The organism is Mesorhizobium sp. WSM1343 (assembly GCF_055901535.1).
On sequence record NZ_CM148370.1, the window covers coordinates 3,615,631 to 3,671,364 of the forward strand.

At 63.3% G+C, this 55,734-nt stretch carries 54 protein-coding genes and 2 tRNA genes (1 of these 56 only partly in view); 27 read left to right on the plus strand and 29 right to left on the minus strand.

Translation table 11 applies throughout. The annotated features are described in order from the left end of the window. The 7 genes from AC0NIL_RS17500 to AC0NIL_RS17530 form a co-directional block, all read left to right on the plus strand. A protein-coding gene (locus AC0NIL_RS17500; RefSeq protein WP_024501292.1) for an MFS transporter crosses the window boundary here: on the plus strand, window positions 1-953 show its 3' portion. 220 nt of this gene lie to the left of the window's left edge; the window shows 953 of its 1,173 coding nt (coding positions 221-1,173); the start codon falls outside the window, past its left edge; its stop codon occupies window positions 951-953. A 66-nt stretch (window positions 954-1,019) separates the two neighbouring features. Then, on the plus strand, window positions 1,020-3,092 hold the full coding sequence (locus AC0NIL_RS17505) for a prolyl oligopeptidase family serine peptidase (protein WP_473573104.1): 2,073 nt from the start codon (window positions 1,020-1,022) through the stop codon (window positions 3,090-3,092). 68 nt (window positions 3,093-3,160) lie between these two features. Then, entirely contained in the window at window positions 3,161-3,301 is a 141-nt protein-coding gene (locus tag AC0NIL_RS17510) for a capsid protein (protein WP_082826679.1), read from the plus strand. A gap of 48 nt (window positions 3,302-3,349) precedes the next feature. Then, window positions 3,350-4,729, plus strand: a complete 1,380-nt coding sequence (locus AC0NIL_RS17515; RefSeq protein WP_127365792.1) for an aspartate aminotransferase family protein — start codon at window positions 3,350-3,352, stop codon at window positions 4,727-4,729. Between the two features lie 142 nt (window positions 4,730-4,871). Then, window positions 4,872-5,237: a hypothetical protein gene (locus AC0NIL_RS17520; protein ID WP_127384790.1), complete on the plus strand. Its 366-nt coding sequence runs from the start codon at window positions 4,872-4,874 to the stop codon at window positions 5,235-5,237. Window positions 5,238-5,318: 81 nt separating this feature from the next. Then, window positions 5,319-5,963 carry a cytochrome c oxidase assembly factor Coa1 family protein gene (locus AC0NIL_RS17525; protein WP_024501290.1) on the plus strand — a complete coding sequence of 215 codons (645 nt, stop codon included), beginning with the start codon at window positions 5,319-5,321 and terminating at the stop codon, window positions 5,961-5,963. Between the two features lie 193 nt (window positions 5,964-6,156). Then, the gene (locus tag AC0NIL_RS17530; RefSeq protein WP_473573102.1) at window positions 6,157-8,592 is read left to right on the plus strand and encodes a GcvT family protein; all 2,436 of its coding nucleotides are present in this window, start codon (window positions 6,157-6,159) and stop codon (window positions 8,590-8,592) included. A gap of 336 nt (window positions 8,593-8,928) precedes the next feature. On the opposite strand, the gene mmsB is transcribed toward AC0NIL_RS17530, so the two are convergent. Together mmsB and AC0NIL_RS17540 are read right to left on the minus strand one after the other, a co-directional pair. Beyond that, entirely contained in the window at window positions 8,929-9,813 is an 885-nt protein-coding gene (mmsB, locus tag AC0NIL_RS17535) for a 3-hydroxyisobutyrate dehydrogenase (RefSeq protein ID WP_127369756.1), read from the minus strand. A 25-nt stretch (window positions 9,814-9,838) separates the two neighbouring features. After that, window positions 9,839-11,005: an isobutyryl-CoA dehydrogenase gene (locus AC0NIL_RS17540; RefSeq protein ID WP_127384791.1), complete on the minus strand. Its 1,167-nt coding sequence runs from the start codon at window positions 11,003-11,005 to the stop codon at window positions 9,839-9,841. A 144-nt stretch (window positions 11,006-11,149) separates the two neighbouring features. Between AC0NIL_RS17540 and AC0NIL_RS17545 the strand changes: the two genes are divergently transcribed. Then, complete coding sequence (locus AC0NIL_RS17545) at window positions 11,150-11,764, plus strand: dimethylsulfonioproprionate lyase family protein (protein WP_473573100.1); 615 nt, start codon at window positions 11,150-11,152, stop codon at window positions 11,762-11,764. Further along, the gene (locus tag AC0NIL_RS17550) at window positions 11,764-13,236 is read left to right on the plus strand and encodes a cobyric acid synthase (protein ID WP_473573099.1); all 1,473 of its coding nucleotides are present in this window, start codon (window positions 11,764-11,766) and stop codon (window positions 13,234-13,236) included. Before AC0NIL_RS17545 ends, AC0NIL_RS17550 begins: the two co-directional genes overlap by 1 nt. A 12-nt stretch (window positions 13,237-13,248) precedes the next feature. On the opposite strand, the gene AC0NIL_RS17555 is transcribed toward AC0NIL_RS17550, so the two are convergent. The 4 genes from AC0NIL_RS17555 to AC0NIL_RS17570 form a co-directional block, all read right to left on the minus strand. Then, window positions 13,249-13,668, minus strand: a complete 420-nt coding sequence (locus AC0NIL_RS17555; protein WP_224675405.1) for a VOC family protein — start codon at window positions 13,666-13,668, stop codon at window positions 13,249-13,251. Between the two features lie 72 nt (window positions 13,669-13,740). Beyond that, window positions 13,741-14,571: a helix-turn-helix domain-containing protein gene (locus AC0NIL_RS17560; RefSeq protein ID WP_473573097.1), complete on the minus strand. Its 831-nt coding sequence runs from the start codon at window positions 14,569-14,571 to the stop codon at window positions 13,741-13,743. Window positions 14,572-14,672: 101 nt separating this feature from the next. Next, window positions 14,673-14,843 carry a hypothetical protein gene (locus AC0NIL_RS17565; RefSeq protein WP_473573095.1) on the minus strand — a complete coding sequence of 57 codons (171 nt, stop codon included), beginning with the start codon at window positions 14,841-14,843 and terminating at the stop codon, window positions 14,673-14,675. 51 nt (window positions 14,844-14,894) lie between these two features. Beyond that, entirely contained in the window at window positions 14,895-15,680 is a 786-nt protein-coding gene (locus tag AC0NIL_RS17570) for a TSUP family transporter (RefSeq protein ID WP_013531213.1), read from the minus strand. A 150-nt stretch (window positions 15,681-15,830) separates the two neighbouring features. Here AC0NIL_RS17570 and AC0NIL_RS17575 point away from each other — a divergent pair, with 150 nt between their 5' ends. After that, on the plus strand, window positions 15,831-16,262 hold the full coding sequence (locus AC0NIL_RS17575) for a TerB family tellurite resistance protein (RefSeq protein WP_063168183.1): 432 nt from the start codon (window positions 15,831-15,833) through the stop codon (window positions 16,260-16,262). A 21-nt stretch (window positions 16,263-16,283) separates the two neighbouring features. Here the strand turns inward: AC0NIL_RS17575 and AC0NIL_RS17580 are convergent, their stop codons facing one another. From AC0NIL_RS17580 to AC0NIL_RS17600, 5 genes are all read right to left on the minus strand, one after another. Further along, window positions 16,284-17,906: an ABC transporter ATP-binding protein gene (locus AC0NIL_RS17580; RefSeq protein ID WP_473573092.1), complete on the minus strand. Its 1,623-nt coding sequence runs from the start codon at window positions 17,904-17,906 to the stop codon at window positions 16,284-16,286. Next, window positions 17,903-18,772: an ABC transporter permease gene (locus AC0NIL_RS17585; RefSeq protein WP_064993700.1), complete on the minus strand. Its 870-nt coding sequence runs from the start codon at window positions 18,770-18,772 to the stop codon at window positions 17,903-17,905. Before AC0NIL_RS17585 ends, AC0NIL_RS17580 begins: the two co-directional genes overlap by 4 nt. Beyond that, window positions 18,769-19,716, minus strand: a complete 948-nt coding sequence (locus AC0NIL_RS17590) for an ABC transporter permease (protein ID WP_473573090.1) — start codon at window positions 19,714-19,716, stop codon at window positions 18,769-18,771. The genes AC0NIL_RS17585 and AC0NIL_RS17590 overlap by 4 nt, the downstream gene beginning before the upstream one ends. 13 nt (window positions 19,717-19,729) lie before the next feature. Next, a complete protein-coding gene (locus AC0NIL_RS17595; protein WP_473573089.1) occupies window positions 19,730-21,208 on the minus strand; it encodes an ABC transporter substrate-binding protein in 1,479 nt (492 codons plus the stop codon). A 162-nt stretch (window positions 21,209-21,370) separates the two neighbouring features. After that, window positions 21,371-22,651: an acetylornithine deacetylase/succinyl-diaminopimelate desuccinylase family protein gene (locus AC0NIL_RS17600; RefSeq protein WP_473573087.1), complete on the minus strand. Its 1,281-nt coding sequence runs from the start codon at window positions 22,649-22,651 to the stop codon at window positions 21,371-21,373. Window positions 22,652-22,659: 8 nt separating this feature from the next. On the opposite strand from AC0NIL_RS17600, the gene AC0NIL_RS17605 reads away from it, so the two are divergent. Together AC0NIL_RS17605 and AC0NIL_RS17610 are read left to right on the plus strand one after the other, a co-directional pair. Next, complete coding sequence (locus AC0NIL_RS17605; RefSeq protein ID WP_127224121.1) at window positions 22,660-22,866, plus strand: hypothetical protein; 207 nt, start codon at window positions 22,660-22,662, stop codon at window positions 22,864-22,866. A 4-nt stretch (window positions 22,867-22,870) separates the two neighbouring features. Continuing rightward, on the plus strand, window positions 22,871-23,299 hold the full coding sequence (locus AC0NIL_RS17610; RefSeq protein WP_013531220.1) for a L,D-transpeptidase: 429 nt from the start codon (window positions 22,871-22,873) through the stop codon (window positions 23,297-23,299). A 60-nt stretch (window positions 23,300-23,359) separates the two neighbouring features. Here AC0NIL_RS17610 and AC0NIL_RS17615 read toward each other — a convergent pair whose 3' ends face one another. The 10 genes from AC0NIL_RS17615 to AC0NIL_RS17660 form a co-directional block, all read right to left on the minus strand. Next, on the minus strand, window positions 23,360-24,349 hold the full coding sequence (locus AC0NIL_RS17615; RefSeq protein WP_027160475.1) for a lipid A biosynthesis lauroyl acyltransferase: 990 nt from the start codon (window positions 24,347-24,349) through the stop codon (window positions 23,360-23,362). A gap of 4 nt (window positions 24,350-24,353) precedes the next feature. Continuing rightward, window positions 24,354-25,382: a zinc-binding dehydrogenase gene (locus AC0NIL_RS17620; RefSeq protein ID WP_013531222.1), complete on the minus strand. Its 1,029-nt coding sequence runs from the start codon at window positions 25,380-25,382 to the stop codon at window positions 24,354-24,356. Between the two features lie 36 nt (window positions 25,383-25,418). Further along, window positions 25,419-26,696 carry a beta-ketoacyl-ACP synthase gene (locus AC0NIL_RS17625; RefSeq protein ID WP_473573086.1) on the minus strand — a complete coding sequence of 426 codons (1,278 nt, stop codon included), beginning with the start codon at window positions 26,694-26,696 and terminating at the stop codon, window positions 25,419-25,421. A 43-nt stretch (window positions 26,697-26,739) separates the two neighbouring features. Continuing rightward, entirely contained in the window at window positions 26,740-27,930 is a 1,191-nt protein-coding gene (locus AC0NIL_RS17630; protein ID WP_473573085.1) for a beta-ketoacyl-ACP synthase, read from the minus strand. Between the two features lie 56 nt (window positions 27,931-27,986). Then, complete coding sequence (locus AC0NIL_RS17635; protein WP_010909964.1) at window positions 27,987-28,268, minus strand: acyl carrier protein; 282 nt, start codon at window positions 28,266-28,268, stop codon at window positions 27,987-27,989. 230 nt (window positions 28,269-28,498) lie between these two features. Further along, window positions 28,499-29,641: a slipin family protein gene (locus AC0NIL_RS17640; protein ID WP_473573084.1), complete on the minus strand. Its 1,143-nt coding sequence runs from the start codon at window positions 29,639-29,641 to the stop codon at window positions 28,499-28,501. Between the two features lie 358 nt (window positions 29,642-29,999). Next, a tRNA-Asn gene (locus AC0NIL_RS17645) sits at window positions 30,000-30,066 on the minus strand. Window position 30,067: 1 nt separating this feature from the next. Next, a tRNA-Tyr gene (locus AC0NIL_RS17650) sits at window positions 30,068-30,141 on the minus strand. Window positions 30,142-30,370: 229 nt separating this feature from the next. Then, window positions 30,371-30,919 (minus strand): histidine phosphatase family protein, encoded by a 549-nt coding sequence (locus tag AC0NIL_RS17655; RefSeq protein WP_013531226.1) that lies wholly within the window; start codon window positions 30,917-30,919, stop codon window positions 30,371-30,373. Continuing rightward, on the minus strand, window positions 30,916-31,218 hold the full coding sequence (locus AC0NIL_RS17660) for a hypothetical protein (RefSeq protein ID WP_245268538.1): 303 nt from the start codon (window positions 31,216-31,218) through the stop codon (window positions 30,916-30,918). The genes AC0NIL_RS17655 and AC0NIL_RS17660 overlap by 4 nt, the downstream gene beginning before the upstream one ends. A 20-nt stretch (window positions 31,219-31,238) precedes the next feature. On the opposite strand from AC0NIL_RS17660, the gene AC0NIL_RS17665 reads away from it, so the two are divergent. The 4 genes from AC0NIL_RS17665 (at window position 31,239) to AC0NIL_RS17680 (ending at window position 35,256) form a co-directional block, all read left to right on the plus strand. Beyond that, the gene (locus tag AC0NIL_RS17665) at window positions 31,239-31,472 is read left to right on the plus strand and encodes a hypothetical protein (protein ID WP_275952839.1); all 234 of its coding nucleotides are present in this window, start codon (window positions 31,239-31,241) and stop codon (window positions 31,470-31,472) included. Between the two features lie 70 nt (window positions 31,473-31,542). After that, a complete protein-coding gene (locus tag AC0NIL_RS17670) occupies window positions 31,543-32,493 on the plus strand; it encodes an AEC family transporter (RefSeq protein WP_127370801.1) in 951 nt (316 codons plus the stop codon). A 190-nt stretch (window positions 32,494-32,683) separates the two neighbouring features. Next, window positions 32,684-34,141, plus strand: coding sequence for an NAD-dependent succinate-semialdehyde dehydrogenase (locus AC0NIL_RS17675; RefSeq protein ID WP_013531228.1), 1,458 nt, complete (start codon window positions 32,684-32,686; stop codon window positions 34,139-34,141). Between the two features lie 92 nt (window positions 34,142-34,233). Further along, window positions 34,234-35,256 (plus strand): aldose epimerase family protein, encoded by a 1,023-nt coding sequence (locus tag AC0NIL_RS17680; RefSeq protein WP_024501271.1) that lies wholly within the window; start codon window positions 34,234-34,236, stop codon window positions 35,254-35,256. 10 nt (window positions 35,257-35,266) lie between these two features. On the opposite strand, the gene AC0NIL_RS17685 is transcribed toward AC0NIL_RS17680, so the two are convergent. Continuing rightward, on the minus strand, window positions 35,267-36,187 hold the full coding sequence (locus AC0NIL_RS17685; RefSeq protein WP_275952840.1) for a sugar kinase: 921 nt from the start codon (window positions 36,185-36,187) through the stop codon (window positions 35,267-35,269). Window positions 36,188-36,339: 152 nt separating this feature from the next. Here AC0NIL_RS17685 and AC0NIL_RS17690 point away from each other — a divergent pair, with 152 nt between their 5' ends. Together AC0NIL_RS17690 and AC0NIL_RS17695 are read left to right on the plus strand one after the other, a co-directional pair. Further along, window positions 36,340-36,789, plus strand: coding sequence for a FixH family protein (locus tag AC0NIL_RS17690; RefSeq protein WP_275953162.1), 450 nt, complete (start codon window positions 36,340-36,342; stop codon window positions 36,787-36,789). A 7-nt stretch (window positions 36,790-36,796) separates the two neighbouring features. Further along, window positions 36,797-37,996: a cytochrome-c peroxidase gene (locus tag AC0NIL_RS17695; RefSeq protein WP_473573083.1), complete on the plus strand. Its 1,200-nt coding sequence runs from the start codon at window positions 36,797-36,799 to the stop codon at window positions 37,994-37,996. A 1-nt stretch (window position 37,997) separates the two neighbouring features. Here the strand turns inward: AC0NIL_RS17695 and AC0NIL_RS17700 are convergent, their stop codons facing one another. Continuing rightward, on the minus strand, window positions 37,998-38,450 hold the full coding sequence (locus AC0NIL_RS17700) for an Lrp/AsnC family transcriptional regulator (RefSeq protein ID WP_013531233.1): 453 nt from the start codon (window positions 38,448-38,450) through the stop codon (window positions 37,998-38,000). Between the two features lie 163 nt (window positions 38,451-38,613). Between AC0NIL_RS17700 and putA the strand changes: the two genes are divergently transcribed. Then, entirely contained in the window at window positions 38,614-42,228 is a 3,615-nt protein-coding gene (gene putA / locus AC0NIL_RS17705; protein WP_473573081.1) for a bifunctional proline dehydrogenase/L-glutamate gamma-semialdehyde dehydrogenase PutA, read from the plus strand. A 114-nt stretch (window positions 42,229-42,342) separates the two neighbouring features. Here putA and hmuQ read toward each other — a convergent pair whose 3' ends face one another. From hmuQ to AC0NIL_RS17725, 4 genes are all read right to left on the minus strand, one after another. Next, window positions 42,343-42,657 (minus strand): heme-degrading protein HmuQ, encoded by a 315-nt coding sequence (hmuQ, locus tag AC0NIL_RS17710; RefSeq protein ID WP_027039045.1) that lies wholly within the window; start codon window positions 42,655-42,657, stop codon window positions 42,343-42,345. A 62-nt stretch (window positions 42,658-42,719) separates the two neighbouring features. Beyond that, complete coding sequence (locus tag AC0NIL_RS17715) at window positions 42,720-43,736, minus strand: energy transducer TonB (protein ID WP_473573080.1); 1,017 nt, start codon at window positions 43,734-43,736, stop codon at window positions 42,720-42,722. 91 nt (window positions 43,737-43,827) lie between these two features. Further along, entirely contained in the window at window positions 43,828-44,271 is a 444-nt protein-coding gene (locus tag AC0NIL_RS17720; protein WP_013531238.1) for a hypothetical protein, read from the minus strand. A 5-nt stretch (window positions 44,272-44,276) separates the two neighbouring features. Next, on the minus strand, window positions 44,277-46,475 hold the full coding sequence (locus tag AC0NIL_RS17725) for a TonB-dependent hemoglobin/transferrin/lactoferrin family receptor (RefSeq protein WP_473573078.1): 2,199 nt from the start codon (window positions 46,473-46,475) through the stop codon (window positions 44,277-44,279). Window positions 46,476-46,673: 198 nt separating this feature from the next. On the opposite strand from AC0NIL_RS17725, the gene hemP reads away from it, so the two are divergent. The 5 genes from hemP to AC0NIL_RS17750 are packed head-to-tail and all read left to right on the plus strand — an operon-like array spanning window position 46,674 to window position 50,792. Continuing rightward, the gene (gene hemP / locus AC0NIL_RS17730) at window positions 46,674-46,880 is read left to right on the plus strand and encodes a hemin uptake protein HemP (RefSeq protein ID WP_063172343.1); all 207 of its coding nucleotides are present in this window, start codon (window positions 46,674-46,676) and stop codon (window positions 46,878-46,880) included. A 23-nt stretch (window positions 46,881-46,903) separates the two neighbouring features. Then, window positions 46,904-47,965 (plus strand): hemin-degrading factor, encoded by a 1,062-nt coding sequence (locus AC0NIL_RS17735; RefSeq protein ID WP_013531241.1) that lies wholly within the window; start codon window positions 46,904-46,906, stop codon window positions 47,963-47,965. Window positions 47,966-47,976: 11 nt separating this feature from the next. Continuing rightward, window positions 47,977-48,885, plus strand: a complete 909-nt coding sequence (locus tag AC0NIL_RS17740) for a heme/hemin ABC transporter substrate-binding protein (protein WP_013531242.1) — start codon at window positions 47,977-47,979, stop codon at window positions 48,883-48,885. Window positions 48,886-48,896: 11 nt separating this feature from the next. Next, window positions 48,897-49,994, plus strand: coding sequence for a FecCD family ABC transporter permease (locus tag AC0NIL_RS17745; RefSeq protein WP_013531243.1), 1,098 nt, complete (start codon window positions 48,897-48,899; stop codon window positions 49,992-49,994). A gap of 6 nt (window positions 49,995-50,000) precedes the next feature. Continuing rightward, on the plus strand, window positions 50,001-50,792 hold the full coding sequence (locus AC0NIL_RS17750) for a heme ABC transporter ATP-binding protein (RefSeq protein WP_013531244.1): 792 nt from the start codon (window positions 50,001-50,003) through the stop codon (window positions 50,790-50,792). Between the two features lie 123 nt (window positions 50,793-50,915). Here AC0NIL_RS17750 and rirA read toward each other — a convergent pair whose 3' ends face one another. Beyond that, window positions 50,916-51,380, minus strand: a complete 465-nt coding sequence (gene rirA / locus AC0NIL_RS17755) for an iron-responsive transcriptional regulator RirA (RefSeq protein ID WP_013531245.1) — start codon at window positions 51,378-51,380, stop codon at window positions 50,916-50,918. 275 nt (window positions 51,381-51,655) lie between these two features. Here rirA and AC0NIL_RS17760 point away from each other — a divergent pair, with 275 nt between their 5' ends. The 3 genes from AC0NIL_RS17760 (at window position 51,656) to AC0NIL_RS17770 (ending at window position 54,179) form a co-directional block, all read left to right on the plus strand. Then, on the plus strand, window positions 51,656-52,951 hold the full coding sequence (locus AC0NIL_RS17760; protein WP_013531246.1) for a DUF445 domain-containing protein: 1,296 nt from the start codon (window positions 51,656-51,658) through the stop codon (window positions 52,949-52,951). Between the two features lie 111 nt (window positions 52,952-53,062). Further along, on the plus strand, window positions 53,063-53,491 hold the full coding sequence (locus AC0NIL_RS17765; protein ID WP_024503818.1) for a phasin family protein: 429 nt from the start codon (window positions 53,063-53,065) through the stop codon (window positions 53,489-53,491). A gap of 190 nt (window positions 53,492-53,681) precedes the next feature. Further along, the gene (locus AC0NIL_RS17770) at window positions 53,682-54,179 is read left to right on the plus strand and encodes a MaoC family dehydratase (protein WP_013531248.1); all 498 of its coding nucleotides are present in this window, start codon (window positions 53,682-53,684) and stop codon (window positions 54,177-54,179) included. Window positions 54,180-54,217: 38 nt separating this feature from the next. On the opposite strand, the gene AC0NIL_RS17775 is transcribed toward AC0NIL_RS17770, so the two are convergent. After that, window positions 54,218-55,672, minus strand: coding sequence for an MFS transporter (locus AC0NIL_RS17775; RefSeq protein WP_473573076.1), 1,455 nt, complete (start codon window positions 55,670-55,672; stop codon window positions 54,218-54,220). Window positions 55,673-55,734: the final 62 nt, after the last annotated feature.

Consider the following 55,734-nt stretch of genomic DNA (forward strand, 5'->3'; position numbering starts at 1 on the left):
CCCGCCGATTCGGGGCAGGGCGCACCGCGCTCACCTGTGCGGCCCTTTCGGCTGTCGTGCTGGCGCTGATCGGCTGGACGCAAAATGTCTATTTGTGGTTTCCCCTGCGCTTCCTGATCGGCGTCGTGACCAATCCGCTCTATGTGCTGAGCGAGATCTGGGTGATCGCGCTGGCACCGCCGGCCCGACGCGGCCGCGTCATGGGTGTCTATTCGACGATCATCTCGGCCGGTTTCGCGACCGGGCCACTGTGCCTGCTTGCAGTCGGCACTGAGGGCTGGCCGCCCTTCCTCGTCGGCATTTTCGCCTTCGTGCTGTGTGGCATTTGCCTGGCCTCGGTGCTGCCGCGTTTGCCCAAGGTCGACGAGGCCGGGCACCAGGTTTCCGTCCTGGGTTTCGTGCCGCTGGCGTGGCTGCTTTTGTTCGCCGTCATAGTCGCCGCCGGCTTCGAACAGGGTGCGTTGGCGTTGCTGCCGGTCTATGGCACCCATCACGGCATCACCGAAACCCGCATGTCGGCGCTGCTGTCGGTGATGATCGCCGGCAACATCGCCATGCAGGTGCCGCTCGGCCTTTTGGCGGAAAGGCTTTCCGCGCGCCTGGTGCGGCTTGCCTGCGTCGCGATCACGGTGCTCGGCTGCGTCCTGCTTCCGCTTCTCATCGAGTCGCCGCTGATCTGGCCAATGATCTTTGTCTGGGGCGCGGTTTCCTACGGCATCTACACAATGTCGATCATCGAGCTCGGCGAACGCTTCACCGGCTCCGCACTGGTCGCCGGCAATGCGGCCTTTTCCTTGATGTGGGGCGTCGGCGGCATCGCCGTGCCGCCGCTGGCGGGGGGCGCCATGGATGTTATGGGCGCCGGCGGACTGCCGATCACGCTTGGGCTGCTGTGCCTGGCGCTGGCCATTGCGAGCCTCGCTGGTCGGCGGAAAGCCTCAATTGTGCGCTGAACATGGTGAATATCGACGGCCTGTCGGCGTTGGCTTTTTCAAAGCAACGCGTTTATCGGAGACCTCATGACCAAGCCTGCCACCCAGACGCCGAATTCCGCCCCCACGACCGACGATCCCTTTCTCTGGCTGGAGGACAGGACGGCCAAGCAGTCATTGGACTGGGTACATCGCCAGAACGAGATCACGGTTGGTGAATTGCAGGGCGATCCGTTCTATCAGGCGTCGTTCCAGACCGCGCTCGACCTGATGACGGCCGAGGACAACATCGCTGTCGGCGCGGCAAAAGCCGGCCATGTCTACAATTTCTGGCAGGACAAGACCAATGTGCTCGGCCTCTGGCGCCGCACGACCGTCGCTTCCTACAAGACCGAGAAGCCCGACTGGGAAACGATCATCGACTTCGACCAGCTTGCGGCGGAGGAAGGGATAAAATGGGTTTTTGGCGGCGCCAGCCGGCTCTATCCCGACTTCAACCTTTGCCTTGTCTCGATGTCGCCGGATGGCGGCGACGCCAGCGAGATGCGCGAATTCGACATCGCGACCAAGTCGTTTGTCGAGGGTGGGTTTCGTGCACCCGCTTCCAAGTCGGGTTTCAGCTGGCTGGATAAGGACACCGTGATTGTTTCGGCCGCTTTCGACGAGGCCGACAAGACCGAGTCCGGCTATCCGCGAATCATAAAGCTGTGGAAGCGCGATACCAAGCTGGAAGACGCAACGCCGATCTTCGAGGCGCAGAAAGAGGATCTCGCCGTTGGTGCCGCTGTCGAGTACGACGGTGACAGACGCTATCTGGTCCTGGCTCGAACGCTGAATTTCTTCGCTTCGCACATCTTCCTTCGGCTGCCTTCCGGCGAAAACAAACAGCTGCCGCTACCGGACGACATGACCGATACGGCAATATTCAGGGATCAGCTCGTGTTCGGCGTGCGCAGTGCATGGACGGCGCCCGACGACACGGTTTGCAAGCCCGACGGTCTTTATTCGCTGGACCTGGCGCGCTGGGTCGAGACCGGCGCGATCGGGCCTGTCGAAACCTTGTTCGAGCCGGCCTATCGCGTTTCCATAGCCGGCATTGCCCGCACGCGGGACCGGCTGTTCGTCAGCCTGATGGACAATGTGCGCGGCAAAGTCGTCGTCTGCGAGCGCATGGATGGCAACTGGTCGCTGAAACCGGTGGCGCTGCCCGAAAATGGCAATGTCGGCATCAGTCATGCCGAGCAGTTCGGCTCGAGTGTGTCCTTCTCCTTCACCGATTTCCTGACCCCGAGTTCGATCATCTGGTCCGACGACAATGGCGAGACGCTCGCCACCGTGAAGTCGCAGCCGGCGCGTTTCGATGCCTCGCCGCTGATCTCGGAACAGTTCGAGGCGCGCTCCAAGGACGGCACGATGATCCCCTATTTCGTCGTCAGGCGGCGCGACCAGAAAGGTCCGGTGCCGACGCTGCTTTACGGCTATGGCGGCTTCGAAGTGCCGCTGCTGCCCGGCTATGCCGGCGTGCGTGGTAAGCTGTGGCTGGAGAAAGGCAATGCCTATGTGCAGGCATGCATCCGCGGCGGCGGCGAGTTCGGCCCGGCCTGGCATCAAGCGGCGCTCAAGGGCAATCGCCAAAACGGATTCGACGATTTCGCAGCGGTCGCGCAGGACGTCGTCAAGCGCGGCATCGCGACAGCAAGCTCGCTCGGCATCCAGGGTGGTTCGAATGGCGGCTTGCTGACCGGCGTTTCCTTGACGCAGCATCCCGAGCTTTTCGGCGCCGTCATCATCGAGGTGCCGCTGCTCGACATGCTGCGTTACGCCGAATTGCCGCCTGGAGCCTCGTGGATGGCCGAATATGGCGATCCGTCGAAACCCGAAGACGCGAAGTGGCTTTCAGCCTACTCGCCCTACCAGCATGTCGACGCCGCTGCCGCCTATCCGCCTGTGCTGCTGACCACATCGACCGCTGACGATCGAGTCCATCCCGGCCATGCGCGCAAGATGGCCGCCCGCTTGCAGGAAGCCGGCCATGCGAGGACGCTGTTCTTCGAGGAGACCGAGGGCGGCCATGGCGGGCGTGGCGACCGCCGGCCGCGGGCGGCGCAGACGGCGATGAAATATGTCTTCCTGCAAAGGGCGCTGACAGCCAAGGCCTAGAGTCATTCAGTTATGGGCCAAGCAAAGGGTGGTTCTCCTCGAGCAGCCTTTGCTCTAAGGTGGCTTCCATGGCTCTCGTCAGGACGTTGATTGACGCATTTGAGGCTCGCGCATTGCGGGTCGCGGTGACGCCGTCACCGCGCACGCTGCGCGCCGAGCTTTTGCGGCTGTGTGCCCGCATCGGCTATTCGCCACCTCTCTGCCTCTGAAGCATTCGCCCCGGCTTGGCCGGATAGAATCCAGAGGGAAGATCAGACATGACCTATCAGAATTATTCGCTGACGCAGCTTCAGCAGATCGACGCCGCGCATCATCTGCATCCGTTCACCGACCACAAGGAAATGCGCGGGGCCGGGTCGCGCATCATCACCCATGCCAACGGCCCTTTCATCTACGATTCCGAGGGGGCTGAAATCCTCGACGGCATGGCCGGGCTGTGGTGCGTCAACATCGGCTATGGCCGTGACGAGCTGGCCGAGGCCGCCTATGCCCAGATGAAGGAACTGCCTTACTACAACTCCTTCTTCAAATGCTCGACGCCGACGCCAGTGCTGCTGTCCAAGAAGCTGGCGGAGATCGCGCCGAAGCACGTCAACCAGGTATTCTACGGCTCTTCCGGGTCGGAAGCCAACGACACCGCGCTGCGCCTCGTGCGCCACTATTGGGTGCTGGAGGGCAAGCCGGAGAAGAACCGCATCATCTCGCGCAAGATGGCCTATCACGGCTCGACCGTTGCCGGCACCTCGCTCGGCGGCATGGATGGTATGCACAAGCAGCTCAACGGTGCGGTGCCCAACATCGTCCATGTGATGATGCCCTATGCCTATGAGCTGGCGCTGCCTGGCGAGAGCGATCATGATTTCGGTCTGCGCGCGGCCGGGGCTGTCGAGGAGGCGATCCTCGAAGCCGGCGCCGACAAGGTTGCCGCGTTTATCGGCGAGCCGATCATGGGAGCCGGCGGCGTGAAGATACCGCCGGCGAGCTATTGGCCGGAAGTGCAGCGCATCTGCCGTAAATACGATGTCCTGCTGATGCTGGACGAAGTCATCACCGGTTATGGACGCACCGGCGAATGGTTTGCCGCACAGACACTCGGCATCGAGCCAGACACGATCACCACGGCCAAGGCGCTGACCTCGGGCTATCAGCCGCTGTCGGCATTGCTGGTTGGCGACCGCATCGCCTCGACGCTGGTCGAGAAGGGCGGCGAGTTCAACCATGGCTACACCTATTCCGGGCACCCGGTGGCCTGCGCCGTGGCGCTGAAGAACCTCGAGATCATCGAGCGCGAAGGGCTGGTCGACCGCGTCCGGAACGACACCGGCCCTTACTTCGCCAAGGCGTTGCAGGAGCGCATTGCCGGACATGATCTGGTCGGCGAGGTCCGTTCGATCGGACTGATGGGCGCGATCGAGATCGTCAAGGACAAGGCGACCAAGGAGCGGTTCCTGCCGGCTGGAAGTGCGGCGGTAACCGTGCGGGATCACGCCATCACGAATGGCATGATGCTGCGCGCCACCGGCGACACGATGATCCTGTCGCCGCCGCTGATCTGGACCCGCGATACGATCGATATGGCCTGCGACCGCATCTCGAAGGCGCTGGATCTGGCGCAAGCCGATCTTCGCAAGCGGTAGAACTCGACCCCTTGGCTGGGCGCTCTTCGGCGGGCGCGCCCAGCCTTGAGACCATGCCGAAGCGGCGAGGGAACGAATTCCATCACAAGCGCGTAGTGTGTGGGGCAGCGGCTGATTCGGCCGCCACAAGGGGTTTGTTTCCATGAGAAAAACCGGCAAGAGCCGACGGACGCGAGAAGCGGCCAGCATCGGCGGCGACCTGATGCTGGCGCCGCTGGTGGCGATGATGCGGCTGCCGTTGATGGCCATGGATGGCGCGAGCCGCCAGCCATGGAGTACGGAGACGGCGCGTGCGGTCAACGAGAAGACCGCCGCTATGGCCGAAGGCGCGTTTGCGGCACAAATGTCTTTCCTGCAATCGGCATCGCGGTTCTGGCCGGAAGTCTTTTCCGGCCGCACGCCGTCGCTGTTCAACGGGGTTGCGGCGGAGCGCTCGATCAGCGCCGCGCTGAAGCCGGCAAGCCGTGCCGTGAAAGCGAATTTTCGCCGGCTGTCCAACAAGACCTGACCGGGGTTGCAAAACTTTGATTTTGCGCATCGAGGAGCGCATGCGCTAGAATCAGTCCGTACGTTACCGATTGGGGACATGATGGCCGGACAACCGCTCAACCAGCCGGCTGAAATTCCAGCCGAACTCGACCGCTGGAACTGGGGCGCCTTCTTCCTCAACTGGATCTGGGGCATCGGCAACAGCACCTTCATTGCGTTGCTGGCGCTGATCCCTGTCGTCAACATCATCATGATCATCGTGCTGGGCGCACGCGGCAGCCGCTGGGCCTGGCAGAACCGCGCCTGGCGCGACCCGGAGCAGTTTCGCAAGACGCAGCGCAACTGGGCAATCGCCGGCCTTGCCGTCTGGGTGGTCGGGATTGGCGGCTGCGCGACGATGGTCGGCAGCATTCCCTACGTCCTGAAAGGCAGCGATGCCTATCTCATGACGATGGACAGGCTTCGCGCCGACGACCGCGTCAAGGCGGCGTTGGGTGATGATTTGACCGACAGTTTCTGGGTCGGCGGCCATCTCAACGTCGATGCGAATGGGGCTGGTGACGCCCAGTTCGGCATTCCGGTCCACGGCGCCAGGGGCAAGGGCACGGCCTATTCGACGGCTGTCCGGACAGCCGGCACGTGGAGCCTGCGCCTGCTGGTCGTCAGGGTCGAGGGAGCCGATGCGCCGATCGTGCTGATCAACGAAGATCATGTCCCGATCCCGAATGCTGCAATCGGAATATAGCTGGGCAAAACGCAAAAAAGCGGCCTGAACGCGGGCGGGACAGCTGACAGTTCGGCCGGCTTCGTGGCCCAACAGTCGGGTGACCGCTGCAGCGTTCCAGACAAGGAAATATGCTGAAAAGCCGGATGCTGTCTGACAGTATGCGCATGCGTTCATGTGGACCGGTGGCAATTTCAGACAAGGGCACGCGCATATGGTGAGTTCCTTTCGTGCGGTCGTGGTCGGTGGCGGCTGTGTGGGCGCCGGCATTCTCTACGGCCTGGCAAAGCGCGGCTGGACCGATGTGGCATTGCTGGAGCGAACACAGCTTACGGCCGGCTCGACATGGCATGCCGCGGGGCTCATCCCCTCTTACGCGCGCAGCCGCAATGTCGGCCGCATGATCGCCAGATCGATCGCGATCTATGAAGGCCTGGAGGCGGAGACGGGCCAGAACGTCGGCTGGCACAAATGCGGGCAACTGCGCATTGCCAACACGCGCGACAGGCTGGACGAGTACAGAAGCTACATGGACGTTGCCGAGGTCCAGGGAGTGCGGGCCCGGATCGTATCGCCCGCGGAGGCGCGCGAGATCTGGCCGCTGCTCGACAACAACACCATGCTGGGTGCCCTCTACCATCCCGATGACGGCCACATTGCACCCGCCGATGTCACCCAGGCCATGGCCAAGGGTGCACGCGACCTCGGCGCGAAGATCCATCTTGATACCGAGGTCGTGGGTTTCGAGCGGATGCCGAGCGGCGAGTGGAGAGTCAAGACCTCACGCGGCGAGATCGTCTGTGAACATGTCATCCTTGCAACAGGCAATTACGCACGCCAGACAGGCGCCATGCTGGGCCTGGACATTCCCGCGATTCCGATCCTGCACCAGTATTGGATCACCGAGGCGGTTCCCGAAATCGTGGAACGCAAACGGCTTGGTCTTCCGGAGATGCCGATCCTCAGGGACGAGGGTTACGAGGGCTATCTGCGCGAAGAGGGAGACGGGCTGATGTTCGGTCCCTATGAGCGCACCGAGCAGCTCAAGCTGTTCGCCGAAAACGGCGTCCCGGAATGGTTCGGCGCCGATCTGCTCGATGAAGATTTCGATGCCGTTTCCTGGAACTGGGAGCGCGCCACCGAACTGGTTCCCGCGCTCGGGCGCGCCGGCATCAAGCGCAATGTGCGAGGACCTTTCCAGATGACGGCCGATGAGCTGCCGCTGATGGGGCAGGCGTGGGGCCTGGAGAATGTCTGGCTCGCCGAAGGGGTGCCGGGGGGCATCCTTTGGGGCGGTGCGATTGGCTACTACCTCTCCGAACGGATCGTGGAGGGTGGCAACAGCATCGACACGGCGGAGCTGGATCCCCGCAGGTTCGGCCGCTATGCCAACAAGAACTGGACCCGGGCCAAGGTCCGGGAAGCCTGGGGCACCCACGCCGTACAGCACTATCCGGGCCAGGACATGCCGGCGGCGCGACCGCAGAAAACGGCCCCGTCCTATGACCGCCTAAGTCAGCTTGGCGCGGTATGGGACGTGTTGAACGGCTGGGAGATGCCGAGCTGGTTTGCGCCCGCGGGTGTCGAGGCGCGCAATGTCTACAGCTGGCGCCGGACCCCCAAGGGGAACCACGTCGCCGCAGAGGTCCAGGCTGTCCGCCAGGCCGCCGGTCTGGTCGAGATGACACCAATGACCAAGTTCGAGGTCGGCGGGCCGGGCGCCGAGGGCTGGCTCGACGGAATCCTGGCCAACAGACTGCCGCGTCCCGGTCGTGTCGCTCTTGCCCATCACCTGACGCCGACCGGCGGCGTGCAGGCCGAGTATGTGGTGGCGCGGCTGCAGAGCGACCTGTTCTATCTCATATCGACGCCGCGCGCCGAACGCTGGAACCTTGACGATCTCGACCGGCTGTTGCCGAAGGACGGCAGCGTGCATCTGCGCAACGTCACGGAGGATCGCGGCAGCTTCACGGTGATTGGGCCGAAGGCGCGCGACATACTGCAGCCGCTGACGGAGATCGACCTCTCCAACGAGGCCTTCCCATGGTTCAGCGTACAGTCCGGCACCGTCGGCATGGCCAGCGACGTACGGCTGCTGCGTGTCAACTATTCGGGTGAGCTGGGATGGGAAGTCTATCATCCACTCTGCTACCAGCGGCATTTGCTGGATGCGCTTCTGGCATCGGGAGAGGCACACGGGCTGAGGCTGGTCGGACTTCAAGCGCTGGAATCGCTTCGTCTCGATAAATCCTACCGGGCCATGTACCGCGATATGAACCCCGAATTGTCCGCCTGGGAAAGCGGCCTCGAGCGCTTCATCAGCCTCGACAACAGGGACTTCATCGGCCGGGCGGCACTGGTCGCGAAACAGCAGCAGGTTACACGCCGGATCGCCACACTGTCGATCGACACGGATGGTGCGAGCGCATTCGCCTTCGAGGGCGTTTACCGCGAAGGCGAGCTCGTCGGCCACATCACCTCGGCGGGCTATTCCTACACTTTTGGTCACGACATAGCACTTGCGCTGCTGCCCCTGGAACTTGTGTCGCCCGGTACCGAGCTCGAGGTTTCGATCCTCGGCGAGCGCCGCGCGGCAAAGGTGATCGCCGACTCGCCCTATGATCCGGAAAGCGCCCGCGGGCGCATGTGAGGTATCCCGGAGTACAGTTTCCGGTTCATCGATGTCTCAAACGTGCTGCAGGGTAAAACGCAAAAACCGCGCTCCATCGGGAACGCGGTTTTGCCAGATACGCATGGCGCTTCGCTACGCAAACACTTTGCGAAACTTATGGCACTTGTCGAAACTTACGGGCTCCGGTACGCGAGACCTGATCCGGAGCGCCGGACGGATGAGATGTCCGCCTCACAGTCCGTTTTATAGGGACATCGTTACCGCGGAGTTATCGAGAGCTTAAGCAAATCTAAATTTTCATTTTTTCCACCGAAGGAAACCGGAAAAATCCGCCAAATCCGCCAAATCCGCGGGTTACGCCGGGCTACCCCTGAGAAAATTAATTATGCCGGAGAAATCGACGCCGCCATGTCCCTGGGCGTTGAACAAGGCATAAAGCTGAGCCGCTTCGGCACCAAGCGGCGTTACAGCACCCGCACCTTGCGCGGCTTCCTGGGACAATTTCAGGTCTTTCAGCATCAAGGCGGCTGCAAATCCTGGGTTGTAGTCCTTGTTTGCGGGCGAAGTCGGCACCGGGCCGGGCACCGGGCAGTAGGTGGTCAAGGACCAGCATTGGCCCGACGAGGTCGAGGCGACGTCGAACAGCGCCTGATGCGACAGGCCGAGTTTTTCGGCCAGAACGAAGGCTTCGGCGACACCGATCATCGAAATGCCGAGGATCATGTTGTTGCAGATCTTTGCTGCCTGGCCGGCGCCGTCGCCGCCGCAATGGACGATGCGGCCGGCCATCGGCTTCAGGATCGGCTCGGCGGCAGCGAAGGCATCATCGGAGCCTCCCGCCATGAAGGTCAGCGTGCCGGCTGCGGCACCCCCGGTGCCGCCCGAGACCGGTGCATCGATCGACGACAGCCCGTGCTTCCTGGCGACGGCATGGGCTTTGCGGGCTGACTCGACGTCGATGGTCGAGGAATCGATAAAGAGTGCGCCTTGCCTGGCCTTGGGCGCGATGTCTTCGTAGACGGAGAGGACATGCTTGCCTGCAGGCAGCATGGTGATCACCACGTCGGCATCCTTCACCGCGGCCAAGGCATTCGCCATAATCGTCACGCCATGTTCCTTGGCGACGGTGAGGTTTTCCGGAACGAGGTCGAAACCGTTCACCGCATGCCCGGCCTTGACCAGATTGGCGGCCATTGGATTGCCCATATTGCCGAGGCCGATGAAGGCGATCGTCGTCATTGTCTGTCTCCCAGAGTTGCTGGCTTCAACGGCCAATCAGCGCGCGAGCGATGATGACGCGCATGATCTCGTTGGTGCCTTCGAGGATCTGGTGCACGCGCAGGTCCCGCACCAGTTTCTCGATGCCGTAGTCGTGCAGGTAGCCGTAGCCGCCGAGCAGCTGCAGTGCGTCATTGGCGACATTAAAGCCGGTGTCGGTGACGAAGCGCTTGGCCATCGCCGACCATTTGCCGGCATCCGGCGCCTTGCGGTCGAGCTTCGAGGCGGCGGCATAAAGGAAGATACGCGCCGCCTGCAGCTCGGTCTCCATGTCGGCCAGCCTGAATTGCAGCGCCTGGAATTGATTGATCTTCGAGCCGAAAGCCTTGCGCTCGGCGGTGTAGGACAGCGCCTTGTCGAACGCCGACTGCGCGCCGCCCAGCGAACAGGCGGCGATGTTCAGCCGGCCGCCGTCGAGCCCGGCCATGGCGATGCCGAAGCCAGCGCCTTCGTCGGACAGAAGGTTCTCCGCCGGCACCTTGCAATCCTCGAAGATGACCTGGCGGGTCGACTGCATGTGCCATCCCATCTTGTACTCGTTTGCCCCAAAGGAGAGGCCCGGCGCATCTCTGGGCACGACGATGGTGGAAATGCCTTTCGGCCCGTCCGCGCCGGTGCGCACCATGACGGCATAGACATCGCTGTCGCCGGCGCCGGAGATGAACTGTTTGGTGCCGTTGAGCACATAGTCGCCGCCGCTCTTCACCGCACGGGTCTTGAGCGCCGCGGCGTCGGAGCCGGAGCCTGGCTCGGTCAGGCAGTAGCTGGCCAGCCATTCCATCGAAGTGAGCTTGGGCAGGAAGCGCTGGCGCTGTTCGTCATTGCCGAAACGGTCGATCATCGAGGCCACCATGTTGTGGATCGAGATGAAGGACGAAAAGGCCGGATCGGCGTGCGACAGCGCCTCAAAGATCAGCACGGCGTCGAGCCGGCCAAGTGCCGAGCCACCGACATCGTCCCTGATATAGATGCCGCCGAGCCCGAGCGGGCCGGTCTCGCGGATCACGTCGGCCGGGAAATGCTTGTTGCGGTCCCAATCGAGCGCATTCGGTGCGACACGGTCGGCGGCGAAGGCCTGCGCCATCTCCTGGATGGCGCGCTGCTCCTCGTTGAGTTCGAATTGGCTGGTGCTCGCATCGACCGCGGCGTCCATGGCGTGCTCCCTGTGTGCTGGCCAGCTAGCTCGCTGGCCTGTTGTTTTTGGCTTTGCGCGCGCACCAATCTAGACCAATGATGCCGCCGCGCAACCCGATCCCCTGCGGAGCGGCTGTGCATCAATGCATGTCCGGAGCAAGATGTGACGACAAAATTCGATGAACTGCTGGGCCGGTTCCACGCATACCTTGCGACCGTGGATCACGTCCTGATGCGCGATGCCGTGGCCCGGATCGGCTGGGACATGCCGGCTCGCACGCTGGAGCCGCGTCCGCTTGCCTGCCTGCGCCATCTCGATCGCGCCGCCGAACTGGCGCCTCCGGATGCCAAGCCGCTGGTGCAACTGCTTGCCGGACGTCGGAATGATTTCCGCTGGGGGCAGACTTATGGCGAGGCGGACTTCGGGAAAGAGTTCATCGAGAATTACGGCTGGCTGGAAGTGTTCGGCACACGTGGCCACTTTGCCAATGACGCGGCCGCCGCCGGCCTGCTGATCCTTGGACCAGATATCGTCTATCCCGACCACCATCACGTCGCCGAGGAAATCTACATTCCGCTGACCGGCGGCACCGAATGGCGCATGGGCGAGAGCGGCTTTTGCATGCGTACGGCCGGCGAGGTCGTCCATCACGCGTCCAACGTCAATCACGCCATGCGCACCGGCAAGGAGCCATTGCTGGCGCTGTACATCTGGCGCGGCGGGCCGTTGGCGGCAAAATCGAACATCACCGGGACCGTGGCGCAGGGCAGGGACTGATGGCCAAAGCGATCATGCTGCAAGGCACGGGTTCCGACGTCGGCAAGACCGTGCTGGTCGCCGGCCTCTGCCGCGCGGCAAAAAAGCGTGGGTTGAAGGTGCGGCCGTTCAAGCCGCAGAACATGTCGAACAATGCCGCCGTCGCCGATATCCCCGGGGATAAAGCCGGCGGCGGCGAGATCGGCCGCGCGCAATGGCTCCAGGCGATCGCTTGCGGTGTCGCACCATCGGTCCACATGAACCCGGTGCTGCTGAAGCCGCAGACCGATGTCGGCGCGCAGGTCATCGTGCAGGGCAAAATGTTCGGGGAAGCGCGGGCGCGCGACTACCAGGCGATGAAGGGCCGGCTGATGGACGCCGTTCTGGACTCCTGGGGCAAGGTCGGCGAGGGCGCCGATCTTGTCATCGTCGAGGGCGCCGGCTCGCCGGCCGAGATCAACCTGCGCAACCGCGACATCGCCAATATGGGCTTTGCCACGCGCGCCGATGTGCCCGTGGTGCTGGTGGGCGACATCGACCGCGGCGGCGTCATCGCTTCGGTAGCCGGCACGCATCTGATCCTGCCGGAGGAGGACCGGCGCATGATCGCCGGCTACCTCATCAACAAGTTCCGCGGCGACGTTTCGCTTTTTGACGACGGCCTGAAGTCGATCGAGACATTCACGGGCTGGCGCTGTTTCGGTGTCGTTCCGTGGCTGAAGGCGGCGGCACGCTTGCCTTCGGAAGATTCGGTGGTGCTGGAGCGGCTGGCGTCCGGCGAAGCGCGCGCGCTGAAGGTGGCGGTGCCGATGCTTGGCCGCATCGCCAATTTCGACGATCTCGACCCGCTCAAGGCTGAGCCGCAGGTCGAGGTGGTGTTCGTGCCGCCGGGAAAGCCGCTGCCCGCCGATGCCGGTCTGGTGGTCATTCCAGGCTCGAAGTCGACAATCGGCGATCTCTTGAAATTCCGCGAGAACGGTTGGGATCGCGACCTTCTTGCGCATCGCAAGCGCGGCGGCCATGTCGTCGGTATCTGCGGCGGCTTCCAGATGCTCGGCCGTATGGTGCGCGATCCCGACGGCATCGAAGGCAGCGTCACCGAAGCCGAAGGGCTCGGCCTGCTCGACATCGAAACGGTGATGGAGCCGGAAAAGACGGTGCGCAACGTCAGCGCCCGTTCGGTGCCGTTCGACCTGCCGCTCGAAGGCTATGAAATCCATCTCGGCCGCACCACCGGGCCGGATACGCTGAGGCCGTCTGCAGTCATCAATGGCATCGATGACGGGGCAGTGTCGGCCGATGGCAAGGTGATCGGCACCTATATGCACGGTCTGTTTGGCGCCGACGGCTTTCGCGGAAGATTCCTCGAAAGCCTCGGCATCAAGGGCGGCGGCATCGACTACCGAGCCGAGGTCGAGCGGGCGCTGGACGAGGTCGCAGCCGAGCTGGAGACCCATCTCGACTGCGACGCGATCTTTGCACTGGCGCGGTAATTCGCGGTTGGCTCAGCCCTTGTCGCCTGCCTTCGGCCAGTAGGTACCGAAGGACCAGACGTTGCCTTCCGGGTCGCGGCAGATGAACTCGCGGCTGCCATAGTCGCGGTTGGTCAATTCCTGGATGATCGTGGCGCCAGCCTTCCTGGCCTTGGCATAGGCGGCATCGGCATCATCGACGGCGATGTAGATCGACTTGCCGCCGCCTGAGCCGGGTTCGCCGACCATCTTGCCGTAGTCGTCGTCGCGCACGGTGCCCAGCATGATCATCGAGGAGCCGAAGACCAGTTCGGCATGGTGCACGACGTCGCCTTCGCCATAGCGGGCCCGGACGCTGAAGCCGAAGGCTTCGCCCAGCCAGTCGATCATCTTTGCCGCGTTCCTGTAGCGCAAGGCGGGGTAGAGGCGGGGCGCTTCGGTGGTGGTGGTCATGTCGATCTCCTTCAGTGGGGTTGGTCGATGCCCCACTGTGGGTAAAGGCCACTCCAGCGTCTTGAAGAAATGTTACCTGGCCGAGATTCCGGTTGGTGTCTCGCCGGCGAGGTCGCGGAATTCGCGCACCAGATGCGCCTGGTCGGCATAGCCGCAATCGGCTGCGATATCGGCCCAGTCGACGGCCTGCTGCCTCGACAGGCCGAGCGCGCGGTTGAAGCGGACGATGCGCGACAGTGTCTTGGGGCCCATGCCGATGGCGTTGGAAAAACTGCCGGTGAGATGTTTGCGGCTCCAGCCCAGCCTTTCGGCGATCGATGCAATGCGGGTCCGGCCGCCGGATGTGATGATGCGGTCATAGGCCCAGGCGATTTCAAGTGGCGTCTCGGCGGCATTCTCGAGACGGGCGGTGACGAAGGCTTCGGCCATGTCGAAACGCGTCGTCCAATCCGGCGCATTGCCCAGCCGTTCACGCAGCGCCAAGCCCTGAGCGCCAAGGACGTCGTCGAGGACGACCATGCTGTCTGTCAGTTCGCTCATCGGCAGGCGGAAGAAACGGCGTGCGCCAAGCGGCGTGAAGTTGACCTGGACGCAGCAGGCGCCGCCGAAGGATTCGATCACCACCGGTCCGGCAAAGAGGCCGGCGGCGAAACTGGCGAAGCGGTCATTGTCGCCGGGCGCCTTGCCGAGGCCGATGGCGAAGGGTTCGGCGAAGCTGATGACCAGCGGTACGGTGAGCGACGCATATTCGACGTTGCGCATATGGCCGGGCGCCATTTCGCGATAGCCGCAAATGTCCGACACAATGCCCTGAAGTCGAGGATCGGGCAGGCGCCGGCGCATCTCAAACCGCCCGGCGACGGACCGGTCCTGCTCTTGCTGGGGTTGCATCTTGACTGGCATCGGCCATCCTCGCGCCAGTCAAATCTAACAGACCAAGGGCCGGAATCAAAAGCGCCCGGCTTTTGGCCGGGCGCTCCTCGTCCCCACTTCAAGGGAAATGGTCAGGCGCCGCGCATCAAGCAGCCGCCGGCAAGCACGATGAAAGCAATAAGCACGATCCACGTCGATGCGAGTGGAATGAATGAGAGAACGCCAAGCGCGGCGAGAACGCCGATGATGGCGATAACAACGGAGATGATAAAAACGATCTGGGTAGGTGCGCTAAGATTCATGTCTGCCTCTCCAACATGATTCGAACAGCGGCATCCTATCAGGGCGCGGGATCACACACCAATCAAGGCCCGCAGCGGGTTCGCCGGGTCAGCCAGCAACTTCACAGCAAGCGCCAGGCATACGATCACCAGCAGCGGCTTGATCAGTCTTGCGCCGATGCGCATGGCCAGGCTGGCGCCGACGCGAGCGCCGAGGAACTGGGCGACGCCCATCATCAGGCCGATCTTCCAGTAGACGACGCCGAAGGCCGCGAAGACGATGAAGCCGCCGATGTTGGAGGCGAAGTTGAGCAATTTGGTATGCGCCGTCGCCTTGAGCACGCCGTAGCCGGCAAGTGCCACGAAGGCCAGCATGTAAAAGGAGCCGGCGCCTGGCCCGAACAGGCCATCGTAGAAGCCGATGGCGGGCACCAAGGTCAATCCAAACAGGAACGGCGACAGGCGCTCGGCGCGGTCGACATCGTTCATGTTGGGCTTGAACGCGAAGTAGAGCGCGATGGCGATCAGCACGATGGGCAGGGCAGCCCGCAGTATGTCACCCGGCACGATCGTCGCCAGCAAGGCGCCGATGGCGCTGCCGACAAGGGCCAGAAGCGCCGACGGCAATTGCCGGCGCAGGTCGACATGACCCTTCGACGCGTAGTGGATGGTCGCCGAGCCCGAGCCGAACATGCCTTGCAGTTTGTTGGTGGCGAGCGCCTGGACCGGCGTGAAGCCGGCAAGCAGCAGCGCCGGCACTGTGATCAGCCCGCCGCCGCCGGCGATCGAATCGACAAAGCCCGCGGCAAAAGCGGCGAAAGCGAGCATGGCGACGGTCTGGATGCTAAGGTCGATCATCTGATGTATGGGGGTGTCCGGCCGGCTGAAATATCGGGCGTTCGACCACGGCCGCCCTGTTTGCGCAAGATCGATTCCGCGCTACCTCTATCCCGGCGCATCGCGCCTGGATTGTGTTTGTGTAGTTAACCCGGAAAAGAGGGGCTCCTGATGGCATTCGCATTGCTGGACCAGATACGTCAGATATTCGACGGCGACCCCGGCGTGCGCAAGGTGGCGGACGATCCGGTCCTATCGGCGGAACTGCTGATGCTGTTTCGCATGATCCTGGCCGACGGGTCGGTCAGCGAGAGCGAAATGGTTGCCTTCCGGCGCATCTGCAAGGACGCCTTCGGCATTCAGGAAAGCAGCATCGACAGCGTCATCGAATATCTCAACGAGTTCGGCTACGAGACCAATGGCTCGCAGGCGATTGCACTGTTCCGCGATCTCGACGTCGAGCGGCGCCGGCAATTGGCCAAACATATGGCGGAGATCGCCAAGGCGGATTCGCAACTGGCCGAGAGCGAGATCCGCCTGCTGCGCCGCACGCTCGACCTGCTCGATATCAGCCCGGTCGATGTGGTCAAGACGCAGGAGTGATCGGGCCGCCTTCTCTCCTGATCAGCCTTGCTCCCGCAGCCGCTCCGCGATCGCCCGGTGCAAGTCAGGGGCGGCGGTGACAAGCGCCTTGGCAGCCTCGGACTGCGGGTGGTCGAGCACTTCGCTCGTCTTGCCGCGCTCGACGATCTTGCCGTCATGCATGACCAGCACCTCGTCCGTGATGGCGCGGGCCACGGTCAGGTCGTGGGTGATGAAGAGGTAGGCGATGCCGAGCTTCTGGTTGAGCTCTGCGAACAGATCGAGGATCTGGGCGCGGATCGAGACATCGAGCGCCGAGACCGGCTCGTCGGCAACGACCAGCTTGGGGCGGGTGATGATGGCGCGGGCGATCGACAGGCGCTGGCGCTGGCCGCCGGAAAATTCATGGGGGTATTTGTCCATGTCGCTGATGCCGAGGCCGACTTCGTGCAGGGCATGCGCCACCATCTCGCGGCACTCGGCGCGCGTCGGCTTTTTCTCCAGCACATGCAGGGGTTCGGCAACCAGCTTTTCCACCTTCTGGCGCGGGTCGAAGGAGCCATAGGGATCTTGAAAAACGACCTGCATATCGCGTCGCGCCGGCTTTAACTCGGCTTCGCTCTTGCCGGTTATGGTCCCGCCGCGGAACGAGATTGAGCCCGATGTCGGCCGATCCAGCGCCAGGATCATGCGGGCGAGCGTCGACTTGCCGCAGCCGGAGCGACCAACCAGTGCCACTGACTGACTCGGCGCCATCGACAGCGAGACGTCGTCGACGGCGCGGATACCAGGCGCGCGCTTAAACAGCGAAGTGCGCCGGCCGGGATAGTCGCGGGTCACGCCCTCGACCTGAAGCAAAGGGCGGCCCGTCTCGATGCCATGCGGCCTGGCGCGCGCCGGCACATGCATCGAGGCCTGCGCCAACTGGCGCGTGTAGGGGTGGAGCTGTTCGGATAGCGTGCGTGCGGTGTCGCCGGCTTCCATCACCTCGCCGCGGCGCAGGATGGTGATGCGGTCAGCCATCTCGGTCACCACGGCGAGGTCATGCGAGATCAGCAGCAGGCCCATGCGGCTCTCCGCGACGATGTCGCGCAATAGATCAAGGATTTGTGCCTGCAGCACCACGTCGAGCGCCGTCGTCGGTTCGTCGGCGATCAGCAGCTTCGGCTTCAGCGCACAGGCGATGGCGATGACGACGCGCTGGCGCTGGCCGCCCGACAGTTCGTGCGGATAGCGCGACAGCGGGAATTTCGCTTCGGGCAAGCCGACACGGTCGAGCATTTTTCGCGCCCGGTCTTCGGCCTCGGCGCGGCTGGCCCTGGTGTGCCAGCGTATGCCTTCGGCAACCTGTTCGCCGATGGTCTTGACCGGATTGAGCGCCGTCATCGGCTCCTGGAACACCATGCCGATGTCGTCGCCGCGCAGCGCGCACATCTGGTCCTCGGTTGCTGCCAGGATGTCGATGCCGTCGAATGTGACACGTCCGCTGGCGCGCGCGGCATGGGGCAGAAGCTGCATCACCGTCAGCGCGGTCATCGATTTGCCGGAACCGGATTCGCCGACCAGCCCCATCACCTCACCGGGCGCGACGGAAAGCGCCACACCCTTGAGGATCTGCGTGTCGCCGATGGTCAGCGACAGGTTCTCGATGTCGAGCAGGCTCATCGCTGCCGCCGCGATTTCGGATCGAGGATGTCGGCGATGCCGTCGCCCAGCAGGTTCAGCCCCAGCACGGCGACAACGATCGCCATGCCCGGAAAGATCGCCATCCATGGCGCCACCACCATGCGGGTCTGCGCGTCGAACAGCATGCGGCCCCAGCTCGGCATTGGCGGTTGCGCACCCAGGCCGAGATAGGAAAGCCCGGCCTCGGCCAGGATGCCCAGAGCGAACTGGATGGTGCCTTGCACCAGAAGCAGCGTGGCGATGTTGGGCAGCACATGTTCGATTGTGATCTGCGTGCTGCTCTTGCCGGCGGCGCGTGCGGCGAGAATGAACTCGCGCGGCCAGATCGCCAGCGCGCCGGCCCGGGCGACGCGCGCAAAGACCGGGATGTTGAAGATGCCGATGGCGATGATGGCGTTGACGGCGCCCGGCCCGAAGATGGCGGTGATCATGATCGCCGACAGCAAAGCCGGGAAGGCGAAGACGAGGTCGTTCAGCCGCATCAGTGCCTCGTCGACGAGGCCGCCGCGTGCCGCGGCAAAGGCGCCGAGCGGCACGCCGACCCCCATGCCGATGCCGACCGCGACCAGCGCCACGGCAATCGAATTGCGGGCGCCGACCATGACCATCGACAGGATGTCGCGGCCGAAATGGTCGGTGCCGAACCAGTGCGCCAGCGAGGGCGCTTGCGTCTTATCCGATATCACCAGTTTCGTGACGTCATAGGGCGTCCAGGCATAGGAGACGACAGCCATTGCCAGGATCAGCAGGGTGATGACGAAACCGGCAACGAAGGCGGTATTCCCGAACGCCTTGCCCAGGATGCTGCCGAACGTCTCTTCTGATATGTCGATGTGCAATGTCATTGCCGGCTTCTCAGGCGCGGATCGACGACCGCATAGGAAAGGTCGACCAGCAGATTGACGGCGATGACGGCGGCGACCAGCAGCATGACGACGCTTTCGACGACGATCAGGTCGCGCTGGGTGATCGCCTGGAACACCAGCCTGCCGAGGCCGGGCAGATAGAAAACATTCTCGATGATGATGGTGCCGGCAAGCAGGAAGGCGAACTGCAGGCCCAGAATGGTCAGCACCGGAATCATGGCGTTGCGCAGCGCGTGCCGCCACAGCACAGCTCGGTAGGGCAGACCCTTGGCGCGGGCGGTACGGATATAGTCCTCGTTCAGCACCTCGATCAGCGCCGAGCGGGTGACGCGCGCCAGAATCGCGGCTTGCGGCAAGGCAAGCGCCACTGCCGGCAGCAGCAGCGACTTCAAGGCTGGCCAGACGCCGGCACTCCAGCCGGGAAAGCCGCCAGCAGGAACCAGCCGCAGCCAGACGGCGAAGACATAGATCAGCATCAGCGCGAACCAGAAATTGGGCACGGCGACGCCAAGCTGTGCGGCGCCCATGGAAATCGTATCACCGGCCCGTCCACGCCGGCTGGCGGAAAACAGGCCGACGGGAATCGCGATGAGGGTGGAGAGCGCAAGCGCAATCAGCGCCAGCGGCAGCGAGACGGCCAGCCGCTCGCGCACCAGATCGATGACCGGCACCGAATAGGTGTAGGAGCGGCCGAAATCGAGGCTGAGCAGGCCGCCCGCCCAGTGCAGATAGCGCCAAGCCAGCGGCGCGTTGAGGCCCATCTGGTTGCGCAGCAACTCGACCTGGTCGGCACTGGCATTCATGCCCAGCATTAGCCGCGCCGGATCGCCGGGCAGGATCTCCAGGACGGCGAACACCACCATGGAAGCCAGCACCAGCGTGGCGATGGCGATGGCGAGGCGTTTTAGGAGGTAGGCGGTCATGGAAGGTGGGGGATCATTCGCTCCACTTCACCTTGGTCAAATCATTGGCCTGGATCGGGGCGTTTTCCCACAGCCCTTGCAGCCTGGCGTCCCAGACGCCGATCTTCGGCAATTCATAGAGGAAGCCGACCACCGCATCGTCGGCCAGGATCTTCTGCGCTTGCCCCAGCAATTCCTTGCGCTTGGCTTCGTCGGAGGTGACGCCGAGATCGGCAATCACCTTGTCGAAGGCCGGGTTGTCGTAGTTGAAGTAATAATCCTTGCGCGAATAGATATCGATGTCGTTGGGCTCGGTGTGGGAGACGATCGTCAGGTCGTAATCCTTCTTGGTGAACACCTGGTCCAGCCACTGTGCCCATTCGACCGGAATGATTTCCAGATCGATGCCAACGTCGCGAAGCTGCGAGGCGATGATTTCGCCACCGAGACGGGCATAGGTGGGCGGCGGCAGTTTCAGCGTCGCCTTGAAGCCGTTCTCGAGGCCTGCCTCTTTCAGCAATTCCTTGGCCTTGGCGACATCATGCGGGTAGCGGCCGGTGAGGTCGACATAGTCCTTGTTGGCCGGCGACATATGCGAGCCGATCGGCTGGCCGAGGCCGGCCGAGGCGCCGTCGATGATGGCCTTGCGGTCCAGCGCGTAAGAGATCGCCTGCCTCACCTGCAGCTTGTCGAAAGGCGGCTTCTTGTTGTTGATCGACAGGATGGTCTCACCCTCGGTCGCGCCGATCACCACCTTGAAGCGCGGGTCGTCCTTGACCTGGGCGACGCTGTCGGCATCGAAGAACGGGAAAGCCTGGATGTCGCCCGAGAGCAGCGCCGGCACATAGGCCGCGGCATCCGGCACGATGCGAAACTCGGCCTTGTCGAGCGACGCCGGCGTGCCCCAGTAATTGTCCGATTTGACCAGCGTGATCGACGATCCCTTGGCCCAGCTCTGGAATTTGAACGGGCCGGTGCCGATCGGTTTCTCCTTGTTGGTGTCGGCAGATTCCGGCGCCACGATCACCGCGTCGCCCCAGCCCATATTGTAGAGGAACGAGCCCTGCGGGTTCTTCAGCGTGACCTTGACGGTTGCCGGATCGACGACGTCGACCTTGTCGATGGCGGCGAACAGGCCCTTTTGTGCGTTGACGGAGTTGTCGGCTCGCGCCCGGTCGAGCGAGAATTTCACGTCGGCGGCATCGAAGTCGGTGCCGTCATGGAATTTCACGCCCGTGTGCAGCTTGAAGGTGTAGACCTTGCCGTCATCGGAAATGTTCCAGCTTTCGGCCAGATCCGGCAGCACCTCGCCATTCGGCCCGATGCGCGTCAGGCCTTCGAACACATTGGCGTAGAGAACCTCGTCGATCGCTGCGGCGGCACCGGCGGTCGGATCGAGATGCGGCGGTTCGAGCGGAATGCCGATGACCAGGTCGGTTCGCGCGGCGAACGCAGAGGTGCCGGCGGCCAGCGACAGCACCGCGGCCGCCAGAATGGTTTTCCACAATTTCATCGTGCAACTCCCCATGCGTTCAGACACGTGCTCGAACCCGAGTGATAGAAGCGTGATTTCGCCACGGAGTAAATTGCGTTTCGTTCTGCCCCTTGGCGTGGCCGGGAATGTTTTTATCCTGGCGGTCGCATCGGCAGGTCGAAGCTTGTCGCGGTGCGCACCTTATCCCGTGGCTGTGCCGCGCAGCAGCACGTTGAGCCCTATCGCCATCACCTTGGCCGATTCCACCATGTCCGATATCCCGACCCATTCGTCCGGCCGATGGGCGAGGTCGAGAATGCCAGGCCCATAAGCGATGCAATCATAGATATGGCCGATGCGAGCTATATGCTTCTGGTCATAGGTGCCGGGCGAAATGACATAATCGGGTTCGCGGTCGAAGATCGCCATGATGCCTTGCGCAACCGCCTTGACCACCGGCGCGTCGCGCTCGGTCATCAGCGGCAGCACTTCCATCAGGTCGCGGATTTCATAGTCGAATTTTGTCCGCTCGCGTTTCAACCGGTCGAGAATGCCGGTCACTTCACCTTTGACGGTGTCGAGATCCTCCTCGAGCAGGAAACGGCGGTCGATGGTCATCCGGCAGGAGTCGGGCACGTTGGGCGACGGCAGGCCGGGCCGGAAATCCTCGGTCTGGCCGCCATGGATCGAGTTGATGTTCATGGTCGAGCGTTTTGCTCCTTCGGGCACGACCGGCATGCGCGTCATCTTGCGGTCGAGCGCGGGAAACAGTTCGTCCTCGAAAGCCCGCAGCACGGCGCCCATGTGGCGCACCGCATTGTCGCCGAGAAACGGCATCGAGCCGTGCGCGATCTCGCCCTTGGTCTCGATCTCCGCCCACCAGACGCCACGATGGCCGAGGCAGATGCGGTCCTTGTTCAGCGGCTCGGGAATGATGACATGGTCGACCCTGGGTTTTGAGAAATAGCCGAGCCTGGCCAGATGCGCGACGCCGCCGAAGCCGCCGGATTCCTCGTCGACGGTGCCGGATATTTCGATGGCGCCGGGAAAATCGGGGAAGACTTCCAGGAAGGCCTCGGCTGCGATGATAGAGGCGGCAAGGCCGCCCTTCATGTCGCAGGCGCCGCGGCCATAGACCCTGCCGTCCCTGACGATGCCGGCGAAGGGATGGACGGTCCAGCCATCACCGGCTTCGACCACGTCGATATGCGAGTTGAAGTGGACGCAGGCGCCCGGCGACCTGCCTTCGGAACGGGCAACGACATTGACGCGCGGGTAGCGGTCGGTGTCGCCGGGCGTGCCTTCGGCGCGGATGAACTCGGTCTCGAAACCGCTCTTCTTCAGCCGCGCGCCGAGATATTCGGCGCATGGCCGGTAGGCCTCGCCAGGTGGATTGATAGTCGGAAAACGGATCAGTTCGGCGGTCAGCGCGACGACGTCGTCGCGCCTGTCATCGATTGCCTGGAGGAGTCGCTGGTTCATGCGCAGAGTTGAGCAGCGATCCCAGCGGTTTTGCAAGCCCGCCGGCGATCAAGCCGGTGCGGCGTGTCGTTGCGGCAACTATTGCGGGAAATCGTTCAAATTCGCTGCTTTGGATTGGCGAATTGGTCAAGGTGTGTGTGTTAGCCCGTGCATCTGCCATTAAAAAGATGAAAAACAATCAGGCAGGCAGGTTAGGGGCAATCAAAGGGGTTTGATCGCATGAAAAAGACAGTTCTCATGGCAACCATGTTTGTTGCAATGCTGTTCGGTGCTTCGGGGCAGGGCTGGGCAGCCAGCCTCGTTGCAAATATAGACGTGTCGTCGCAGACGATGACCGTCAGATATGGCGCGTCGGTTTACCGGTGGAGTGTCTCCACCGCCCGCACCGGCTATTTCACGCCGCGCGGCACCTATCGGCCGCAGCGCACGGCCAGGATGTGGTATTCGCGCAAATACCATATGTCGCCGATGCCCTATTCGGTGTTCTTCCATGGCGGCTATGCCATCCATGGAACCGGCGCCGTCAGGCAGCTCGGCCGCCCGGCGTCGCATGGCTGCGTGAGGCTGCACACGGCCAATGCCGCCACGTTCTATTCGATGGTGCGGGAAGTGGGTTTCGGCAACACGCGCATTGTCGTCACCAACTAAGGCGGTTCAGGTTCGCTGTTGTCTGCTGGCGCTGGGCTAACCCCACGCCAGCAGCTCTGCCTAAGCGTTTGGGACCGCCTTTGCCTGCGGTCGCTTTCGACGCCCGCCGCTGATCTCCCACCTTTTGTGGAACCACATCCACTGGCCGGGATCTTCTCGCACCCAGCGCTCGACGACGTCGTTGAGACGCTGGGTGGTGGCACGGACATCGACGCTGCCGTCAGCGGTGCGCGGCAAGGTTAACTTGTCCTCGATTTCGAGCCGGAAGCGGTTGCCCGGCAGCCTGACGCAGCGCGCCGGATAGACGTCGCAGTCGTAGTGGCGGGCAAGGGTGGCCAGCACGCGATTGCTCTGGCAGGGACGGCCGAAGAATGTCGTCTCCAGTCCATTGGAGAATTTCTGGTCGACGAGGATGCCTATATTGCCGCCGTTCTCCAGAACCCCGGCCAGGGCGAATGACGCGCCCGCCATGGATGGCAGCAACGAGCCCATGGTCGAGCGGCGCGTCGAGAGGATGTAGTCGGCGAGATAGGGATTGTTAGGCGGGCGAAACAGCGCAGTGATGTTCATGCCGAAAGTCGCGGCCGCCACCGGCAGCAATTCGAAATTGCCGAGATGGCCGGTAAAGACGATATGCGGCTTCTCTTCGCTGGCTATTTCGACGAAGTGGTCAGCTCCCTTGACCTCGACGCGGCCGGGCTCGCTGGCCGCGGGGTCGTAGTCGAAGAGGGCGTCGAGAAAAATGTATTCCGCGGCCAAGCGGGCCATGTTGCCCCACATGTCGGAGGCGATCGCTTGGATTTCGGCTTCGCTCTTTTCCGGATAGGCCTTGCGCAGATTGTCGACGGCGACCTGATGGCGTCCCACCCGGGGGCCGACCAGGCGTGCGACGCGGTCGGCGAAATTCAGCGCACTGTCGGCCGGCAGCAGGCGCAGGACCGAGATGATCATCATCGCTGCCCGCGCCACCAGCCAGTAATTGAGCTGGCGCAGTTGCCTGCCGTAACGAAATTTGAGGTCCCGGCGGAACTTCTTGAATACAGAGGTCAAGGCTCTAGCCGACGCGCAGGATGATCTTGCCGAAAACGTCGCGGCCTTCCATGCGCTTCAGCGCGGCGTCGATACCGTCGAAGCCGACTTCGGTGTCGATGACGGGTGCGACTTGTCCCGCCGCCATTTTCTGCATGGCGTTGGCCATGTTTTCCATGCGGCAGCCAAAGGAGCCAAGCAGTTTCAATTGCTGCTGGAACAGCTGCATCAAATTGATCTGCGTCGACACGCCGGAGGTCGAACCGCAGGTCACCAGGCGGCCGCCACGCTTCAGGCACAGCATCGAGGCGGCGAATGTGTCGGCGCCGACATGTTCAAAGACGACGTCGACGCCCTTCTTCTTGGTCAGCTTGCGCACGACGCCCTCGAAACGGTCGTCGCGGTAGTTGATGACATGGTCGGCGCCGAGCGCCTTGGCCTTGTCGATCTTGTCGTTGGAGCCGACCGTAGTGATGATCGTGCAGCCCATCCGCTTGGCCAGCTGGATGGCCGCCGAGCCGATGCCGGATCCGCCGGCATGGATAAGGATGGTTTCGCCGGGTTGAAGCCTGGCGTTGTCGAACAGCATGTGCTCGACGGTGCCGAAGGTGACGGGCGCCACCGCCGCCCCGATGTCGGTCACGCCGGGCGGGGCAGGGACCAGCAGGCGGGCCGGCAGATTGATCTTCTCCTGCGCGAAACCGTCGAGATGGAAACCGTGCACGCCCGAAACATGTTCGCAGAGGTTGTCGCGGCCTTCGCGGCAAGCTCGGCAGAGGCCGCAGGTGCGCGCGCCATAGATCGACACCAATTGTCCGGGCAGCAGGCTGGAAACGCCGGGGCCAACCGCCTCGACCTCGCCGGAGGCCTCCGCGCCGACGACCAGCGGCAGCTTGCGCTTGGCGAAGGCCATGCCGCGCCAGCCCCAGACGTCGATATGGTTCAGCGCTACTGCCTTGATGCGCAGCGTGACTTCGCCGAGTGCCGGCGGTGGAGGAGGCGGCAGGTCCACCGTCTCAAGACGGCGGTCCTCTATAAGTTGCAATGCGCGCATGGGGCCTGTCGGTTCAGTCTGGCTGAAAAAGGTCGCTTAGACCGGTTCCCGCGCCATGACAAGGCAAGTGTTCTGGCCGCCGAAGCCGAAGGAGCTCGACAGAACGGTGCGGACCTCGGCGTTGCGCTTCTTGTTCGGCACCACGTCGAGCACGATCGCGGGGTCGGGATTGTCATAGTTGATGGTCGGCGGAATGACGCTTTCGCGCATCGTCATCAGCGAGAAAGCCGCCTCGACAGCGCCCGCCGCCGACAGCGTGTGACCGATCATCGATTTGTTCGACGAGACCGGCATAGAGCCGATCCGCTCGCCGAACACCGTCGACAGCGCCAGATGCTCCATCTTGTCGTTTTCGGGCGTCGAGGTGCCGTGGGCATTGACGTAGTCGATCTCGTCTTCACCCAGTCCGGCATCGACGAGGGCGGCGCGGACCGCGGCGATGGCCGGTGAAGCGTCCGGTTTGGAGCGGGTGCGGTGGAAGTCGTCGGCCTTCTCGCCGCAACCGCCCAGGACGCCGAGAATAGTCGCGCCGCGAGCCAATGCCGTCTCAAGCGATTCCAACACCAGCGCCCCGGATCCCTCGGCCAACACGAAGCCGTCGCGATCCCTGGAGAAGGGTTTCGACGCCTTTTCGGGGATGTCGTTGTGCGTGGAGAGCGCCGAAAGCAATGAGAAACGGATCAATGCCTCGGCGGTCGCGGAACCGTCCGCGCCGATCGACAGCGCACGGTCGCATTCGCCGCGTCGGATCGCCTCGACACCGAGCTGAATCGCGGTGGCGCCTGAAGCGCAAGCCGTCGACAGCGTGATCGGCAGACCACGCGTGCCAAGGCGATCGGCAAGGCGGCCGGCGATCGAACCGAACTGGGTGGTCTCGAAAATATCCAGCTCTTTCAAGCTACGCGCGACCCGAAGCAGTCTTTCGGCGGCGGTGACATCCTTGTCCTTGTCAGAATTGTAGAGCGAGAAGCGCTCGGCCCAGTCGAGTTCGACTGGCGGCGATGCGAGGAAGAGCGGTCCGCCGAAATCGCTGGAATCAAGACCGGCTTCGCTCACCGCTTCTAAGCCCGCAAGCTCGGCTAGCTCATAGGTGAGTGGGCTGGCGCCTTTCGAGCTCGACGGCAGGAAATCGACCATGCCGGAGATGCGGGTGTTCAATTGATCGATGGGAAAGCGGGTGATCGGGTGAATGCCCGACTTGCCGGAGGTCAGTGCCGCCCAATTGTCTGATTTGCCGACGCCAAGCGAGGTCACCACGCCGATGCCGGTGACGGCGACGATCGGCCTGCCCATGTGATCTCTGAGATTGGCCATCCGGGAGCCCTCTTATCGTTGCAGCATGGGTCGTGGAGCCGCGTTACGCGGCATTGACCAGCGCCATGCCCTCGAATTGGTGATAGCCGATCGCCGTTGCAAGGACGGATTGGGGAACGCCTTCGAACGGCGTCTCGGCTGCGGCATCAAAAACAGGATAGGCGGCCTTGCGGTCGACAGCGAGTGCCGCCAGTGCCACAGCGAAAGGAAACTGTGCTTCCTTCATGTGCCCGGTCAGCGTCGAGAAGCCACGCGCGGCGATCGCCGGATTGGCATCGAGCGCTGCCTTCTCGGCTGTTGTCGCCGCATGCGCCCCCGATGCGCCCGACAGGGTCAGCAATTTGCCGTTCGGCAATGCAGCCTGCTTGAGCAGTGCGGCGATCTCGGCGTCGAGTTCTCCCCGTGGCCGCCGGGCGCGGCCGGAGACGACCGGTCCAAGTTCTGCATAGATCTTGCGGCCGCGGCTCATCGCGTGTTCGCGCTGCTCCAGCACCAGGAAGGCGCCGCCGGAGCCGGTCACGACGCCACCGCCCTCAGTGCCCTGTCTTTGCCAAACCGGCTTCCATGGGCCGCGATGCAGATAGCCGGCGAGTTCATAGCCGAGCAGCATATCGGAATGTTCGGTCTGGAAGGCACCGCCGACCAGGATATGCGTCGACTGACCCGAGCGGATGCGTGCGGCGGCCGTTTCAACCGCGGCGACACCGGCACCTTCCTCGCCCATGAAGGTTCTGGACGAACCGGTGACCTTGTGGACGATGGAGATGTTGCCGGCGAGCAGGTTGGACAATTGGGCCAGAAACAGTGTCGGGCGCAATTCGGTGGTCAATTTCTCGTTGAGCAGTACATCGCGGTCATTGCGGCTTTCCGAAGCGGCGAGAATGGCGGCATCGACCGCCTCGTCGCGCTCGCCGCCGCCCGCCGCCACAACCATGTCCATGGTCGCGCAGAGTTCGTCATCGCCCTTGATGCCGGCGTCGTCCAGTGCAAGGCCGGCAGCATAGGTGCCGAGCCTCTGCCAGGTTTCCATCTGGCGCTGATCGCCACGCTTGGCGATCTGCAGGTTCCAGTCGATCTCAGGCAGCGGATGGACAGTATAGGGTGCAAAGCGCGTCGCTTCGAGCATCGGCTGCGGGCCCGGTTGCGCGAGCTTCTGCCAGTGGGCGTCAGGACCTTCCCCCAGCGAGGAGACAAGGCCGATACCTGATATGACGACGTCGCGGGGGCTGCTCATGTGCGGCTTTGTGGGTCAGGCGGCAGAGCGCGTCAAGATCGTGCGTTTAACTGACGTCAGGCAGTCTTGGCGGCGACCAGCGCGTCGATCTTGGCGCACAGGTTCTTCATGACGAAGTAGTCGTCGGTCGAAGCTTTGCCGTCATTGACCTCCTGGGTCCACTTTTCCAGCGGCACCTTGATGCCGAATTCCTTGTCGATGGCAAAGACGATGTCGAGGAAATCGAGGCTGTCTATGCCGAGATCGTCAATCGTATGGCTCTCGGGCGTGATGGTGTCGATATCGATCTCGCTGGTGTCGGCAATGATCTTGGCGACTTTGTCGAACGTGGTGGACAAGGGCTTTTCCTTCGGTTGCGGGCGGAATCTGTCCGCATCTTGTTTGGGCGCTGTCTAATCGGTTTTTTCCGGCAGGAAAAGGCCTGATACGCCGGGCGCAGATGGGTAGGGTTCCTTCGAAACGCAAGAAGGGCCGCCGGTTTACCCGGCGGCCCTTCTGTTGACGCAACGTCAGCCTTATTTCGATGCGTGTCGTTTTTCCAAAAGCGGAACACTTTTGGCGACATGCATCAGCTGTCGCGAAGCTTGACCAGATCGTTCAGCAGCCCGCCCGTTCCGTTGTGGACGGTCAGCCGCTCGACCTTGCCGGCGATGGTTTCCAGCGCCTCGAGCTCCTTCAGCCGCAGCATCACCGGGTTTTCCGCCATCACCCTGGCCGTGTTGAGGAGGGAACGGGTCGCGTTCGTCTCCTCGCGGCGACGGATGATGTTGGCCTCGGCCTGCTTTTCGGCCGACACCACCTGGTTGAGGATCTCGCGCATCTCGCCCGGCAGGATGACATCCTTGAGCGCGATATCGCTGACCTCCACGCCGATCTCGGCCATGTCGGCGCGGACCTTGGCTGCCGCTTCCTCATCGACCGTCACCTTCTTTTCGAGGATCTGATCGAGTGTCAGCGCGCCAAGCGTCTTGCGGAAGGCATATTGCAGGGCGCGGTAGAGGGCTTCGGAGAAGTCCTTCACCATGCTGACCGCCTTGACCGGATCGACGACCCGGTATTCGGCTGCGATGTTGACGCGGATCGTCACGCGATCCTTGGTCAGCACTTCCTGCCCGGCAACGTCGAGCGACTGGCGCTTGAGGTCGACGACCTTGATCTGCACCATGCGTCCGACGTTCCAGAAGCCATGCACGCCCGCCGTCAGCGTCCTGACCAGGACACCGTCGATGAACAGCAGTCCGGCCTGACCATCGACGACCGGATGGACGGACATCAATTCCGCCTTCCGGGCCTGGCCGAGCCGGCGCATGATCGCCGCATCGATGGCGAGATCGACTGACGTGTCGATCAGCGTCACCTTCCAAGGGCCGGCATCCGTCCACAGCACGAGCTTGCGGTCCGGTGCCAGCACGGCGTGCAGATTGCCGTCACGCTCGATGACGGCGACATCCGTGCGCCCGGTGCGAACGACGGTGAAATGACGCGCGGCCACATCCGGAAGCTTGTCGAACAACGCCTTCTCGTATGCCGAAACGAATTCCGGGTTCTTCAGATCGTGCCGAGACACTTCGAGGCTGCCGCGCCGGTTGGCGAGCCAGTGCTCGCCCGGCAGCAGGACAGCCTTGATCTCCCCCTGGTGGAGGGCGAGGGCACGTTCGTTTTCCTTTACGAGGACGCGCTCGCGTCCAAGAACCTTGTCGAGAATGGTCATTGTCTTACTCCTGTCGGGCATGGCCCCATGCGAGGCGTCACGTCATGCGTCGATCTTCCCTTCGTTTCTCGTTTCACGTCGTCTCTTGCGTCGTAGCCCGGGCACGAATGATCCGGAGACTGGTGGCATCGAGCCGTGGCGGGCCTTCGGGAGCGGATCGCGGGGCAGCGAAGCGGGCGCAGGAGGCCTTAGCCTCCCTTGCCGGCGACACCGCGCCTTGATCGTCACCGCGGGCCTGGCCGCGAGCCGATGGCGAAAGACGCTTGGGATGATCCGCGCCCGAAAGCTTGGGTCACCCGTCCAGTCTTTCGCATTCCAGTCCCCGGACCGTTTTTCGGATGGCTTTTCAAAGGCCAAATGGAGAAGGAATCGAACCTTCGACAGTCAGATTAACAATCTGATGCTCTAACCAAACTGAGCTATCCGTGGTGCAGATGAAGGGACTCGAACCCACAACCTCCGGATTATGTCCGGCGCTCTCCCAGTTGAGCTACATCCGCGATCCCAATCCCCAAAGCGGCGCCGTATGCAGGGCGGCAATGCCGCCTGCACGGGCGGAGACGAAAGCTCCAACCGTTGTGCTCGCTTCGGTTCTCGTGACCGGGAGCGCGCCTATAGCCCCTGCGACGGGTTGTCGCAAGCGGCATTGTCACGGCGAATTTGCGGCTTCTTTCAACGGTGGCATTTCAGCAACACCGCTTTCGGCGTCAGCGATCGCGCGCAGCACGCTCAGAAGGTGACGCGGCCGAGCACGCGCAGGCCATCGCCTTGCGGCTCGACGACGACGGCCTCACCTTCGCGCGGTGAGATGCCGGTCAGTGCCACGATGTCTTCCAGATGGGTGACCATGACCAGATTGTCGGAGCCGGAATAGGCGCGGATTTCCTTCAGGATCGCAGCGGTCTGCGCGGCCTTCTGCGTCTCGTCGCCTTTCAGGAGATCGAGCGGTGCAAAGAGTTCCGGGTCGGCCTCGAAGGCGATGCGGGCGGTGTCGAGGCAGCGGCAATAGCGGCTGGACAGCACGCGCTCGATCGGTGCCGCCCGAGCGGCAAACAGAGCGCCGATCTTGCTCGCCTGCTGCTTGCCGCGCGCCGACAGGTTCATCTGGGTGGCGCAGCTGTCGATGTCGAAATTGGCCGGATCGGTGGTGCCGGTGACCATGGCATGGCGCAGCAGCACGACGTGTCCGCCGTCGCGCAGCAGCGCCCAGCCTGCATCCGTGGCGTGCGCCACGCCGGGAACAACAAGCAGGAACAACGCCAAGGCAAATCGAATCATCCGCTATCCTTCTGCGGTTCCCGGCAAGGGGTTCCGGTGGCAGGACATATAGGGACGGTAAAGCCGGCCGAAAGACAAGGCGCGGTCGGCGGGAAGCGTAGACCTACTTCTTCGCCATCTGCTTCTTCACCAGATCGACCTTCTGGTCGGTGAGAGGGATGGCTGGTGTAGCCGGCTTCGGTAAAGCGCTGCTTGGCGTTCTCGAAGAATCCGATCGCCTTTTGATATTCGGCCTTGCCGCCGCCATAGCTGGCCCGATTCCAGCTGACATCCCCGAGATTGTTCTGCGCGAAGGCCATTGCATCGGAAGGCTTCCCTGGTGAATACCTTCAGCGTCGCCGTGAATGCGGCCTCGATCGGTGACGCTGCGCGCGTCGCTTTTCGTCTCGGCAACTGCAAGCGCGGTCGCGGCAAGACAAAGCAGTGCGGCGACGAAAGCCGTCAGCCATGCCCGCTGCAAAAGACGGAGGTTCGAGAGTCGGACAAAGGCTATTTGTCGTCCGTGTCCGCCCTGATGATCCAAGCCCTCTATAACGCTGCCAGCCGACGATGATCAAATTCAGGCGCGATTGCGTCGCGGTCCCGGCTCGCCTATCACCGGGAACCCGCCCCTCACGGTAAAAATGTCTCCGCTCACCGAAACCGTTCTTTTCGTCTTCAGCCTTGTCGCGCTCGGCTACCTCGCCGGGCTCACCGGCTATCTGAAGCCGGCGAGCGGCGAGGGGATTTCGGAATTTGCCATCAACGTGGCGATGCCGCTGCTGCTGTTCCAGACGATGGTGAAGTCCGACTTCCATGGCGTGGCGCCTTGGCCGCTGTGGGGCGCTTACTTCACGGCGGTTGCAATGACATGGGCTGCCGGCCATCTGGTGACGACGCGGATCTTCGGGCGGGACGCACGCGCAGGCATCGTCGGTGGAGTGTCGTCGTCCTTCTCGAATGTGGTGCTGCTGGGCATTCCCTTCGTTCTCGGCGTATTCGGGTCCAGGGGATTCGAAGTGCTGTCGCTGCTCGTTTCCGTGCATCTGCCGACCATGATGATGGCTTCGATCATCATGTTCGAGATATTTGGCCGCGGTGGCAGTGAGCCCGTACACCCGCTGCGCATCGTCCAGAGCTTTCTGAGAAGACTGTTCACCAATCCCCTGATCATCGGTATCCTGGCCGGGCTGGCCTGGCGCCTAACCGGCGCGCCGCTGCCGAACCTTGCCACGCGGCTGGTCGATACGCTGGCTGGCACTGCCGGGCCAGTGGCGCTGTTCGCCATGGGGCTCAGCCTGCGCCGTTTCGGCATATCGGGCAATGTCCGGCCGGCGTTGGCGCTTTCGGTGCTGAAGCTGTTCCTGATGCCGGCGCTGGTGCTGGTCTTCGTCTGGTTGCTCGGCATGCCGCCCTTGACGGCCAAGGTGGCGGTGATGGTGGCCGCGATGCCATCCGGCGTCAATTCCTATCTGATCGCGGTGCAGTTCAACACCGGCCAGGCGTTGGCGTCGAACCAGATGACCCTCGCCACGGCCTGCGCCGCCGTCACCACCGCGTTCTGGCTGACTGTTGTCTTGTACGTTTTCGGGTAAGGCATCGGTGTAAGCACGTCAGCCTGCTCTCGTCTCGCTCTGGCCCAAGCCCTATATGCCATCTTGCGATTGCTTGCGTGCCTTGCCCTCGGTAAAGAGCAGTGGCTCCGGCGTGCCGGCCTCAGTCCATGGCGCACGCGCACCGAAGATTTCACAGACCCGCCCGTCAGGGCGCCGAACGGAGGATAGCATGCTTCAGAAAACCAGCCATTTCATGCGGCAGGCCAATCTCATCAATGGCGAATGGGTGCAGGCCGACAGCGGCCAGACGGTCGACGTCAACAACCCTGCCACCGGTCTCAAGATCGGCACCGTGCCGAAGTCGGGCAAGGCCGAGACCCGCCGCGCCATCGAAGCCGCCGCGGAAGCTTTCAAGACCTGGCGCAAGACGACCGCGCTCGAGCGCTCGAAGCTGCTGCGCAAGCTGCACGACGCGATGATGGACAATCAGGACGTACTGGCCGAACTGCTGACCATCGAGCAGGGCAAGTCGCTGTTCGAATCGAAGGGGGAGATCGGCTCGGCCGCGTCCTACATATTGTGGTTCGCCGAGGAAGGTCGCCGCACCTATGGCGACGTCGTGCCGTCGCCATGGGCGGACCGCCGCATCCTGGTGACCAAGGAGCCGGTTGGCGTCATCGCCGCCATCACGCCGTGGAATTTTCCGTCCTCGATGCTGGCCCGCAAGCTCGGCCCGGCGCTCGCCGCCGGCTGCACCGCCGTGGTCAAGCCTGCGTCGCAGACGCCGTATTCGGGTCTCGCCTGGGGCGCGCTCGCAGAGGAAGTCGGTTTCCCCAAGGGCGTCGTCAACATCCTGACCGGTTCGGCCAGCGAGATCGGCGACGAGATCTGCGCCAATCCGCTGGTGTCGAAGATCACTTTCACCGGCTCGACCGAGGTCGGCAAGCTTCTCATCCAGAAGTCGTCGGTCACCGTCAAGAAGGTGTCGATGGAACTCGGCGGCAACGCGCCGTTCATCGTTTTCGACGACGCCGACCTCGAGCGTGCCGTCGCCGGCGCCATCACCGCCAAGTACCGCAATTCCGGCCAGACCTGCGTTTGCACCAACCGCTTCCTTGTCCAGGCAGGTGTCTATGACAAGTTCGTCGAGAAGCTCGCTGCCGCCAGCAACGCGCTGAAGGTCGGCTCCGGCCTCGAGGACGGCGTGCAGCAGGGGCCGCTGATCGACGAGAAGGCGGTCGAGAAGGTCGAGGAACTGATCGCCGACGCCACATCAAAGGGCGGCAAGATCGTTGCCGGCGGCAAGCGCCATGCGCTCGGCGGTTCGTTCTTCCAGCCGACGGTCATCGCCAACGCGACACCCAAGATGCGCTTCATGAAGGAAGAGATCTTTGGCCCGGTCGCACCGGTGTTCAAGTTCGAGACCGAAGAGGAAGCCGTCGCCCTCGCCAACGACACCGAATTCGGCCTTGCCTGCTACTTCTACACCGGTGACCTCGGCCGCGCCTTCCGAGTGATGGAAGGGCTGAAATACGGCATGGTCGGGGTCAATGAAGGCCTCATCACCACGCCGGAGGCGCCGTTCGGCGGCGTCAAGGAATCCGGCCTCGGCAAAGAAGGCGGGCATCAGGGCATCGAGGATTATCTCGACACCAAATATGTCTGCATCGGCGGCCTCGGCCTCTGATAGGCTATCCCTGAGATGGGGAGGCCGATGGCCTGCCCATCTCTCATGGAAAAACCAGCCGAAGTCTTCTGGATCAACTGGCATTTACGGGCATGGCGATGAAGGACGGCGAGGTTTTCGGCACGACGCAGGCTGGCGAGCAGGTGCGTCGCTTCACGATCAGGGGCGGCGGCATCACAGCCAACATCATCGGTCTGGGCGCGATCATCCAGGATTTGCGCCTGACCGGGCACGATGCTCCGCTGGTGCTCGGCTACGACAGTCTGGAAGGCTACGAGACGGATACGGCCTTCTTCGGTGCGGTCGTCGGCCGCTATGCCAACCGCATCCGCGACGGCCGCTTCACCATTGGCGGCAGCCGCTACCAGACCGAGCAAAACTTCCTCGACAAGCATACGCTGCATGGCGGCTCGCAAGGTTACTCCCACCGGGCGTGGACGGTTTCCTTGCATGGCAGGGATTTCGTCACGCTGACGCTGCACGATCCCGACGGCACGATGGGTTTTCCCGGCGCGCTCGACGTCACCTGCACCTACCGGCTGAAGATCCCCGGCACGCTCAGCGTCGAGCTGACCGCCACCTGCGAGGAGCCGACGCTGTGCAATCTCACCCAGCATTCCTATTTCAACCTGGATGATGGCGGCGCAGGCGACATTCTCGACCACAGGATGATGCTGAATGCCGGCGCCTACCTGCCGGTCGATGGCGACATGATCCCCACAGGCGTGGTCAAGCCGGTTGACGGCACGCCATTCGATTTCCGCCAGGCGCGGCCGCTGCGCATGGAAACCGAGGGTGATCAACTGCCCTACGACCAGAATTTCTGCCTTGCTTCGGCACGCGGGCCGCTCAAGCAGGCGGCATGGACGCAAGGCGCCAGTTCCGGTGTCGAGATGGAGGTCTGGACCACCGAGCCCGGCGTCCAGCTCTATACCGGCCAGTATGTGACGCCGCGCACCGGGCTGGAAGCGCGGAACTACAAGGCCTTTTGCGGCTTCTGCCTGGAGCCGCAAATTTGGCCGGACGCGCCGAACCGGCCTTATTTCCCGCAAGCAACGCTGTGGCCGGGCGCGATCTACCACCACGTCACGGAATACAGGTTCCGCCTGCCCTAGTTTTCCGACCTTAGCCTTCGAAAGCCGCCCGCAGCGTCTCGAACGGCGCCAGCGCGCCGCGCACTTGCACCACGGCGGCGGCGACACGATGCGCACGGCGCGCGGCTTCCTGCGGGTCGTGGCCGGCGAGACGAGCCGCAAGATAGCCGCCGTTGAACGAATCGCCGGCGCCGGTCGTATCGGCGGGGGCGGCGACATGGATCGCCGGGACTTCGCGTAGTGTTTCTCCTTGGGCAATCAGGGCGGGCTGCTCGCCGTTCTTGACGACGACCTCGCTAACCAGTTGCCTGAGTCGCTCTGCGGTCGCTTGCGGTGTTGCATCGCCAAACAGCATCTGCTCGTCGGGGAAAGTCGGCAATGCGATGTCGGTGGCGGCAAGGGCTTCGACGATCGCTGCCTGTGCATCCTCGCGATTGCGCCAAAGCCGCGGCCGGTAGTTGGGATCGAAGGCGACAAGTGAACCGGCCGAGCGCGCCTTGGCGACGGCCGCCAGCAATACGGCGCGCGCGGCCTCATCCAGAATTGCCAAAGTGATTCCGGAAAAATAGACAAGCGCCTGATTTACCAGGTTTTTCGACAATGCAACCGGGTCTGAGGCGAGCTGCCGCGCGGCGGCGTCGCCGCGCCAGTAGGTGAAGGAACGCTCGGCCCCGGTCAGCGTGATGGCATAGAGGCCAGGCCGTGCGCCCGCTATGATCGGGCTGGAGCCGATGCCGATGCCGTTCTGGCCTAAGAAATCGATCTGGGCTTGCGAGAACGGATCGTCGCCGAAGGCCGAGACATAGGTTGCCGGCCGCTCAGTGCTCAGCGCGTGCAGCGCCCACAGCGTGTTGAACGTGTCGCCGGCAAAGCCCATGCGCCAGTTCGGTCCGGTCTGGCCCGACAGTTCGAGCATGCATTCGCCGATCGAGGCGACGCCGGTTCCCGCCATCTACAATCCTCCAGTGCTTCCCGGTGCTGTAGCTTTTTGCCATCGGCAGCGCCATGCTTGGCAAGCAGGGTTTTTTCCGCCACAGCGTTTTCCCACAGGCTGGCGGGATGCGATCCGTTCGGCAGAGCGTTGTCTGCAGAAGAGGAACCGGTTTGGCATCGATATGGCGTTATCTTCTGGCGGGTCTTGGTCTGGCTGCCTTGCTGGTCGCCATTCTCGCGGTCGTCTTCCTGACGGCGCCGCGTTCGTCGCTGCCAGCCGGCCCGGATGTCGCGCGGACGAAGAAAACCGACAACGGGCTGTACGTGGCGAGTTTCGTGCCGGAACGGGGCGTGGTGCGGCAGGGCGAACTGGAATCCTGGCTGCTGACCCTGAAAACAAAGACAGGGGCTTCGGTGGAGCGCGCCGCGATCGCCATCTCCGGCGGAATGCCGCAACACAATCACGGCCTGCCGACCAGCCCGCAGGTCACCGATTACCTGGGCGAAGGCCGTTACCGCATCAAGGGGCTGAAATTCACCATGAGCGGCTGGTGGCAACTTCGTTTCGCCATCTCATCCGGCGCCGGCTCCGATACCGTACTGTTCAACGTGGTGCTGTGAGCGATCGATGAAGCGCCTTTTCCGCTTTCTGGCGCTGATGGTCGCCGTCGTCCTCGTGGGCTGCGGCAAGCCTGATTTTTCCGACGCAGAAAAGAAGACTATCGCTTCGCTGGCGCTGTCGTCGCTGCCGGCGCTCAAGGCCGACACCACCAATCGTTTTGCCGATGTGCCGGCCGCCGCCGCACTCGGCTCGACGCTGTTCTTCGATCAGGGCATGAGCGGTGACGGGTCGGTATCCTGTTCGACCTGCCACAAAATCGACCGCCAGTTCCAGGACGACCTGCCGCAGGCGGTCGGCGTCGGCCACGCCAACCGGCGCACCATGCCGCTGGCCGGCGTGGCGCACGATCCCTGGTTCTTCTGGGATGGCCGTCGCGACAGCCTGTGGGCGCAAGCGTTGACGCCGCTCGAAAATCCGCTGGAGCAGGCGGGAAACCGCGCTGCCTACGCGCATTACATCAAGGCGCGCTTCGGCGAGCGCTATGAGCGCATTTTTGGGCCGCTGCCCGATTTTTCCGGCATGCCGTTGAATGCCAGCCCACTTGGAAACGATGCCGAGAAAGCAGCCTGGAATGCCATGAGCAGCGCGCAGCGCGACGCCATCAACGGTGTCTTCGTCAATATCGGCAAGGCGATTGCCGCCTTCGAACGCTCGATAGCGCCAGCGCCAGCGCGCTTCGACCGCTTTGCGCTGGACCTCGCCACCGGTGCCGAGCCGAAGGGCGATGCTGTCTTTTCCAAACAAGAAATCCTTGGGCTTAAACTGTTCATCGGCAAGGCCAATTGCGTGACCTGTCACAACGGCCCGCGCTTCACCGACAACAGCTTTCACAACACCGGCGTGCCGCCTGTTGCGGGCCTGCCGCCGGATCGCGGCCGCATCGATGCCGTGCACCAAGTCGAGGCCGACCCGTTCAACTGCCTTGGCGCCTATCGGGACGGCGACGTTGCCGCCTGCGGCGAACTGCGCTTCATGGTCAAGAATGCGCCACAACTCATCCGCGCCTACAAGACGCCGTCTCTGCGCGGAGCGGCAACGCGACCGCCCTATATGCATGCCGGGCAGTTTTCGTCGCTCGACGAGGTCGTGGCGCATTATGCGAAGGCCGCGCCCAGCGTCGAAGGGGTATCAGAGGTTCACCCGTTGGAGCTTTCAGACCGAGAACGCGCTGCTCTGGTGGCGTTTTTGAAGACGCTTTCGGAGTGATCTACCGATCCTTCACGGTCTCCATCGCCACAAAGGTCGAGGTCTGGGCGACATGGGGCAGGGCCGAGATGCGCTCGCCGAGGACGCGGCGGTAGGCGGCGATGTCCCTGGTGCGGACTTTCAGCAGATAATCGAAGCTCGACGCCATCATGTGGCACTGTTCGATCTCCGGCACAGCCTGTACGGACCGGTTGAAGGCGTCGAGCGCGGCGGATCTGGTATCGGACAATTTCACCTGGACGAATGCGACATGGCCTTCGCCCATGCGCTCGCGGTCGACGATCGCCTGGTAGCCTCTGATATAGCCGTCCTTCTCAAGCCGCTTCACCCGCGCCTGCACCGGCGTCTTCGACAGGCCGACCTTTGCGGCCAGTTCTGACATGGAAAGCCGGCCATCGCTTGCAAGTGCGGCCAGGATATTCCGATCTATGCGGTCCAATTGGTCTTCTGTCATCGAAATCGCAGTCCAAATGTCAATTATATGCCGCTAGGATAGATCGAATGACCTCCAATGTCGATTTCTTTGGACCGGCCGAAATTTTGCACTTGTGCTAGCTTGCGCCATTCGGTCCGGTGACCGCCGGCACGATCCCCTTTGCTCGATCCACGGGACCGCCATGCCAGCGCTCGATGCCATCCGCCAGCAGATCCGCGCCAACTACCTGCCCGACGAAGACGAGGCCGTGAAGCGGCTTGCCGAGGCGACGGGACTCTCCGGGAAAGACCGCAAGGCGATCTCGGCTCGTGCCGCCGATCTGGTGCGCGCGGTGCGCGGTTCGTCGGATCCAAGGCTGATGGAAGTCTTCCTCTCCGCTTACGGTCTCTCCACCAAGGAAGGCGTGGCGCTGATGTGCCTGGCCGAGGCGCTGCTGCGCGTGCCCGATACCGAGACGATGGACGACCTCATCGCCGACAAGATCGCGCCGCACGACTGGTCGGCGCATTCGGGCGGTTCGAGCTCCATCTTCGTCAACGCCTCGACTTGGGCGCTGATGCTGACCGGCCGCGTCCTCGACGAAGGCGAGGGCGGCATCGAGGGCACGCTGCGTTCTATGGTGCGGCGGCTGGGCGAGCCGGTCATCCGCAAGGCGGTGGCCGCCGCCATGCGCGAGATGGGCGAGCAGTTCGTGCTCGGCCGCACCATCACTGAAGCCGTCAAGCGCGGCCGGCCGATGACCCAGAAGGGTTATCTCTATTCCTTCGACATGCTGGGCGAGGCGGCCCGCACCGAGGCCGACGCCTTGCGCTATCACAAGGCCTATGCCGACGCGATTTCGTCGCTCGATTCCGGCTCCAACGGTCCTGATATCAGGCAGAACCACGGCATCTCGGTCAAGCTTTCGGCACTGCATCCGCGCTACGAGGTGGCGCAGAAGGAAGAGATGCTGCCTGTGATGGCCGAGCGGCTTTTGTCGCTGGCGCTGGCCGCGCGCCACTCGCGCATGGGTCTCAACATCGATGCCGAGGAGGCCGACCGCCTCGATCTATCGCTCGACGTCATCGAGCGGGTGCTGGCCGAGCCGGAACTTGCCGGCTGGAACGGGTTTGGCGTGGTGGTGCAGGCGTATGGGCCACGCGCGACCTTCGCCATCGACTGGCTCTATGCGCTGGCCAAAAAATACGACCGCAACATCATGGTTCGGCTGGTCAAGGGCGCCTATTGGGACACCGAGATCAAGCGGGGGCAGACGTTGGGACTCACCGGCTATCCCGTCTTCACCCGCAAGGCCAACACCGACGTCTCCTACATGGCTTGCGCCAAGAAGCTGCTTGGAATGACCGACCGCATCTACCCGCAGTTCGCCACCCACAATGCCCACACCGTCGCCGCCATCCTGTCGATGGCTGATAATAACCGCGATTCCTTCGAGTTCCAGCGCCTGCACGGCATGGGCGAGGCGCTGCACGAGACGGTGCGACGGTCCGAAGGCACGCGCTGCCGGATCTATGCGCCGGTCGGTGCGCATTCCGATCTGCTGGCCTATCTGGTACGCCGGCTGCTGGAGAACGGCGCCAACTCCTCCTTCGTGCACCAGCTGACCGATGAGGATGTCGCGCCGGAGGACATTGCGCGCGATCCGCTCGAGACGGTCGAAAGCCAGGGTCCGGCAGCCAATCCGGCGATTGCCCGGCCTTCCCAGATTTTTGGAGCCGGGCGTCGCAATTCGAAAGGATTCGACATCACCGACACGGTGACGCTGGCGGCGATCGACAAGGCCAGGGCGGCCTTCGCCGGACCGGATCGCTGGCATGCCAAGCCGATTACGCGGGCCGCCGGCTATGGCAAGCAGCGTCCGATCGTCAACCCGGCAAAGCCTTCCGAAGTGGTCGGCACGGTCAGCGAAGCAGCTGCCAAGCAAGTCGCGACCGCCGTGCGCTTTGCGGTGGAAGCGCAACCGGCCTGGGCGAAGCGTCCCGTCGCCGAGCGCGCCGCCATCCTCAACCGTGCCGCCGATCTCTATGAGGCGAATGCCGTCGAGTTCTTTGCACTCGCCACCCGCGAGGCCGGCAAATCGCTGGCCGACGGCGTCGCCGAGGTGCGTGAAGCCGTCGACTTCCTGCGCTACTACGCCACCGAGGCGGCCAATGCGGAGACGGGCACGCAAGCGCGCGGCGCCATCGTCTGCATTTCGCCGTGGAATTTCCCGCTCGCCATCTTCACCGGCCAGATCGCGGCAGCGCTCGTTACCGGCAATTCGGTGATCGCCAAGCCGGCCGAGCAGACGCCGCTGATCGCCTTCCGCGCCGTCGAACTGCTGCGCGAGGCCGGCGTGCCGGAAGACGTCATCCAGTTGCTCCCTGGCGACGGCCCATCGGTCGGCGGGCCGCTCACCGCCGATCCGCGCATCGCTGGCGTCTGCTTCACAGGTTCGACCGAGGTTGCCAAGCTGATCGAGAAGCAGCTGGCCGAGACGGCCGCGCCCGACGCCATGCTGATCGCCGAGACCGGCGGCCTCAACGCCATGATCGTCGATTCCACCGCGCTGCCCGAACAGGCGGTGCGCGATATCCTCGCCTCCGCCTTCCAGAGTGCCGGCCAGCGCTGCTCGGCGCTGCGCGTACTCTACGTGCAGAAGGACGTCGAGAAGAAGATGCTGGAGATGCTGAAGGGCGCCATGGAGGCGCTCAACGTCGGCGATCCCTGGCGGATTTCGACCGATGTCGGCCCGGTTATCGACGACGAGGCGCAAAGCTCGATCCGCGAGTATTGCACGAAGATGGGCCTGCAGGGCAGGCTGATCGCCAAGCTCGAGGCGCCCAGGGAAGGTCGCTTCGTCGCGCCGCATGTCTTCCGGGTCAAGGGTATCGAGGACATGGAGCGCGAGGTGTTCGGGCCGGTGCTGCATGTCGCCAGTTTCGACGCCGACCAGATCGACGCCGTCATCGCCGCCATCAACCGCAAGGGTTATGGCCTGACCTTCGGCCTGCACACCCGCATCGAGGGCCGCGTGCAGCATTTCGTCGATGGCATCCATGCCGGCAACATCTATGTCAACCGCAACCAGATCGGCGCCGTCGTCGGTTCGCAGCCGTTTGGCGGCGAGGGGCTTTCCGGCACCGGGCCGAAGGCCGGCGGTCCGCACTATCTCCGCCGCTTCCGCAAGGGGCCGGAGGCCGGCACCCATGTGCAGGATGGCCACAAGGTCACGGCGACCGAGCTTGCCGACAATCTGCCTGATCCCACACTTGGCGGCTGGTCGACGCGTCCGGACCGGATCGCCATTCTGAGGAAGCATCTGCGCGGCAAGGGTGCTGCGGCCATTGGTGCGGCCGCCGGCATCGATTTCGGCCAGGTCGACCTGCCCGGGCCGACCGGCGAAGCCAACACGCTCTCGCTGTCGCCACGTGGACGGGTGCTGTGCCTTGGTCCCGATGGTGATACGCTGCTGGCGCAGACGATCCAGGCGCTCGCCGCCGGCAACGCGGTGCTGGCCGTTGCACCGGGCGCGCCGGCAGCCCTTTCCGCTCTGACCGGCAAGGGCCTCCCGCTGGCCGCCATCGACGGGCGGCCTGATCCGGTCGAGGCACGCTCGCTGCGCGTCGATATCGTTGCTTTTTCCGGCACACCAGAGGCCGCGCGCATCGTGCGCAGGGTTATCGCTGATCGCTCAGGCCCGATCGTGCCGCTGGTCAGCGAAGTGTTGAACCCGGCGGCTTATGCACATGAGCGGGCCGTCTGCGTCGACACCACCGCCGCGGGCGGCAATGCGAGCTTGCTGGCCGGAGCCTGACTCCGGCCGGTCGTTAGAGCCATTCACCGTTTCGTGGAAACGGTGAATGGCTCTATCTCTTTCGGTTTATGCATGTCGTTGTCCCAAAACGGGACCACTTTTGGGCGACATGCATTACGCGCCTTCGACGACCGAAAAACCCTCGAACTGGGGGTGGCCGAGATAGTGGACCTTCGTCGTGCCGACATTCCTGTGGGCAGCGCGGAAATTCTCGGACTTGGTCCAGGCGATGAAATCATCGTGGCTCGCCCACACCGTGTGCGATGCAAACAGCGTGTAGCCTTCGGTCTCGTTGACTGGGCCTCGCAGCAGGTGGAATTCGCGGAACCCCTTCATCTCCGCAAGGCTGGAATCGCGGTTCTTCCACACGGCCTCGAAATCGTTCTCCGAGCCGGTCTGCACCTTGAAGCGGTTCATGGCGATGTACATGGTGGTTTCCTCTCACAGGGATGTTGATGATTTGCGGCCGCAGCGTTTTGTTCTGCGCACATTCAAAATGGGCCGATTTCGGTCTCGAACTCCAAACTTGCGCTTGCTGCCTGTGGTGGAATCGAAGGGAAGGGGGCCGCTTTGCGGATAATGCCAAGCGCCGCCTGATCGAAAGCCGCCGACCCTGAGGTCTCCAGGATGCGCAACTCATTTATGTTGCCCTTCCTGCCTATGACGAATTTAACAACCGCATTGTTGCGTGCCGCCAGTTGTAGGGACGGCGGCAGAGTGCGATTGACGCTGCCGAGCTTTCTAAAGACATCGCCGCGGTAGTTATCTTCCGCGGCAGTGCCTGCCTCGTTTTGCCTTTTGCCCTTGCTGGCCGCTTGCGCCGACAGGTCCTGGCCATCCGCCGTGCCGCGCTTTTCATCCGCCGTCTTTGAAGGGGCTGCTGCCGGACTGGGCCTCGCGCTGGGGATCGGCGGCTGTTCTGGAACGGCGACAGGCGTCTCGGTGCTCCTGGGCTGAACGGTCGGCTGTGCCGGCGCTTCGGTCTTGGGAGCCACGCTCTGATCATCGGGGCGAGGGGCGCCGGCCACCAGTATGTCCGGGGTGACCGCCTGCGGTTTGACAGCTTCCGGCAAAGACTTGAGCGGCGGCTTTGCCGCTTCCGCGGCAGGTTGGGAGGCCTCCGTTGGCTGCGACGGCTTGGGCGGTGTTGCCGGCTGTGGTTTGGCCGGTTGCGGGCTGGGCACCAGTGCAACGTTTATTGCCGTCGGGTCCTTGTCCAGCGCGCTGCCGACCACGTTGGTGCCCGACTGATCACTGCCTTCCGGCTGCTCGGCATTCTGGGAACTCGAAATCCCCGAAGGCGAGATCAGAAAAGCCGCCGCCACGGCGGCATGGAGCGCGCAGGAGACGACGATCGCCGCCGTCCATTTGCGGTTCCAGGCCGACGGCCGCGGCAGCGCGAGCGGCTCGGTTGGCTCTATCGCCAGCTCGGCGCCGGCTTCGGGGAGGGGGCTGATATCCTGCATGTCTCGCCGCGAGACCTGCAGCGACAAGAGCAGAATTGTCAAATCAAGATCGTTCGCTCGCAGCGGCAGTCGGCAGTGGCCGGCAGCTGGCCACGCCGCTTTGTTTTGCAGGAATGCGGGATGCAGTCCCACCTCAGACGCCGAAGGCGATACCGGTCTTGGTGTCTGTCTTCAGCTTTCGCATGCAGGCGTTCGGTTCGACGCCGGTACCGGTGCATTCGGTCGCGCTGTTGATCAGCACGCGGCTGACTTTCGAGCACTCGGTGCCGGCCAGATCGAAACGCGTCACCTTGGTCTTGCCGGCCGGCAATTCCTTGAAATCGAGCACGGTCAGCCGGTCGACGACGCCTGCCTCGTTGAACAAGGCGATCTCGAAGGCAGCCTTGGACAGGTCGGCGCCGAGATTGTTGTTGACCACGAACGTCAGGCGGCAACCCTTGTCGGAAGGTTGCGCACCATTGAGTTCCAGGGTGAGCGCGGGGACCGGCGCGGACTCTTGCGCCCACGCCGAAACCATCGCAAGCGACATCGCCAGCATCGAGGTCAGCAGACGAAGGGGTGTCGTCAAGCTCGTCATGGCAATCAGCCTCCAAACCGCATCGTTGCCGCCAGCTTCAGCGTTATGCCGGGCTCGTAGGCCTCGAAAACCGGCTGCGGCGGCTGGCCGGCCGTGGTCAGGTTGAGCGGGTTGGCGTATTTGACATCGAACAGATTGTCGGCGCGGAAATCAATCTTCAAATTGTCCGTTGCCTGGTAGCTGGCAAAGGCATTGACCAGCGTGTAGTCCTCGGCGATCGGATTGCCCTTGGGCTTGCCATTGTATTGCACTTCGCCGCCGACGGTCAGCTTGTCCTCGAGGAAGCGCAAGCCGAGCTGCGCGGTGACCTGGGATGATGGGATCGTGGCGAGATCCGCTTCCACACCCTTGTAGGAAATGGTGTGACCATTGGTGATTGAAGCCGAGAGCCCGGCATAGCCCCATCCGGCATCATAGACGCCCTCCAGTTCGAAGCCGTCGATCTTGGCCTTGGCAAAATTCTGGTACTGGAAGCATATCGGGATACCGGGTCCGCTCGGGCAACCGGCTGTCGGGTCAAACCGCGACAGGGTAACGCCATCGATGTAATCTTCGACATCATTGTTGAAATACGCTGCCTTGATGCGCAGCGCATCGCCGGCTTCGAGGATGTCGTTCTGCTTGTAGTTGACGCCGAATTCGACGGTCTTTCCAGTCTCCGGCCGCAGATTGGGGTTGGGCAGGAACGGGAAGGTGACGCCCGCCGGATGGCGACCGCTGATCAGTGTTTCCGACAGGGAGGGTGACCGGTATCCTTCAGCATAGGTGCCGTAGAATTGCAGGCCGGCAAGGCTGGCGCTGTCGAAAGGCGAGACGCCGACGGTGATGCGCGGCGACAACCGGTCCCCCGACGTTTCGTGTGTGTCATCCTTGAGGCTGTAATTGTCGTAACGCACCCCGGCAATGACTTCGAGCCACTGCCAGGTGAGCTTGTCCTGGACATAGGCGCCGGAGACGTTGCGCTTTCCGGAAGGCGTGTAGAAGCTGTCGCCGCCTGCGGTGCCGCCTGTCTTGACATTGTCGCCGGCCCAGTCGCCGCCATATGTCAGCTCGTGCGCGATTCCCGCGGTTTCGAATCTGGATGTGTTCCAGAGGTCGATGCTGGTCGTGCCGATGTCGAATGTCGACGTCGAGCCAGCCGGCAAGACAACGGGAAGGCCGGTGACCGGATCAAAGCGGTTTTGCGGGACAAGGCTGGTCAGATCGAGGTTGGTCTTGTTGTAGGAGGTGTTGATGTGGAGATCGAGCCAGCTCTTGTCCTCATCCGTGATGTTGTAGCGCGCCGTGAAGGTGTTCGACTTCAGGTCGGCGTCATTGACCGGCGCACCGCCGCTGATCTCGTTCCAGCCATCGCTTGAGCCGACCCAGCCGAGCTTCAGTTCGCTGTTGTCGGTCGGGCGTATGCTGGTCTTGAGCAGTCCGCTCAGCACGTCGAAGCCGGTGCCCTTGACGGTGTCGCCGCCGCCATCCTTATAGTCGTCATAGTCGCGGTAGACGATGTTGCCCAGCACGTCCCAATTCTCGTTAATGCGGTAGGCGCCGGATGCACTTGTGGTCCAGCCCTTGCCGTTGCTCTCATAGCGTCCCGTGACGGAACCGGCCCATGTCTCGTCAGGCTTGAGGAAATCCTCGGCATCCTTGGTGTCGAAGAAGACGACGCCGCCGATGGCGCCCGAGCCGTAGGTGTTGGCTACAGGACCACGGATAACATCCACGGATTTGACGAGTTCGGGGTCGATGTAGAAGGTCGACTGCGTGCCGTGGTCGGAGCGCTGGAAATTCTGTCGTGCGCCGTCGACGATGACTGCGACGCGACCGAAATCCTGCAGGCCGCGGATGTTGATGCTGGTGCTGACGCGCCTGGCGTCGGCCTGCGCCGCGACACCGGGCACGCCGAGCAGCATCTCATTGGGCGTCGTCGCCATGCGGCGGTCGAGCTGTTCCTGGCCGACATGGCTGGCCGATGCCAGCGATTCGATCGCCGTCTCGCCGGTGCGGCTGATGACGAGGATCTTGTCGAGCAGCGTTGCTCCCGCTGGTGCTGCCTTTTCCTCTTCAGCCTTCTTCGTTTGATCTGTCGGCTGCGCCGCCTGCTGGGCGTTGGCCAGTTGCGCCGATAAGGCAATCGCCGCCACACTTGCCAGCAATGCCGCCGCGCCGTTCGCCGCCGACCGGCCGCGCCATTCCCAAGTCACAAACCCCATGCCCCAACTCCAAAGTCCAGGTTTGATGCTGGCTGGCCCGGGGCTGGCTGGCATTTTTGATCGTCGCCGGCGTCTTAAATGTTGACTCATTTAATCCGGTATTGCACTGACTAGTAAACATGAGTATTCAAGTCAAGAAATGAATCGGATTACGCAACGCCTAGCCAGACGCCCGGCACAGGAAAGGGATCGATCCAGATGAACACCCACAATCCCAACGATTTTCGCTATCGCGTCCGCCGTTCCGACGATGCCTCCCCCCGTTTCGACCGGGTTCCGCTGGCGGTACGAACCCTTTCCAGCAACACCCTGTTCCAGGGCGAGCACGAGATAGGCATCGAGCATCACGGTGCACTCTACCGGCTGAAGATCACCCGCCAGGGCAAGCTCATTCTCAACAAGTAAGACAAGGCAACAGGGACCGAGACATGGATCAGCGCGTAAAATCCGCCCCGCATGAAATCCGGCGGGCACGGACAGACAATCCGAAGACGCGCGAGCGTGATCTGGCTGCCCATCTCGGCATTTCGGAAGCCGAACTGATCGCGGCGCATTGCGGCGACGGCGTCGTCCGCATCGAGCCGCGCGTCAACGATCTTCTGACCGGCCTCGAGGCCGTCGGCGAGGTCATGGCGCTGACCCGCAATGAAAGCGCGGTGCACGAGAAGATCGGCGTCTATGACAAGGTCGTCACCGGCACCCACAATGCCATGGTGCTTGGCGAAAACATCGACTTGCGCATCTTCCCGAAGGTCTGGGCGCACGGCTTTGCCGTCGAGAAGCGCGACGGCGACGAAATCCGCCGCAGCCTCCAGTTCTTCGATGCGGCAGGCGAGGCCGTGCACAAGGTGCATCTGCGGCCGGCCTCCAGCCTCTATGCCTATCAGAAGCTGGTCGCCGCGCTCGAATCGTCCAACCAGGAACCGACGGTCGACATCTCGGGGCCACTCCCCGATGACGAGATCCATGGCGACGAAGCGGCCGCCAATCTCGACGATCTGCGTGACCGCTGGAGCCGGCTGACCGACGTGCACCAGTTCTTTGGTATGCTGAAGACGCTGAAACTAAGCCGCCGGCAGGCGGTGCGCCTGGTTGGGCAGGACTATGCCTGGCAGCTCGACAATGAGGCGGTCCGGGCCATGTTTCATCATGCCGCGGAGGGCGAGATGCCGATCATGTGCTTTGTGGGAAACCGCGGCTGCATCCAGATCCATTCCGGTCCGATCAAGTCGATCAAGCCGATGGGACCATGGATCAACGTGCTGGACGAAACCTTCCACCTGCATCTGCGCACCGACCACATCCACGAGGTCTGGGCCGTGCGCAAGCCGACCAAGGACGGTCATGTCACCTCGCTCGAGGTCTATGACGCCGACGGCAAGATGATCATCCAGTTCTTCGGCAAGCGTCATGAAGGCGAAAGCGAGCGGGACGACTGGCGCTTCCTGGCGGAAAACCTGCCGCGCATCCCAAACCCGACCGCAGCCTGAGAAAAAATGCTATGAGTGTTTTCCCAAGATTGTCGGCTGTGCGCGAATTTATTTTGGGGCCGGTGATCGGTCTCTCCATGGCTGCTATCGCACTGCAACCCGCCAGCGCCGCGGATGGCACGGCCGTGTTTGCCGATCCTTCAAAGATCGTGGCCATTGGCGGCTCGATCACCGAGATCGTCTATGCTCTCGGCCAGGAAAAGCATCTGGTGGCACGCGATTCCACCAGCCGGTTCCCAAAGGCGGCGCTTGAGCTGCCCGATGTCGGCTATATGCGCGCGCTGTCGCCGGAAGGTGTGCTGTCGGTCGACCCGACCGGCATCCTGGCGCTGCATGGCAGCGGCCCCAAGGAAGCAGTCGATGTCTTGAAGAAGACGAGCGTGCCGTTCATCGAGGTGCCCGAGCACTACAGCCACGAAGGCATTCTGGAGAAGGTCCGCATCGTCGGCAAGGCGCTCGGCGTCGACGCCAAGGCCGAGGTGCTGGCCAAGGAGCTCGATGCCAAGCTCACGGCCGCCGAGAAGCAGACGGCTTCGATCAAGGAGCGCAAGCGCATCCTGTTCGTGCTGTCGATACAGGGTGGCAAGATTCTGGCGGCCGGCAGCGAGACCGCCGCCGACGGCATGGTCAAGCTGGCCGGCGGCGTCAACGCGGTCGAGGGCTTTTCCGGCTACAAGCAGATGTCCGACGAGGCGATCATAACCGCCCGGCCGGACGTGATCCTGATGATGAGCAATGCCGGGCCTCCGGTTTCGGACGACGAACTGTTCGGCAATCCGTCGATCGCCTCCACGCCGGCCGGAACGGCGCACAAGCTGATCCGCATCGACGGCGCCTATCTGCTCGGCTTCGGGCCGCGCACGGCTGATGCCATCCACGACCTCGCTGTCTCGCTTTATGGCGGGCAGGTCACGGACTGAGCAGGCAGATCATGGTCGATCAATCGATCGCCGGCCCGGTGATGGCAAGCGTATCCGAAGGCGACCGGTCGGGCCGCGCCCGCATCGTCATCCTTCTGCTGTGCCTGGGGCTCGCGACTGCCGTTTTTCTGTCGCTGACATCGGGGGCTTCGGACGCATCGGTCGCCAACGTCATCGGGGGCCGGCTGTTCGGCGCAGTGCCTGACGACGCCGCGTTGAGCGCCCGCGACAGCCTGATCGTCTATGACATCCGCCTGCCGCGCGTCATCCTCGGCATGCTGGTCGGCGCGGCGCTCGCCGTCTCCGGCGCGGTCATGCAGGGGCTGTTCCGCAATCCGCTGGCGGACCCCGGCCTGATCGGCGTCTCGGCCGGCTCCAGCCTCGGCGCGGTTGCCGTCATCGTGCTCGGCGCGACGATATTGGCTCCGGTGACAGCCTTGCTCGGCACGCTTGCCCTGCCGCTGGCGGCCTTCTGTGGCGGGCTCGCCACCACGCTGATGCTCTATCAGGTCGCGACGCGGCGGGGGCAAACCTCGGTTGCCACAATGCTGCTCGCCGGCATCGCGCTGGCGGCGCTCGCCATGGCGCTGACCGGCATCCTTATCTTCATGGCCGACGATCGCCAGTTGCGCGACCTGACCTTCTGGCAACTCGGATCGCTCGGTGGTGCGACCTGGGCGAAGATCGCGTCGGTAGGGCCGATCATCGTCCTGGCGCTGGCGGCGATGCCGTTCCTGGCACGCGGCCTCAACGCGCTGGCGCTTGGCGAGGCGACCGCCGGCCATCTCGGCATTCCGGTGCAGCGGCTGAAATACACGGCCATCGTCGGCGTCTCCGCCGCGGTCGGCGCATCCGTCGCCGTCAGCGGCGGCATCGGCTTCGTCGGCATCGTGGTGCCGCATCTGCTGCGCCTGCTGATTGGTCCGGACAATCGCTATCTGCTGCCGGCGTCGGCGCTGCTCGGCGCCTCGCTGCTGCTTCTGGCCGATGCGGTCGCACGCACCATCGTTGCGCCGGCCGAACTGCCGATAGGCATCGTCACCGCGGTAGCGGGCGCGCCGTTCTTCCTTTGGATCCTGCTGCGCAAGCGCGGCGTGGTTGATTTGTGAGGCTTGATGATCGAGGCAAAGGATGTTTCGGTTGATATCGCCGGCAAGCCTATCGTCAGTGGTGTCGATTTCCACGCGCGGCCCGGCGAGATCGCCGCCATCGTCGGCCCCAATGGTTCGGGCAAGACGACCTTCCTCAAAGCGCTCTCCGGCGAACTCGCCTATACCGGCCGCGTTGCCCTCAACGGCCGAGATCTCTCGACGATGAAGCCGGCCGAGGCAGCCGTCCATCGCGCGGTGCTGCCGCAGGCGACGATGCTGTCGTTCCCGTTCACCGTGCGGGAAGTGGTCAAGCTTGGTCTTGTCGGCGGCCGTTCGGGCGCCTTGCCGGGCGAGGATGCGCGGCTGCCGGAACGGGCGCTGGCGCGTGTCGATCTCGACGGCTTTGCCGGCCGTTTCTACCAGGAGCTTTCCGGCGGGGAGCAACAGCGCGTTCAGTTGGCGCGCGTGCTATGCCAGGTCTGGGCGCCAGTGCTCGACGGCAAGCCGCGCTTTCTGTTCCTCGACGAGCCAGTGTCCAGCCTCGACATCAAGCACCAGCTGATCATCATGAACATTGCCCGCGACTTCGCCAGAAGGGGCGGTGGCGTGGTCGCCATCCTGCATGACCTCAATCTGACGGCCATGTATGCGGAGCGGATCTTCGTCATGCATCGCGGCCGGCTGGCCGCCGCCGGATCGCCGCGGGACGTGCTGAGCGATGATCTGATCGAGAAAGTGTTCGACTGCCGGCTCAAGGTCGGCGTGCTGCCGGCGGGCAATATGCCGTTCGTGCTGCCGCAGTCGGCGGTCTATTGATATTCAGGTGAGGCCGGGCCTGCGAATGGCGGTTTCCTGCGCTTCTCCCGCCAGTTGTCGAAGTCGGCGCCGCCCCTCATTGCCCTGCCGGGCATTTCTCTCCGCAGAACGGGGAGAAATACGCTAGGCAGCCGGGGCGCGGCGCTCCATCAGCATGTCGATGCCGAGCAGGTTGCGTACATTCGGCCGCGCCGCTACCAGATCGGCGATCGTATAGCGGGCGAGCACTGCGAAAAACGCATTCAGGGCCTCGCGCAGCGCCGAGTTCAGCGCGCAGCTGTCGACGAGCGGGCATTCGGCGGCATCGTTCTCGAAGCATTCGGCCATGGCGAAGCTCTCTTCCGTCACGCGCACGACATCGAACAGGCTGATGGCTTCGGCCGCCCGGCCAAGCTTGACGCCGCCATTCCTGCCACGCACGGTCTGGACGAGGCCGTGCTCGACCAGCGGCTGCAGGATCTTGAACAGGAAAAGCTCCGACACCGAATAGGCGGCCGCGATCTCAGGAATACGGCTCAATCGGTCGTCATTTGCCGCGCAATACATCAAGATGCGCATGGCATAGTTGGTCTGGCGCGTAAGCCGCATATTGTCCTCACAAGGCACTGGGGCGGTGCAACCCACGCCAGATCTGGAAATTTTGCTGATGCGGCTTTGACCCGAAATTCCGGATTCGCCACATTGGCCAAGGCGGAATATGGCCTATACCTTGGAATAATTCCAGACTAGCTTGGCGCGATAGATGAATTTTCTCCTCAACTTTGTGTGCGCAGCCGGGCAAGATGCCGGGCGAAACCGGCTGTCGCGGGTATTCGGCCGTCGGAACACTAGATAGGCTGAGATCGACGAGGAGCGGCTCACCCATGTCACAATCGGCTTCGCCCTTGACGCCGGTCCGTTTCGATGCCGAAGCGGATGCCAAGCTTTCCGCGTTGCGGCGAACGAAATTCCTCGCGGCGGCCGCGCTGGCGCTTTGCGTACTGGTGTTTGCGCTCGCCAAATCGTTCGAGCACATCCATGCGTGGCTCGGCTTCGTCGCTGCCTTTGCCGAGGCGGCGACCATCGGCGGCCTCGCCGACTGGTACGCGGTGGTGGCGCTGTTTCGAAGGCCGCTGGGGCTGCCGATCCCGCACACCGCCATTATCCCCGAGAACCAGAACCGCATCGCCGACAATCTCGGCCGCTTCATCGAGGTCAACTTCCTGGCGCCCGAACCGGTGCGTGAAAAGCTTGCCGAGGTCGATTTCTCGGCACTCGTCGCCGATTGGCTGGCCGATACGGAGCGCGCCGCCGGCCTGTCGCGCTTCATCGTGCGGCTGGTGCCGCAGACGCTTGCGGCGATAGAGCAATCCGGCCTGCGCGGCTTCGTCACCAGCCGCATGCTCGAACAGATCGAAAAGGTGCCGCTGGCGCCGCTGGCCGCCGAACTGCTCTCGGCGCTTACCGATGATCGCCGCCATCAGAAATTGTTCGACGAATTCACCAAGGTGATCGGGCGGTTCCTCAATGACGAAAAAGCGCTGGCAACGATGCGCGAAAAAATCCGCGAGGAACTGCCGTCGCTGTTCAACCTGTTCCGCGCCGACGCCTATCTCCTGAAGAAGATCGTCGCCTCGGCGGGCTCGCTGCTCGACGAAGTGAGGGCCGATCCCGACCACCCGATGCGCGCCGAATTCGACGGCTTCGCCCAAGGCTTCATCGATAAGCTGAGGACATCGAAACAATACGCCAAACGGGCCGAAAAGCTGAAGCGCGACTTCCTGGGCCGGCCGGAGGTCAAGGGATTGGCCGGCGACATGTGGGCAAGCCTCAGCCAGTTCATCGAGCAGGATGCCAAGGCGCCGAATTCGGTCATCCGTGCGCACCTCGCCAACATGTTCGTCGAGGTCGGCCGGCATCTTGCCGGCGATGCGCAGATCCGGGCCGACATGAACCAGGGGTTCGTGGTGGCGCTGGCGTCGTTCGTGGAGAGCCAGAAGGCCGGCGTGTCGACATTCATCGCCGACCAGGTCAAACGCTGGGACCTCGCGCAACTGACGCGGCTGATCGAGATGAACATCGGCCGGGACCTGCAGTACATCCGCTTCAACGGCATGATCATCGGCGGCCTCGCCGGTGTCGTGCTCTATGTGGCCGAGCGGCTGTTCCTCGTGAATTGATGCGCGGCCAGACTGGCGCTCATTCCTCCGCGTCCGAATGGACTCACGGCACGCGAGTGTTATTCTCCATCCGAGGGTGCCCGCATCCGCGGCAAAGGGGAGCAAACAAGCATGGCAAAACAACCGGAATCCGATTCCTTCATGGACATGTTCGGCAGGTTCGGCCGCGACCTGAAGGTGCCGAATGTCGATGTCGAGGCGATCCTCGCCCATCATCGCAAGAACCTCGAAGCGCTGGAGAAATCGGCACGAGCCGGTGCCGCCGGCGCCACGTCGCTGTTGTCCCGGCAGCGCGAGATGCTGCAGGATACGCTGCGCGAGGTCACCGATATGGCGCAAAGCTACAGGGCGCCGGGCAATCCGCAGGAACTGATGGCCAAACAGACGGAGTTTGCCAGAAAGTCCTTCGAGGCCGCGTTGAAAAATGCCGGCGAAGTGGCTGAACTGGTCAAGAAATCCGGTGCCGAATCGGTCGACATCCTGCGCACCCGCATCAAGGAGGCGATGGAGGAAATCCGCGCCGGCTACGAGAAGAAGTAGCGGATGTGGCCGGGACCGGTTCATGGCTGCCGGCCGCCCTGAAGCCCGGAAAGCCCGAGTTGGCCTGCGACTGCGCCGGCGGCGTGGCTCGATTGCGGCCGAGATCGACGGAACGGATTCGCGTAGAGCGAATTGACAGAGGCCGTCAGTTCGTGGTCCGGAGGCTCTGGAAGCGATCGGGAAACCAGGAATGAACGAAATACGGCCTAAAACGCCGCCTACCTACGAGCAGTTGAGGACGATGGCCGGGCTGGAACTCGGCGTGTCGGAGTGGACGACGGTCGACCAGAACCGCATCGATCAGTTCGCTGAATGCACCGGCGACCATCAATGGATTCATGTCGACCCTGAAAGGGCGCGGCGGCAAAGCCCGTTCCGCACGACGATCGCGCATGGCTATCTGACGCTGTCGATCATCGGCGCGCTGGCGCTCGGCATGGGCATCGTGCCCGAGAATACGCAGGCCGCCTTCAATTATGGCTTCGACAAAGTACGCTTCCTGGCGCCGGTCAGGGTCGGCGCCCGCATCAGACTGCGCATCACGCTGCTGTCCATGGAGGACAGGGGCCCGGGCCAGTATCTGATGAAGGCGGCCAACACGGTCGAGATCGAAGGCGAGGAAAAGCCTGCCTTGACGGCGGAAACGCTGGTCATGCTCTATGAACGCCGCAAGCGGGCAGGTGCCTGAGCCTGTTTGGAAATTCTACTCTCTGAGCGGTGTGCGCGTCACGAAGCCCTGGATTCTGGGCGGCCTGTGGCGCGGGCCGAGAGCAGTGCGAGGAACAGCGCAGCCAGCGCCAGCACCGTCGCCGTCTGAAAGGTGACCTGCATTCCCCGGGCGGCGGCCTCGGAACTCAGAAGACCAATGCCTTCGTGCCCTTCGGCCGATGCGACGGCGAATATAGCGCCCATCAACGAGGCGCCGGTGATGAGCCCGAGATTGCGCGAAAGGTTGAGCAGACCGGAGACGACGCCGCGCTGACCCGCGTCAACACCGGTCATGACGGCTGCATTGTTCGACGTCTGGAACAGCGCGTAGCCGATGCAGGTGACGGTGATCGCAACGACATAGCCGGCAATGCCGAATCTGGTCACGGCGAGCGACAGCAGGAACGTGCCTGTCGTGAGGCTGAGCAGGCCTGCGACCATCATCCTATGAGCGCCGAAGCGGTCGGTCAGGCGTCCGGCCACCAACGCCGACAAGGTCGAGACGAGCGGGCCGGTCGACAGCACCACACCCACCATTGCAGCATCCAGCCCGAGCCCGCGCGACAGGTAGAACGGAGCCACCACCAGCGTCGCCATCATCACCGTGGCGACGACGAGGCTCATGGCGAGACTGGCACTCAGCTGAAGATCGCGGAAGCTGGCAAGCCGGATCAAGGGGTTTTTCACTCTCGCCTGCGCGGCGGCGAAAAGAAAAACGCCGGTGCCGGCGGCGATCAGCAGGCCGATTTTGAGCGTGCCGAAATTGCCTCTGCCCAGCGTCATCGCCAGCGCATAGGCGGCCAACGTCAGGGCCAGCAGGGCGGTGCCCACGACATCGAACGTGCCTCGGTCGAGCCGCGCGGTTTTATTGCGTGCCGGCAGGGCACGCCAGGCAAGAGCGAAGGTGAGCACTCCCAGCGGGACATTGACGAGGAAGATTGCCCGCCAGCCGAAGCCGGTGATCAAAAGGCCGCCGAGCAAGGGGCCAAGTGTCGTGCCGATCGCGGACATGGCGCCGAGCAGGCCCATGGCGCCGCCGATTCTGTCTTTGGTCACGGTTTCGGCGACGAAGGCCAGCGTCAGCGCCATCATCAGCGCTGCGCCAAGTCCCTGCACGGCGCGTGCGGCAATCAGCAGCCAGAGTGTCGGCGCCAGGCCGCAGAGCACCGATGCGGACGTGAACAGCGCGATGCCCCCAAGCAGCAACGGTCGGCGCCCGAACATGTCGGCCAGCCGGCCGGCGCTGACGATCAGTGTGGTGATGGCGAGGAGATAGGCCAGAACAACCCATTGCACGGCCTGGAACGTCGCGCCGAAATTCTGCATCAGCGACGGCAGCCCGACGCTGGCAATGCTGGTTCCCAGCGACGACAGCAGTGTGGCGAGCGACAGGCTTGCCAACGCCCAGCCGGCGGATTGCATCCGTGGTGGCGCCGATGTCAGCCCGTCCGGATTTTGCTCAGCGATTGCCACGGCGGTCTCCTTCCATCAGTCCCACAACCGGAACTGCTGGAGATCTAGTTCCTTGGCCAATG

Excerpts from the sequence above, each read along its gene's own strand:
- AC0NIL_RS17600 (WP_473573087.1), bottom strand. The coding sequence starts at position 22,651 with ATGAACCAGCGACTCCTCCAGGCAATCGATGACAGGCGCGACGACGTC.
- AC0NIL_RS17580 (WP_473573092.1), bottom strand. The coding sequence starts at position 17,906 with ATGAGCCTGCTCGACATCGAGAACCTGTCGCTGACCATCGGCGACACG.
- rirA (WP_013531245.1), bottom strand. The coding sequence starts at position 51,380 with ATGCGGCTTACGCGCCAGACCAACTATGCCATGCGCATCTTGATGTAT.
- AC0NIL_RS17695 (WP_473573083.1), top strand. The coding sequence starts at position 36,797 with ATGAAGCGCCTTTTCCGCTTTCTGGCGCTGATGGTCGCCGTCGTCCTC.
- AC0NIL_RS17765 (WP_024503818.1), top strand. The coding sequence starts at position 53,063 with ATGGCAAAACAACCGGAATCCGATTCCTTCATGGACATGTTCGGCAGG.
- AC0NIL_RS17725 (WP_473573078.1), bottom strand. The coding sequence starts at position 46,475 with ATGGGGTTTGTGACTTGGGAATGGCGCGGCCGGTCGGCGGCGAACGGC.
- AC0NIL_RS17570 (WP_013531213.1), bottom strand. The coding sequence starts at position 15,680 with ATGATCGACCTTAGCATCCAGACCGTCGCCATGCTCGCTTTCGCCGCT.
- hemP (WP_063172343.1), top strand. The coding sequence starts at position 46,674 with ATGAACACCCACAATCCCAACGATTTTCGCTATCGCGTCCGCCGTTCC.
- AC0NIL_RS17770 (WP_013531248.1), top strand. The coding sequence starts at position 53,682 with ATGAACGAAATACGGCCTAAAACGCCGCCTACCTACGAGCAGTTGAGG.
- AC0NIL_RS17700 (WP_013531233.1), bottom strand. The coding sequence starts at position 38,450 with ATGACAGAAGACCAATTGGACCGCATAGATCGGAATATCCTGGCCGCA.
- AC0NIL_RS17655 (WP_013531226.1), bottom strand. The coding sequence starts at position 30,919 with ATGATTCGATTTGCCTTGGCGTTGTTCCTGCTTGTTGTTCCCGGCGTG.
- AC0NIL_RS17640 (WP_473573084.1), bottom strand. The coding sequence starts at position 29,641 with ATGACCATTCTCGACAAGGTTCTTGGACGCGAGCGCGTCCTCGTAAAG.
- AC0NIL_RS17745 (WP_013531243.1), top strand. The coding sequence starts at position 48,897 with ATGGTCGATCAATCGATCGCCGGCCCGGTGATGGCAAGCGTATCCGAA.
- AC0NIL_RS17540 (WP_127384791.1), bottom strand. The coding sequence starts at position 11,005 with ATGGACGCCGCGGTCGATGCGAGCACCAGCCAATTCGAACTCAACGAG.
- AC0NIL_RS17565 (WP_473573095.1), bottom strand. The coding sequence starts at position 14,843 with ATGAATCTTAGCGCACCTACCCAGATCGTTTTTATCATCTCCGTTGTT.
- AC0NIL_RS17750 (WP_013531244.1), top strand. The coding sequence starts at position 50,001 with ATGATCGAGGCAAAGGATGTTTCGGTTGATATCGCCGGCAAGCCTATC.
- AC0NIL_RS17620 (WP_013531222.1), bottom strand. The coding sequence starts at position 25,382 with ATGCGCGCATTGCAACTTATAGAGGACCGCCGTCTTGAGACGGTGGAC.
- AC0NIL_RS17630 (WP_473573085.1), bottom strand. The coding sequence starts at position 27,930 with ATGAGCAGCCCCCGCGACGTCGTCATATCAGGTATCGGCCTTGTCTCC.
- AC0NIL_RS17680 (WP_024501271.1), top strand. The coding sequence starts at position 34,234 with ATGGCGATGAAGGACGGCGAGGTTTTCGGCACGACGCAGGCTGGCGAG.
- AC0NIL_RS17505 (WP_473573104.1), top strand. The coding sequence starts at position 1,020 with ATGACCAAGCCTGCCACCCAGACGCCGAATTCCGCCCCCACGACCGAC.
- AC0NIL_RS17625 (WP_473573086.1), bottom strand. The coding sequence starts at position 26,696 with ATGGCCAATCTCAGAGATCACATGGGCAGGCCGATCGTCGCCGTCACC.
- AC0NIL_RS17660 (WP_245268538.1), bottom strand. The coding sequence starts at position 31,218 with ATGGCCTTCGCGCAGAACAATCTCGGGGATGTCAGCTGGAATCGGGCC.
- AC0NIL_RS17675 (WP_013531228.1), top strand. The coding sequence starts at position 32,684 with ATGCTTCAGAAAACCAGCCATTTCATGCGGCAGGCCAATCTCATCAAT.
- AC0NIL_RS17760 (WP_013531246.1), top strand. The coding sequence starts at position 51,656 with ATGTCACAATCGGCTTCGCCCTTGACGCCGGTCCGTTTCGATGCCGAA.
- AC0NIL_RS17560 (WP_473573097.1), bottom strand. The coding sequence starts at position 14,571 with ATGCCAGTCAAGATGCAACCCCAGCAAGAGCAGGACCGGTCCGTCGCC.
- AC0NIL_RS17525 (WP_024501290.1), top strand. The coding sequence starts at position 5,319 with ATGGCCGGACAACCGCTCAACCAGCCGGCTGAAATTCCAGCCGAACTC.
- mmsB (WP_127369756.1), bottom strand. The coding sequence starts at position 9,813 with ATGACGACGATCGCCTTCATCGGCCTCGGCAATATGGGCAATCCAATG.
- AC0NIL_RS17550 (WP_473573099.1), top strand. The coding sequence starts at position 11,764 with ATGGCCAAAGCGATCATGCTGCAAGGCACGGGTTCCGACGTCGGCAAG.
- AC0NIL_RS17585 (WP_064993700.1), bottom strand. The coding sequence starts at position 18,772 with ATGACATTGCACATCGACATATCAGAAGAGACGTTCGGCAGCATCCTG.
- hmuQ (WP_027039045.1), bottom strand. The coding sequence starts at position 42,657 with ATGTACATCGCCATGAACCGCTTCAAGGTGCAGACCGGCTCGGAGAAC.
- AC0NIL_RS17555 (WP_224675405.1), bottom strand. The coding sequence starts at position 13,668 with ATGACCACCACCACCGAAGCGCCCCGCCTCTACCCCGCCTTGCGCTAC.
- AC0NIL_RS17670 (WP_127370801.1), top strand. The coding sequence starts at position 31,543 with ATGTCTCCGCTCACCGAAACCGTTCTTTTCGTCTTCAGCCTTGTCGCG.
- AC0NIL_RS17610 (WP_013531220.1), top strand. The coding sequence starts at position 22,871 with ATGAAAAAGACAGTTCTCATGGCAACCATGTTTGTTGCAATGCTGTTC.
- putA (WP_473573081.1), top strand. The coding sequence starts at position 38,614 with ATGCCAGCGCTCGATGCCATCCGCCAGCAGATCCGCGCCAACTACCTG.
- AC0NIL_RS17515 (WP_127365792.1), top strand. The coding sequence starts at position 3,350 with ATGACCTATCAGAATTATTCGCTGACGCAGCTTCAGCAGATCGACGCC.
- AC0NIL_RS17720 (WP_013531238.1), bottom strand. The coding sequence starts at position 44,271 with ATGACGAGCTTGACGACACCCCTTCGTCTGCTGACCTCGATGCTGGCG.
- AC0NIL_RS17510 (WP_082826679.1), top strand. The coding sequence starts at position 3,161 with ATGGCTCTCGTCAGGACGTTGATTGACGCATTTGAGGCTCGCGCATTG.
- AC0NIL_RS17740 (WP_013531242.1), top strand. The coding sequence starts at position 47,977 with ATGAGTGTTTTCCCAAGATTGTCGGCTGTGCGCGAATTTATTTTGGGG.
- AC0NIL_RS17595 (WP_473573089.1), bottom strand. The coding sequence starts at position 21,208 with ATGAAATTGTGGAAAACCATTCTGGCGGCCGCGGTGCTGTCGCTGGCC.
- AC0NIL_RS17685 (WP_275952840.1), bottom strand. The coding sequence starts at position 36,187 with ATGGCGGGAACCGGCGTCGCCTCGATCGGCGAATGCATGCTCGAACTG.
- AC0NIL_RS17520 (WP_127384790.1), top strand. The coding sequence starts at position 4,872 with ATGAGAAAAACCGGCAAGAGCCGACGGACGCGAGAAGCGGCCAGCATC.
- AC0NIL_RS17530 (WP_473573102.1), top strand. The coding sequence starts at position 6,157 with ATGGTGAGTTCCTTTCGTGCGGTCGTGGTCGGTGGCGGCTGTGTGGGC.
- AC0NIL_RS17735 (WP_013531241.1), top strand. The coding sequence starts at position 46,904 with ATGGATCAGCGCGTAAAATCCGCCCCGCATGAAATCCGGCGGGCACGG.
- AC0NIL_RS17575 (WP_063168183.1), top strand. The coding sequence starts at position 15,831 with ATGGCATTCGCATTGCTGGACCAGATACGTCAGATATTCGACGGCGAC.
- AC0NIL_RS17590 (WP_473573090.1), bottom strand. The coding sequence starts at position 19,716 with ATGACCGCCTACCTCCTAAAACGCCTCGCCATCGCCATCGCCACGCTG.